Raw genomic sequence first — 54,583 nt, 5'->3', positions numbered from 1 at the left:
TCGCCTCCTCTTTCTCCCTCTCCCGCTTGCGGGAGAGGGCAGGGGTGAGGGCCGCGGTCGTGGCAGTGAGAAGGGCGACGGCTAGCCGAGGAACTCCTGCACCGCGCGCGCCAGCGCCTCAGGCTGGTCGTGATGCATCATGTGCGCCGCCTGCTGGAGCGTGACGCGCTGCAGGTCCTTCACGACGCTGAGCCGCGTCTCGAAGTCCTCGCGCGGATAACGATCGCCCCACCATTGCGAGAGCTTGGTCTCGCTGCCCTCGACCCACAACGTGGGCGCCTCGATGCGTGACCAGCACGCGAGGGCCTCGGCCTTCTTGTAGAGCACCGGATTGGTCCGCTTGTGCGCGGGGTCGCCGAGGATGTGCCAGCGCCCGTCGTCGCCCTGCCGCGACCAATGCGGCGCGAGCCACGCGGCCTTGTCGGCGGAGAGCCTCGGATTCGTCTTCATCAGCCGCTGCGCGACACCCTCGACGCTGTCGTAGGTCTTCAGGCTCTGCGGCTCCTTGAGCTCATCGAGCCAGCTCGCAAGCCGGGCTGGCGCCATCTCTGGCGTCGTGTCCGGCAGCCCGAAGCCTTCGAGGTTCACGAGCTTGCGCAGGCGCTGCGGGCGCACGCCCGCATAGGTCATCGCGATGTTGCCGCCCATGCTGTGGCCGAGCAGGTCGACGGGCGCATCGGGGCTGACGGCGTCGAGCAGCGCATCGAGGTCGCCGAGGTAGTCGGGGAACCAGTACGCGTCGCTGCCGTTGGAGTCGGTCAGGCCGAAGCCGCGCCAGTCGATCGCGACGACGCTGCGCTCCTCCCGGAACGCATCGACCATGAATTGGAACGAGGCACCGACGTCCATCCAACCGTGGACCATCACGAGCAGCGGTCGCTGCCCGTCGGGCTCCGGCCCCCAGCGCAGCACGTGGTGGCGCAGGCCGCGCAGCGTCATGAACTCGCTGCGATGCGGGCGGCGGACCGGGTACTCAGGAGAAGACGTGGGACTCGTGTCGGTGCTCATGGAGGGCGACTGTAGTGCGGCGCGGGGAGACGCGCTTTCGCCATGGAGACAACGGCGAGCCCCGTCAAGGCGCCTGAGAGCTCTACTCGAACTCGTCGCACTCAGGGGAAGGTTCGCTCGCCCCAGCAGCCCGGCGTCGAATCTTGGAGAAACATCCAGGCGGCAATGTCGGAATCAGCGACGGCAGGCTGCCAGGACAAGACGGATCTGAGCCGACGCGCAGCTCGTCGTCGCCGTATGCACATTGGATTCGTTTGGGGCCTTCATGCACGGCAACGAATTTCCCTCGCGAGTACTCGAACCGTCCGATCAATCGGTTGCCGGTCTTCGTGCGCCCCCAGATGGACTGACAGCCGGTGAACCGGTCCCCGGCGTCCTTCGCTCGCGGATAGACAAGCAGGAGCTCGCCCATGTGCGCCTCTTCGCCTGCCGTGGCCGGAGGCTCCGACATCTTGCAGGTGTCGGGCTCGGCGTTGGCCGACTGCGCAAGCGCCACGATGACCAAAGCGAGCGCGAAGCGCTTGAGGATCTTCGTCATGGCCCGACTCCAGAAATCTCTTCGTCGACCTCTTCGAGGAATGCTTCGAACGTATGGAGCATGGGGAGCCCGAACGCGAGCGCCTCACTGTGACCGTTGCCGGGCGCGCGAAGCGATCTCCGGCCGACGGGCCGTCAGGAACTCGGCGCACGCATTGAGTTCGTCCTCGAGCCGCGCACGCGCGCTCTTTGAGTCCTCGGTCGCCGCGTCCTGCGGTACGCGCGCGGCCGCATAGGCGTCGACCGCCTCGCGGTGCCTCCGCTTCTGTCCCCGCATGGCCTCCTCGACGGAGACGTAGCTTGTCGCTGCCTCGACATAGCTCCCCACGACGTCGTAGCGGAACGCGTACTCGCGATGGTCGAACTTCCGCAGCTCGATGTCCGCGGCATAGCTCCCGGCGCATCCCAGCAGCCGATCGACCGTGGCGCGATCAGCGTCCGAGAGGACCGGCGTCGGCAACGGGCCGCCGCGCTCGGTGTTCGGTTCGTAGGGCACTTCCTCGTCGACGCGCGGGCTGCGCGTCGCCAGACCCGGCGCCATGTTCCGCCAGCTCAGCTTCGCGCCGTCGTACATCGGGATGACGGTGATCCTGGCGCGGTAATCGACGCGCAAGGAGGAGAAATTGATCTGGTAGAGCTGATTCGCCGCCGCATTGATCGTCAAATTGCCCGCGCCGAACTGCGAGTCGGAGCTGTACTTGAGTTTCAGTTCGTGAATGCCGGGCAGCACATAGACCACGGATGCGCAGACACCGTCCTTCTCCAGCGAGAGGCCATCGATCGCGCAGATCGTCGCCGACTCGCCCCAAGGCCGGCCGTCCATGGTGAACAGGATCGCGACCTCGCCGCGCGGCCGGGCCGGTCCGTCGTAGGCCTGCACGCGATGCAGCGTTTCAGGGATGAAGTCCGAAGCGAAGGCAGCGACGGAACCGGCCGTGAGAGCGGCAAGCAGCGAGAGACGGGCGATCAGAGGCATGCAGCCAGTAGATCATGGCGGGATGACGCGTCGCGTCGGTGGAAGTTCTGGGGCGCGGGCTTCGGAGCGACGCTGATGTGTGCTCACGGCGCCTGGCGCACTGCGGCATAGACGCAAGTGCTCCGAGGGACGCCATCCGGCGTGACGCGATCGTTGCGCAAGACCCCCTCCAGCTGCATGCCGATCGCTTCACAGACGCCTCGGCTTCCCGCGTTGGCCTCGTCAGGAAACGCTTCGACGCGTCGTGCGCCGAGGCGGTCGAACGCGTAGCGCTTCAGCTCCGACGCAGCCTCGGCCATCAGGCCCTGGCGCTGACGACTGGTGCGGCACCAGAAGCCGAGTTCGAACTTGGGAATGGTCCAGTCGATCGAGTGCAGGCTGAGGCTGGCCACCAGCGAGTCCTCCGCATCGAACGCCAGGTACACCAGTGCCGAGCGTTTGACGAACTCTGCCGCGCTCTCCCTGCAGTACACCTCGGAAGCCTCGACCGACGGCTCGAACATGGCCCAAGGCAGCGACGCGGGCCAGGCCCTCAACGCATCGAGTGTTTCGACGACGGCCTCGTGGACACGCCTGCCGTCGCCGGGCTTCGGCGTACGAAGCAGCAGTCGATCAGTCTTCAGTTCGGAAGCGACTTCGCGCAAGAGGGGATCGAGAGGCATGTGAGACGGTCGAAGCTGGCGAGAATGAGTCCCGTATCTTCACCGAGTCCGGAACGTTTCAATGACCGCCACGCCCGACGCCTACACCCTCCGCCCTGCGCGCCCCGACGACCTGACCGCGATCGTCGGCCTGATCGGCGAGCTCGCCGACTTCGAGCACCTCACGCACTTGATGGACGTGACCCCCGAGAAGCTGCTCCCGCATCTCTTCGGCGAGCGCCCCGTCTGCGAAGCCATGGTCGCCGAGCACGAGAGCGGCGCGGTCGTCGCCTTCGCGCTGACCTTCACCAACTTCTCGACTTTCCTCGGCAAGCCCGGGATGTACCTCGAGGACCTGTATGTGCAACCCGCGCATCGCGGCGCGGGACTGGGCAAGCGCATGCTAACGCGCCTCGCGCAGATCGCGATCGAACGCGACTACGGCCGCTTCGAATGGTGCGTGCTCGACTGGAACGAGAACGCCATCCGCTTCTACGAGAAGATGGGCGCGACCCTCATGCCGGACTGGCGCCTGTGCCGCCTGGCCGGCGATGCGCTGGCGCGCTTCAAGGGCTGATCAAGGGCTGATCCAGCCCGCGCTGCACGTCACTTCAGCCAGTCGTTCAGCAACTCCGGCGGACGCGCGATCAGCGCGCGGTCGCCTTGCACGACGATCGCCCGCTGCAGCAGCTTCGGGCGGTCCGCGACCGCTTGAAGCAGCTGCGTGTCGGTCAGCGAGGCATCCGCGAGATTCAGCTCGCGATAGTCGTCCTCGTTGTCGCGCACCATCGCGCGCACCGGCGTGCCGAGCTGCCGATGCAGTGTCTGCAACTCAGGCAGCGTCAGCGGCGTCTCCAGATACTCGACGACTGCGGGCTGAAGACCACGGGACTCCAGCAGCGCGAGCGCCTCGCGCGACTTGGAGCAGCGGGGGTTGTGCAGGATCTTGAGGCTCATGCGGACCAGTGTAGGAGGCGCGATCCAGATATCGATATGCGGATCGCCCGTCGTTGGTCCATGCACCTCTGACGGGCATCGCCGCCGTCCGCGAGCACCGACATGGCGCTACGGGCTTTCCATGACGACCGTCCGGGACCCGGTCGCTAGCATCCACGCTCTTGTTCCAGTCCAGGATGGAGACACGATGACCGGCAAGACCGTCAAGGAAGCCGGCCCGGCCAACGGCATGACCGTGCCCCTGGCGGCGACCCGCGCCGCGCCCGATGCCTACGCGCTGATCCACGGCGCCTTCCGCTGGCAGGTGCCCGAACGCCTGGCCATCGCCGAGCTCTGCTGCGGCCGCTGGGCCCGCGAGACGCCCGACGCGCCTGCCATCCTCTTCGACAGTGACAGCGGCTGTCGCGCCCACTACTCCTTCGGCCAACTGCAGCGCGCGGCCAACCGGCTCTCCAATGCGCTCAAGCGTCTGGGCGTCGAGCCCGGCGATCGCGTCGCGCTCGTGCTGCCGCAGCGCTTCGAGACCGCGGTCGCGCACATCGCCATCAACCAGCTCGGCGCGGTCGCGATGCCGCTGTCCATGCTCTTCGGGCCGGACGCGCTCGAGTACCGGCTCAAGGACAGCGAGGCCAAGGTCGCGATCGTCGAGGGCGGCGCGCTCGACGCGCTTCGATCGGTGCGCGCCGCATGCCCGACGCTGCATCATGTGCTGGTCGTCGGCGAGTCCGATGCCCACGAGGGCGAAGCCGGATGGATGGCCGCGCTGCAGGCCGAGGACGCACGCTTCGCCGCGCGCGACAACGCCGCCGAAGACCCCGCGATCCTGATCTACACGAGCGGCACGACCGGCGCGCCCAAGGGCGCCTTGCTGCCGCAGCGTGCGCTGCTCGGCAACCTCACCGGCTTCATCGCCAGCCAGAACTGGTTCGGCTTCGATCCGCACGATCCGTCGGTGCGCAGCGAGGCCGTGTTCTGGAGCCCCGCCGACTGGGCCTGGACCGGCGGCCTGATGGACGCGCTGCTGCCGTCGCTGTGCTTCGGCCGGCCCATCCTCGGCTACCAGGGGCGCTTCTCGCCGGAGAAGGCCTTCGAGCTGATGCAGCACTACCGCGTCAGCCACACCTTCCTGTTCCCGACGGCGCTGAAGGCGATGATGAAGGCCGTGCCGCATCCCGCCGTGCGCTATGCGCTGAACCTGCAGGCGATCATGAGCGCGGGCGAGGCCGTCGGCGATGCCGTCTTCGACTGGGGCCAGCGCGAACTCGGCGTGACGATCAACGAGATGTTCGGGCAGACCGAGATCAACTACGTCGTCGGCAACTGCGCACGGTTGTGGCCGGCGAAGCCCGGCAGCATGGGACGCGCCTATCCCGGTCACCGCGTCGCGGTCATCGACGACGAGGGTCAGGTCTGTTCTCCCGGGCAGATCGGCGAAGTGGCCGTTCATCGGCGCGACGTGCATGGAGCGCCCGATCCGATCTTCTTCCTCGGCTACTGGCGCAACGAGGCCGCCACGGCCGCGAAGTTCACCGGCGATCCGGCGGACAGCTGGTGCCGCACCGGCGATCTTGCCCGCACGGACGAGGACGGGTATCTCTGGTACCAGGGCCGTTCCGACGACCAGTTCAAGGTCGCGGGCTATCGCATCGGCCCGGGCGAGATCGAGAACTGCCTGGTGCGCCACGAGGCCGTCGCCAACGCGGCGGTCGTGCCGAAGCCCGATGCCGAGCGCGGTGCGCTGGTGAAGGCCTTCGTCGTGCTGGCGCCGGGCCGGCAGCCGTCGGCCGCGCTGACCGCGGAGCTGCAGGACTTCGTGAAGCAGCGGCTCGCGCCCTACGAGTACCCGAAGGAGATCGAGTTCCTCGACACGCTGCCGATGACGACCACCGGCAAGGTGCAGCGCCGCGTGCTGCGGCAACTGGAAGCGGACCGCGCGGCGGGGGGCAACTAACTCGCGCGCGTGTTGCGCAGCTTCACGTAGAGCTTGGTGTTGGCGCCCGGCTGCGGCTGCAGCAGGGCCGCGTCCGGCCATTGCTCCTGGCCGGTCAGCACCGTGCAGGCGCGGGACGGTTGGCCCTTGGGCGTCTCGGGCTCACGCTGCTGGGCCTCGGTGGGCAGCGGCAGGCGCAGGTGCTGGCCGCTCTCCGTCCAGTCGAGGTTCCACTGCGGCTGGTCGCTGCACACGATGACGCCGTCGATCTGCGGGAACATCCAGCGCACGTACCAGGGCAGCAGCTCGGTGCGCAGCCGCTGGCCGACACCGACGATGCGGCGCACGGTGCCCATGTCCAGCATCTCCGGCGGCGTCGCGATGTCGATGCTCAGCCGGACGCCCAGCTCGCCCTTGGGCACGTTGGTGCCGAACTCCATGTCTCTCGCCTGCTTCTCAGGGAAGGTCGGCAGGTCGAAGCGGCCCTTCTCGTCGATCGGGACCGGGATGTAGTCGTCGTCGCTCATCAGCGCGAGCTTGGTGCCGGCCGGCGGCGGCTTGGACATGTCCTTCGGGTCGGTCAGCACGAAGCGGCTCACGAACAGACCTTCGCCTTCGGTGCGCAGCTTGGACAGCAGCTCGTTGAGGCGTTTGTACGGGAAGGAGGTGCCGCGCTTCATGTCGCTCTGGACGGTCGGCAGGGCGACCGCGCCGGAAGCCGGCGACGAGGCGGAGGCCGGCGCCGGCTCGGGGGCCGCCGCAGCGACCGGATCGCAGGCGGCCAGGCCGCCGATCAAAGCCAATGCGAGCACGGTGACTGGAACGCGGCGCGCCGCGTGGGGGAACTGCTGGGGCTTCACTTCGACTCTCTCCCTGTGTCGCGAATGCGATCAACGCTGAACGGTGCGCGGCCGGTGTGGGTTGACGACGCGTGTCCCGCGTCGGGGTGTCAGCGTCGGCATTTGCCGCGCGCCTCGGCGAGCACCCAGAACGGCAGGCTGAGCAGGCCCGCACCGGCGCCAGCGAATTCGCCCTTCAGGCAATCGCCGCTGGCGCCCTTCATCATCTCGTTGCCCAGCTTGGTCGACGCGTCGATCTTGTCGGGCGCGAGGCTGGCGGTGTCGGCGCGCTCGGCGAGCAGCGGCTGTCCCTGCGTTCCCTGGCGGATCGCGCGCTGCGTCGCGGCGCCGTACATCAGGTCGCGGCCGGTCGGACCCGACGCGGCCGAGGCCGCCGCCGGCGCGGTCATGACGACGGTCGAGCGACGCTCCTCCTGGGACTCCTCTGCCTCAGGCACGGAAGCCCGCGGCACTCGACCGGGGTCAGCACTTGCGCGACGCGCGACCTGCGGTGGGCGCGGCGTCGGTGCGGGCCTGGCGTTCAGCAGCGGCGGCAACTGGATCGTCACCATGCGAATCGATGAACTGCGCTGCTCGCGGTGCGATTCCGCCCGGCGCCATGCGTGCTGCAGCCAGCCGATCAGCGCGACGTGCAGCAGCAGGACCGCACCGATGGCGAGCGTGCGAGGCGCGAGACGACGATCACGCGCCACCATCTGCGCCTCCGTCCTCGGGCTCATCGCCCGGTTCCCAGGCGAGCAGGTCGCCGGGCTGACACTGCAGCACCGCGCAGATGCGCGACAGCGTGTCGAAGCGCACCCCGCGCACCTTGCCGGACTTCAGCAGCGAGAGGTTGGCCTCGGTGATGCCGATGGCCTCGGCGAGCTCCTTCGAGCGCATCTTGCGTTGCGCGAGCATCACGTCGAGTCGGACGACGATGGGCATGGGCGGGGTTCCTGCGCCGGTCCGTTCAGACGAACTCGGCGTTCTCCTGCGCCATGCGCTGGGCCTCGCGCATCACCATGGCCATCGCGATCAGCACCAGGCCGAGCAGCAGCACGATGTAGTGCTGGCTGCCGAGATGCACGGACAGCATCCGCTGCCCGGGCGGGTTGCCGAAGGTCAGGGCGAGGATGGTGACGGTGTCGGTCAGCGGCATCACCAGTGCCATGGCCGTCACCGATTGCCCCAGGCGTCGCAGATGGCGCGTCGCGCCATCGGTGAAGACCTCGCCGCGCAGATAGGCGCCGAAGAGGCGCCACAGGCACAGCAGCGCGAACAGCGTCAGCAGCGCCTGCGGCAGGTTGACCGCCAGCCCCCAGGCGCGCGAGACGGCGTCGAATTGCATGGGGCAGTCCAGGCACCAGTCCTTGCGCGCAGTGCGTTCGACCAGTCCGCGGTCGGCCCAGAAGATCGCGTGGAAACCCACCACCACCGCCATGGCGATCAGCGCCATCGCGCGCACGCAGTGAGCGATCCAGCGGATGCGCTGGAGGCTGGCAGGGAAGGAGGCGTCGCTCATGGTCTTACCGTCGGGTGGCAAGAAATTACTGTAAAACAATAATTTCTTGGGCGCAATGGTGGACCGAGTAAAGGCGGCTGCTGGCACGCGCGCGGCGATCGCCCGGCCCTCCCCCGCACGCGCGGCGACACCTTCGGTCGGACCGAGGAAATCATCGGCCGCTGGCTGAAGGCCCGGGCCGGGATGCGCGAACGCATCGTTGTCGCGACCAAGGTCGCCGGGCCGTCGCGCGGCTATGACTGGATCCGAGACGGCAGCATGGACCTCACCGGTGCGCAGATCGTGCAGGCCTGCGAGGACAGCCTGCGCCGGCTGCAGATCGAGACCATCGCTGCCATCGGCCGGACCCTGGACGCCGAGACGCTGGCCCGCATCGACCGCATCCGCTGGGAGATCCGCGACCCGGCGCAGTGAGCGGCAATCAGCCGATCACTCGATCAGCAGCTCGAACGTGCCGTCGGCCAGCCGCTGACCGTTGACCATCACCTCGATCGCGTGCGTGCCCGCATAGTGCGTGCGCGTGGTGAAGTTGCGCAGCGCGCGACGGATGCGGATTGTCGTCGCTGTGCCGGCTGCGAGTTCCACCGTCTTCAGCTTGAACACCTTCGGCGACGCGCGACCGTTCTTCTTCACGTAATGCACGGCGTAGTCGACCACCAGCCGTTGCGTCGTCTCGGCGGTGGAGCGCAGCTCGAAGGCGATCTCGACCTCGCCGCCGATCGCAACGCGTGACGGCTCGATCGCGAGGCGCTCCACGACGGCCAGCGCGCCCTCGCTGGCGCCGATCAGCTTCAGCGCCCGCGCGTCGCCCTGCTTGATGCGCGAGCGCAGCGCATGCTTCACGATCCACGCGCTGCGCTCGTCCGCGAGGTCCCAGTCGGCCACGTGGGCGAAGACCCAGTCCGCGTGGTCCTTGGTGATGTCGTTCAGGTTGTTGGCGACGGAGCGCCGCACGTAGAGGGCGTCGTCGGCGCGCAGTGCCTGCAGGATCTCCGCCAGCGGCGCCGGATCGGCGACCAGCGCGTCGAGCCGGAACGACCACGGCAACCGCGGCCGGCAGCCCTCGCTGGCCAGGCGCCGCACGTGCTCGTCGCGATCGGCGGTCCAGCGTGTCATCGTCTTCAGCGTGCCGGCAAGATCCTGGCGCAGGAAGGGGCGGATCGCGAATTCGGCGGTGCCGTGTCCGGTCATCCGCTTGAGCGCCTTCAGCGACGCCACGGGATCGTGCAGCCCGTAGCTCGCGACGAAATCGCACAGCCCCATGTTCACGAACGCGCCGCCGGTCTTGGGCGCCGCGGCGACCACCGCATCGAGCTTCATCGCGAAGCTGCCGGGGAGCGCGGCATCGAGCGCCTCCGCCACGCGGTGCACGCGCTGCATGATGGACAGCGGCTCGAGTCCCTCGGTCGCCACGGCCATGAAGCGCTTGCGCTGGAAGCCGGTCGCGGACTCCGCGAACACGGAGGCCAGCGATCGCAGCGCGGTCTCGCCGATCAGGTCCTTGAGGTTGTAGCTGGAGGTCGGGGCGGCATCCGTCATGAGGGCTCGGTGAACACGAAGTGCAGGAAGGGCGCCGCAGCGTAGCGCGGGCGCTGCCATCGTCTGTCAGCAGGTGTTGTGCAGAACGCGCCGCCCGCTCAGCGGGCGCAGCACGTGCGGCGCGCAGCAAGCTCGTACAAGCCACCGCTGCGGCCAGCGCGGAGAATCGCGCCATGAGCAAGAAATCCGCCCATGTCAGCGAGACGCTGGCGACGCAGATGCTGCGCCAGCACAAGGTCGCCTTCGGGGAACACGTCTACGACTACGTCGATCACGGCGGCACCGGCGAGTCCTCCAAGCAGCTCGGCGTCCCCGAGCACGAGGTCGTCAAGACGCTGGTGATGCAGGACGAGAAGGCGCAGCCGCTGATCGTGCTGATGCACGGCGACTGCACCGTCAGCCTGAAGGAGCTCGCCCGGCAGATCCCCTGCAAGAAGGTCGAGCCCTGCAAGCCCGACGTCGCGCAGCGCCACAGCGGCTACCTCGTCGGAGGCACGTCGCCGTTCGGGACGCGCAAGGAGATGCCGGTGTTCGTCGAGTCCACCGTGCTCGCGCTGCCCCGCATCCTGATCAACGGCGGGCGCCGCGGCTACCTGATCAGCATCGAACCCCGGGTTTTGACGGAGCTGCTCGCGGCCCGTCCGGTCGAGTGCGCGCTGAAGTCCGGGGCAGAATAGCGCCCCATGCAAAGTGTCCTGTTCCCCTTGTTGGCCGTCGTGGCCGGGTATCTGATCGGCTCCCTGTCCTTCGCGGTGATCGTCAGCCGGCTGATGGGCCTGTCCGATCCGCGCAGCTACGGCAGCGGCAACCCGGGCGCGACCAACGTGCTGCGCTCCGGCAACAAGGCCGCCGCGATCCTGACGCTGGTCTTCGACGCGCTCAAGGGCTACGTCCCCGTGCTGTTGGTGCTGAAGTTCGGCCCGCCGTACGGCCTGGAGGAGGGCACCGCCGCGCTGGTCGGCCTGGCGGCCTTCATCGGCCACCTGTGGCCGGTCTTCTTCAAGTTCATCGGCGGCAAGGGCGTCGCCACCGCGGCCGGCGTGCTGCTCGCGATCAACCCGTGGCTTGGCCTGGCCGTGCTCGGCGTGTGGATCGTGATGGCGGCCGTGTTCCGCTACTCGTCGCTGGCCTCGCTGGCCGCCGCCGTCGCCGCGCCGCTGCTGCAGATGCTGATCTGGGACGTCGGTCCCGAACTGCCGGCCATCGCGCTGATGAGCCTGCTGCTGATCTGGCGCCACGCCGCCAACATCAAGAAGCTGATGGCGGGCACCGAGAGCAAGCTCGGCCAGAAGTCGGCCCCGGTCCCCGCCGTGCCCGCGGCCAAGTCCCATCGCCACGAGCAGTCGCGCGCGCATCGGCACGATCACAAGCGCGATCACAAGCCTTCCAACAAGTCCAACCCGCACAGCAAATGAGCAACATCGAACGCTTCGACGTCGGCCCGCGTCTCTCCGAGATGGCCATCCACAACGGCGTGGTCTACCTGGCCGGCCAGGTGCCGGACGACGCCACCGCCGACGTCAAGGGCCAGACCGAACAGGTGCTGGCGATGATCGACAAGCTGCTGGCCCGCGCCGGCAGCGACAAGACCAAGATCCTGCGCGCGCAGCTCTACATCGCCGACGTCAAGGACCTGGCCGGCATGAACGCCGCCTGGGACGCCTGGGTGCCGGCCGGCCACACGCCGCCGCGCGCGACCGTCGAGGCCAAGCTGGCCAAGCCGGAGTGGAAGATCGAGATCGTGATCACCGCGGCGGTCTGAGCCTCGGCGAGGCCACTGGCCTCTTCAAGCAGAACGCCGGCTTCGTGCCGGCGTTTTTCATGGTGCCTCGAACGGGAGTCGAACCCGTTCGGGGTGTCGGGCTTGACTCACTCGTCGGCGCCGGCCTCTTCGAGTTCCAGACCGAGGCAGGCCGGATCGCCGCAGCCGCGCCGTACGAGGACCGGCGGCTCCGCCGTCAGGTCGACGACCGTGGTCGGCTTCATCGGGCAGGCGCCCGCGTCGATGATCAGCTGGATCAGCTTGTCGTAGCGCGCGGTGATCTCTTCGGGGTCGTTGATCGGCTCGTGCTCGCCAGGCGGGATCAGGGTCGTGGCCAGCAGCGGTCCGCCGATCAGCGCGAGCAGGTCCTGCGTGACGCGGTGGTCCGGCACGCGCAGGCCGATGGTGCGGCGCGACGGGTGCGAGAGCCGCCGCGGCACTTCCTTGGTCGCTTCCAGGATGAAGGTGAACGGCCCGGGCGTGGCCGTCTTGATCATCCGGTACTGCTTGTTGTCGACGCGCGCGTAGCTGCCCAGCTCGCTGAGGTCGCGGCACAGCAGCGTCATGTGGTGCTTGTCGTCGACGCCGCGGATGCGGCGCAGCGCCTCGGCGGCCGCCTTGTCGTCGAGCTGGCAGACCAGCGCGTAGCTGGAGTCGGTCGGGATCGCGCCGATGCCGCCCTGGCTCAGGATCTGCGCCGCCTGGCGCAGGAAGCGGGCCTGCGGGTTGTCGGGATGGACTTCGAAGATCTGGGCCATGGTCCTCACCTGGGGCAATCGGCATGCGAGCCGATCATGGAGCCGGTCTGCGCCGGCGGATGTTTCCGGAGATCCCTGTCGCGCTGTCCGTCGGTCCGAAGCGGTCCGCGGGCATCCGCAGCGTCTTGTGCCGCGATCGGAGGAATCAGGCCGGCCAGTGGATGCGGTGCTCGAGCGCGCCCCACACCGGTTTCAACCGGCCGGAAAGATGCTGGTCGAGTTTGCCGACGTCGACGCGGCTTTCCTCCGGGCTGTGGAAGTCGGAGCCGCGCGACGCGAGCAGGTCGAATTCGAGCGCCGTGTCGGTGTACTGAATCATGTCCCCGGCGGTGTGGCTGCCGGTGACGACCTCGATGCCGCGCCCGCCGTGCGCGATGAATTCGGTGATCAGCGCGTACTCCTCGGTCGGTGTGAAGCCGTAGCGGCCCGGGTGCGCGATGACGGCCAGCCCGCCGGCATCGACGATCCAGCCCACCGCGTCGCGCAGCGCCGCCCAGCGGTGCGGCACGAAGCCGGGCTTGCCTTCGGTGAGGAAGCGGCGGAAGACTTCGGGCACGTCCGAGCACTGGCCGGTCTCCACCAGGAAGCGCGCGAAGTGGGTGCGGGAGATCAGCTCCGGATTGCCGGCGAACCTGAGCGCGCCTTCATAGGCGCCGTGGATGCCGGCCTTGGCCAGGTCGTCCGACATTTCCTTCGCCCGCGCGCCGCGGCCGCCGCGCGTTGCGCGCAGGCCGGCATCGATGCGCGGGTCTTCATGGTCGAAGCCCAGCCCCACGATGTGCACGACCTTGCCGGCGAAGGTCACGGAGATCTCGACGCCGGTCAGGTAGGGCAGCCCCGCCGCCTTCGCCGCCGCGATCGCGCGCTGCTGGCCGCCGAGCTCGTCGTGGTCCGTCAACGCCCACAGCTCGACGCCGTTGGCCTTGGCGCGCGCGGCCAGGGCCTCGGGCGTCAGCGTGCCGTCGGAGACGGTCGAGTGGCAGTGGAGGTCCGCGTTCGTCTGCGCATGCAGCGCGATCCGCCCAATGCCGTCGGACGCGGCGGCGTGAACCGGCAGCGTGTCGGTGGGGACGGAGGAACCCGGTGGAACCGGTCGAACGGGAGAAGGGGTGTTCACCCCGCCGATTCTAGGAGCGGCGCCATGTCCGTGGCGCCGGTACCGGATCGACGGCGGTCGACGAAGTAGCGGCTGGGTCCGGTGCCGCACTTGGCGACGTGCTTGGGCTCGGCCAGCGCGGCGGACAGCGCGCGCACGCTGTCGAAGGCGCCGGGCTGCACCTGGATCACGCCGGCGCTCAGCGTCGGCAGCGGATTGAAGGATTCCTGGTTCTGGCGGTTCAGCGTCACGTAGCCGCCCAGCGCCTGGTGTTCGGCGGAGAAGAAGGGGCGGATCTGGCGGTCGAACTCGCGGCAGACGCGGGTGACGCGGGCGGTCCAGTCGGGGGAGCCCAGCACCATCACGAAGTCGTCGCCGCCGATGTGGCCGACGAAGTCCAGCGACGGGTCGGCGGCGTCCTGCAGGATCTGCGCGCAGAGCTTGATGATGTCGTCGCCCGCGGCGTAGCCGTAGACGTCGTTGAAGGGCTTGAAGTGGTCGATGTCCCAGGCGACGACGACGAATTCGCGCGCTTCGTGCAGCAGGGCGTCGAGGTGCTGGTCGGTGGGCACGTTGCCCGGCATCAGCGTCAGCGGGTTGGCGTAACGCGCGCTGTGGACCTGCAGGTCGGAGACGGCCTTCAGCAGGTCGGTGCTGCGGCCGGTGCCGAAATACTCGCCGTTGCGGGTGACGATGAAGCCGTCGACCATCAGGCGGTCGTCCAGGCTGGAGATCGCGTCGCTCATCTCGCGCAGCGAGGTGCCGGCATCGAAGATCAGCGGCTGCGGATCCATCAGCGCGGTGCAGGAGCGCTTCTCGTGGATGTCCATGAAGTAGCGCTCGGCGCTGCGCTTGAGCACCTGCAGCGAGCGCAGGATGCCGATCGGGCGGTTCGATTCGTCCAGCACCGGCATCGAGAACAGCTGCTCGTCGCGCTGGAACATGTCGGCGACGGTCTGGCAGTTGAGCTTGGGCGTGACGGTGTGGCTGCGGCGGGCCAGCTGCGCGGCGGTCGTGATCGCGTCGGGCGGCAGGCGCATCCAGTCGGCGTTGCGGCGGCGGTGCTCGGGCGCGAGCAGCGCGTCCACCTCGGCGCGCAGCGCGGCGCGCGGCGCGGCGCTCGGACGCGCGAGCAGGTAACCCTGGCAGACCGGCACGCCCAGACGGCGCAGCACGGTGAGGTCGCTGAGCTGCTCGAGGCCTTCGGCGACGACGGTGCAGCCGGAGCTGGCCGCCATCTCGAGGATGGAGCGCACGAACTGCTGCTTGAGCGGCTCCTGCGCGATCCCGTCGATGAAGTGCCGGTCGATCTTGACGAAGTCGGGCCGGATGTCCATCCATCGCTTCAGGCTCGCGAAGCCCTCGCCGAGGTCGTCCAGCGCCACGACGAAGCCCAGCTCCCGCAGGCTGCGCATGCTGTCCTGCAGGCGCTCGGGTTCGAGGATGGGGCGCGTCTCGGTGAGTTCGATGACCACACGCGACGCGGGCAGGTCGAGCTGCGCGAACTCGCGGGCGATCAGCGTGCCGCGGTCGCTGGTGGCGAGCAGCGTGTCTGCGGTGAGGTTCAGGAAGAGCTGGCCGGGGAGCTTGAGCTCCTTGAAGCGGCGAAGCGCACGGCGCACGACGAGCCGTTCCAGCTCCACGAGCCGGCCCAGGCGGGCGGCGGTCTCGAACAGCACCAGCGGCGAGTGCAGCGGCGTGTCCGCCGGCCCGCGTGTGAGGGCCTCGTAGCCCAGGATGTTCGCGCGCTCGACCTCGACCAGCGGTTGGAAGTGGATGTCCAACGCACCGTCGCGAATGATGGCGGACAGGGCGATGCTCAGCGGGTCGGGCGGTTGCAGGTGCGTGGTGGGCATGGGGAGACACCACGGCGGACGGTACGCCGCGTGGTGTCCCCATTCTGGGTGGCCTCTATGTCATCGATTTGACAAACTGTTACAGCAGGGGTCAGGTGTGAAGTCTGGCGCGGTTCGCGCAGTTCCGTGTGTCTGGATCACGGACTGGGCGACGCGAGGTGCATGGGCGGACGTCACGGCTTCTGCTTGCTGAAGTCCCGCTCCGGGAACAGGCGCGTCGTCAGCGCGCCCAGGCTCTCGTGGACCACGTCGACGTTGGTCTCGTCGATGATGAGCTTGGTGATCTGCGGGCTCAGCGCCTTGCGCAACAGGCCCAGGAAGCGCGGCGCGGCGACGACGCGCAACTGCGTCACCTCGCCGTTGTTGTAGCCGTCGTCGAGCGTCTTGGCGACGCGCGCGGCGAAGCTGATGGCTTCTTGATGCGATTCGTCGACGCCCGCGGACGCGGTCACGTTGTTGCCGCGCCGGCCTTCGGCGTCGCGCCGCAGGTCCGCGTTGTTCGCATGGGCGGCGGCATCGGTCAGCGTCGTGACGTCCTCCAGGTCGCCACCTTCCTCGGGCAGCTTCAGCAGACGCGCCACGCCCTCATCGGCCACCAGCACCCAGAGCTTCCCATCGTCCTTGTATGCAGTCATCTCGGTTCCTTCAACAGAGTTCTCGTCGAGGGAAGGGTGGCAATCGCCGTACCCCGGGTCGGGCCCTGAGTCGCGTCCTGAATCGCGCCCCGGTCGGCTCGAACAAGGCGTGGGTGCACTTGGCGGTCAGTCCCGACGGAGGGAACATGGCTTGCCCGCCGGTACATTGCACCGGCTCCTCCGCATCGAGATCGCCATGGATACCGACCACCCCTCCGCCGTCAGCCTCCACATCGTCTGCCCGTCCTGCGGCGCGAAGAACCGCGTGCCGCGCGAGCGTCTGGGCGAGTCGCCCGACTGCGGCCGCTGCAGCACGCCGCTGATGCAGGCGCAGGCCGTGGATCTCACGCCGGAGGTGTTCGACAAGTTCATCGCCGGCACCGAACTGCCGGTCGTCGTCGACTGCTGGGCCGAGTGGTGCGGCCCTTGCCGGATGATGACGCCGCAGTTCGAGAAGGCGGCGGCGATGCTGCCCGAAGTGCGCTTCGTGAAGCTCGATACCGAAGCCGCGCCGCAGCAGAGCGCGCGCTACGGCATCCGCAGCATTCCCACGATGCTGCTGTTCCTCGATGGGCAGGAGATCGCGCGCGAATCCGGTGCGATGCCGGCGCCGGCCATCGTCGAGTGGGTACGGAAGCAGTTGCTGGGCTGAGCGTCCCGCGCCGAGCTATTCCGCCATCGCCTCCACGACCATCTGCACGCGCTGCTGGCCCTGGAACTCGTCCAGGCTCAGGCGGTAGGCCAGCGTCACCTGCTCGGGCAACTGCTCGGTGTGGCCGAACCAGATGGCATCGCGGATCCAGGCGCCCTGGCGCAGGCGCAGCTTGAGGTGGCGTTCGCCGACGATGCGCTGGTTCACGACCTGCACGCGGTCGCAGAACAGCGGCGCCTCGAAGGCCTGACCCCAGACCTGCGCTTCCAGCTCCTGGACCGTCTCGGCGCAGAAGGCTTCCGGCGGCAAAGGGCCGTCGGTGCGCAGCGTTCGGGTGAGCGAGGCCTCGTCGAGCCACTCGCGGGCGACGTCCTCGAAAGCGGTGCGGAAGGCGTCGACGCCGCCAGGTCCCAGCGTGCATCCCGCCGCCATCGCGTGGCCGCCGAATTTTTTCAGCAGCTCGGGATGGCGCTTGGACACGAGGTCCAGCGCATCGCGCAGATGGAAGCCGGGGATCGAGCGGCCCGAGCCCTTGAGCTGGCCATCCGCGCCCTCGGCGAAGACGAACACCGGGCGATGCAGCCGGTCCTTGATCCGCGAGGCCACGATGCCGACGACGCCTTCGTGGAAGTCGGCATCGAAGAGCGCCAGCGCGGGCGGCGGCGCGCCGTCCAGGCGCGGATCCGTCATCAGGCGCTCGAGCAGCGCGAGCGCCTGCTCCTGCATGCCGGCCTCGATCTCGCGACGCTCGCGGTTGATGCGGTCGAGCTCACGCGCAAGGGCCAGCGCCTGTTCGCTGTCGTCCGTCGTCAGGCAGGTGATGCCCAGCGTCATGTCGTCGAGGCGGCCCGCCGCGTTGATGCGCGGACCCAGCGCGAAGCCGAGGTCGAAGCTGTTGGCGCGCGAGGCGTCGCGGCTCGCCGCGGTGAACAGCGCCTGCACGCCCGGCTGCATGCGGCCGGCGCGCATCCGCCGCAGGCCCTGCGCCACCAGGCGACGGTTGTTGGCGTCGAGTCTCACCACGTCGGCGACGGTGCCCAGCGCGACGAGGTCGAGCAGGCCGTCGAGCCGCGGCGGCGCATCCTCACCGAATGCGCCGCGGCGGCGCAGCTCGCCGCGCAGCACCGTCAGCACGTAGAAGGCGACGCCGACACCGGCGAGGCTCTTGCCGGGGAAGGGGCAGCCCGGCTGGTTGGGGTTCACCAGCGCGTCGGCGTCGGGCACGGTCGGCTGGCCGTCGGCGGTGACCGCCGGCAGGTGGTGGTCCGTGACGAGAACCTTCAGGCCGAGCGCGCGCGCGAAGGCCACGCCGGCATGGCTGGCGATGCCGTTGTCGACGGTGACGAGCAGGCGGGGCTCATGCTTCAACGCCAGCTCGACGATGGTTGGCGTCAGGCCATAGCCGTGGACCGCGCGATCGGGGACCACGTAGCTGACCGTGCCCGGCTGGGCGCCGAGCAGCGCCAATCCACGCAGCATCACCGCGCAGGCGGTGGCGCCGTCGCAGTCGTAGTCCGCCACGATGCAGATGCGATCGCCCGCGCCGATCGCGTCGGCCAGCAGCACCGCGGCCTTGTCGATGCCGAGCATCCCCAGCGGGCCCTCGGGCGGGAGCAGGTGCTTCAGGTCGGGGTCGAGCTCGTCGCGCGACAGCACGCCCCGGGCCGCGAAGAGGCGCGACAGCAGCGGCGAGAAGCCGGCTTCCTGCAGCGCGTGGGCGGAGTCCGGCGGGACGTCGCGGGTCAGGATGCGGGGACTGCTCACAGGGGCTCCAGGGCGGTGGCGACCGAGGCGCTCGGCGCCGCGAATCGTTCCTTCAAGCGCTGCCAGCCGCTCGCGGACTGGCGTCTCCAGGTGCGGGCGAGGCGCTCGCCGCTCAGCGTGAGCGAGACGGGCTCGTTGGCGCGCGCGGCATTCAACACCTGCTCGATCGGGCCCTGGTCCAGCGCCTTCCAGCCCTCGCTCCACGCGTAGAGATCGCCGGTCAGCATCGGCACGCGCAGGCGGTCGTCGACGACGAGGTCGGCGGGCAAGGCGCTGCCACGCTCGCGTCCGCCGCCACCGATCCACACGGCGTTCAGCGGGCGCAGCCGGCGTTGCTCGCGCGCCTGGTTGAGCGGGTGATCGTGCAGCAGCATCTGCGCCTCGTTGAGCAGCGTGCGCAGGCGGCGGGCGCGCGGGTACCAGGTCTCGACACCGCGATTGAGCACGCGATCCGCGCTGGCGGCCTCCAGGCCGTCGAGCTCGTCGTGCGCGATCGCCCATTCGCCGGGGGACAGCCAGGCGGTCCGCCAGCCTTCGGCGGCGGGGAACAGCGCGGTCGACAGCGCGTCGAGGAAGGCGCGGGATTCGGCCTCGTCCAGGGCTAGCGTCTCGGGCCCGAGCGCGGTGACGCCCTCGGTGCCGACGGCGAAGTGGGCGGGCGTCAGCAGTGCCCAGGCGGCGTCGGCGGGATCCTGCCCGGCGGCGCGCACGCGCCAGGCGGCGATCGGCGGATGGTCGTCGGCGACGCCGCGGCGTCGCGCCAGGAAGTGGTCGTGCGGGGGGAGCGGGGAGGTCTCGTCGGCATCGCCGACGTCCCCCGCCGGGGCCAGCAAGCCGAGCAGGCGGCTCAGGTTCGGCAGCTCCAGCTCGCGCAGGGCGCCCTCGAAATGAGGGTCCAGCGAACTGGCGAAGGGGATCATCAGGTGCATGGCGGGGGATTATCGGGGGTCTGGTCATCAAGCTTTCATCCGGCGTCGGCAACCTGTGGGGCCATGCTGACCGACACGCTCATGGCCGCCGCGATTTCGAACGAACCGCCTGTGGCCGAGGCGGACGAGGGCGGATCGATCCGCGTGCGCACGGTGTGGATCTCCGATCTGCACCTGGGCACGCCGGGTTGCCAGGCCCGGGCGCTGCTCGACTTCCTCAGGGAGGTCGAGTGCGAGCAGCTCTTCCTCGTTGGCGACATCGTCGACGGCTGGCAGCTGCGCCGCAGCTGGTACTGGCCGCAGGAGCACAACGACGTCGTCCAGAAGCTGCTGCGCAAGGCGCGCAAGGGCACCCGCGTGATCTACGTGCCGGGCAACCACGACGAATTCGCCCGCAAGTACCTGCAGCACAGCTTCGGCGGCATCGAGGTCGCGCACGAGTGGATCCACGAAACCGCCGACGGCCGCAAGTTCTGGGTCACCCATGGCGACCTGTTCGACGGCGTCATCCAGCACGCCAAGTGGCTGGCCCACCTGGGCGACACGCTCTATGAATTCACGCTGAAGCTGAACCGCCACCTCAACTCGCTGCGCGCGCGCATGGGCCTGCCGTACTGGAGCCTCAGCAAGTACCTGAAGCTCAAGGTCAAGCGCGCGGTCTCGTTCATCGGCGAATTCGAGCAGGCGCTGGCCCGCGAGGCCCGCAAGCGCGGCGTGCAGGGCGTCGTCTGCGGCCACATCCACCACGCCGAGCTGCGCGACATCGACGGCATCACCTACGCCAACGACGGCGACTGGGTCGAGAGCCTCACCGCGCTGGTCGAGCATCCGGACGGCCACCTCGAGATCCTGGACTGGGCCGAGCGCCAGCGGAAGATCGCGGCGCAGGGGACTGCCGAGGCGCTGGCCTCCGCGATGCGCCAGCCGGCGTGATCCGAACCGTATCGAACCGATCCGGACGTATCTGATCCAGCCAGGATCGACCTGACCCCAGCCAGGCATCCGCCATCGTTCTGATGGGGTGGGCGTCGTCCTCGACGTCGGTGCAACCGTGCGCGACCCGCCCGAAAGAGGGTCACCACCTTGTCACACCAGCTTCATAGAATCAGTCCATGACTTTGCCTGACGTCCCGCTGCTCAACCGCGAAAACGCGATCCTCGAGTTCAACCGGCGCGTCCTGGCGCAGGCCCAGCGCGTCGACGTGCCGCTGCTGGAGCGGCTGCGCTACATCTGCATCGTGTCCAGCAACCTCGACGAGTTCTTCGAGGTGCGTTTCGCCGACATGCTGGACATGCAGCGCGACGGCAGCGGGCTGGTGACGCCGCGCGACGTCGAGCGCGTCGGCCGCGCCGCCCACGATCTGATCGACGAGCAGTACGCAATCTTCAACGACCAGGTCATGCCCGCCCTGCGCGAGCACAACATCCAGATCCTGAACCACGCCGACCGCACCGACGAGATCCGCGCGTGGGTCGCCAAGTTCTTCGAGCGCGAGGTGCGTCCGCTGCTGGTCCCGGTGGGCCTGGACCCGGCGCATCCGTTCCCGCAGGTCGGCAACAAGTCGCTGCACTTCATCGCCCGGCTGTCGGGCAAGGACGCGCTGGGTCGCGACAACCGCATCGCCATCGTCAAGGTGCCGCGGGTGCTGCCGCGCGTGATCAAGGTGCCGGCGGCGATCAGTGGCGGCAAGCAGAGCTTCGTGCTGCTGACCAGCGTCATCCGCGCCCACCTGGAAGAGCTGTTCCCGGGACGGCATGTCGAGGCCTTCTCCCAGTTCCGCGTCACCCGTGACTCCGACCTGGAGGTCGACGAGGAAGAGATCGCCAACCTGCGCCACGCGCTGCGCTCCGGCCTGACCACCCGCCACTTCGGACGCGCGGTGCGGCTGGAAGTGGTCAACACCTGCCCCGAAGAGCTCTCGCGTTTCCTGCTCGAGCAGTTTGACCTGCCGGAGGCGGCGCTGTACCGCGTCAACGGGCCGGTCAACCTCGTGCGCCTGAACGAACTGATCGACCAGACCGACGCCGAGGACCTGCGCTTCCAGCCCTACGAGCCGAGCTGGCCCAAGGGCCGGCTGCCGCGCGGCAAGTCCATCTTCGACAAGCTGCGGACCAAGGGTGACGTGATGCTGCATCACCCGTTCGAGAGCTTCGATCCGGTGGTGCAGCTGCTGCGCGAGGCGGTCGAGGATCCGGACGTGCTGGCGATCAAGCAGACGATCTACCGGACCGGCAGCCAGTCGGTGCTGGCCGACCTGCTGATCGAGGCGGCGCGGCGCGGCAAGGAAGTGCTGGCGGTGGTCGAGCTCAAGGCGCGCTTCGACGAGGAGGCCAACATCAACTGGGCGGAGCGGCTGGAAGCCGTCGGCGCGCAGGTGGTGTACGGCATCGTCGGCCTCAAGACGCATGCGAAGCTGATGCTGATCACGCGCCGCGAGGGCGGGAAGCTGCGCCGCTACGGGCATCTGTCCACGGGCAACTACAACCCGAAGACGGCGCGCTTCTACACCGACCTCGGTTATCTGACGGCCGACGCCGAGATCACCGCGGACATGGACCTGGTGTTCAGCCAGCTGGCATCCCTGTCGAAGTTCAAGGCGCCCAAGAAGCTGCTGCTGGCGCCGTTCAACCTGCACCGCACGATGTGCGAGCTGCTGACGCAGGTCGAGGAAGCGGCGAAGCGCGGCGAGACCGCGCGCGTGGTCCTGAAGATCAATGCGCTGACCGATGCCGAGCTCATCAACGGCCTGATCCGCGCGGGCAAGGCTGGCGCGAAGATCGATCTGATCGTGCGTGGTGCCTGCATGCTGCCGCCGGGATTGCCGGGCGAGACGGACAACATCCTGGTGCGCTCGGTGGTGGGTCGTTTCCTGGAGCACTCGCGGATCTTCTATTTCCGCTGGGGCCAGGACGAGCAGGAGGCGCTGTACCTGTCGAGCGCCGACTGGATGGCGCGCAACATGCTGAGACGCATCGAGGTCGCGTGGCCGATCACGGACGCGAAGCTGCGTCAGCGGGTGCTCGACGAGGGCCTGACGCCCTACCTGCACGACACGCTGGACGCCTGGCAACTGGGCCCCGACGGCACCTCGCAGCGCATCGGCACCGAGGCCAACCCGGACAGCGTCTGCGCGCAGCAGGCCCTGATGCGCCTCTACCGCGAAGACCTCTGACCTACCGGGTCAGGCCTCCAGCGCCAACTGCACCTTCCCCACCTTGGCCCAGGCTTCCAGCTCCTCCCGGAGCAGGAAGTGCGCCCGGGGGTGGGTATCGGCCCAACCCTTGCGCATCTCGATGGTGACGTCCATCCCGTCGCGGCGGATCCTGATGTCGGCCGGATCGACGTTGCTGCGCGCATGGCACTTGATGGCCGCGAGCCGGAGCGCGAGCAACTGCCAGACCATGGCTTCGTCCTGCAGCTGCTCCTCGAGCTTGCGCAGCCCGCCGCGCTGACCGAGGGCCAGGTCGCCGAGGCGCCGCAGCTGGTTCTGCGAGAAACCAGGAGCGTCGACATGCGACAGCAGGTAGGCGCTGTGCCGATGGTGGTCGTGATGGGAGACCATCATGCCGATCTCGTGGAGCGCGGCGGCCCAGGAGAGTTCGCGGCGATGTTCTTCCTCGGCCCTGGGCGACAGCTGCGTGTGCAGGCGCTGGGCGAGCGACTGGACGCGGCCGGCCTGTTCGCGGTCGACGGCGAAGCGGCGCTGCAGCTCGGAGACGGATTGCTCCCGCATGTCGCGGCCGGCGGCGAGCAGGCGCGGGTCGAGGCGTTCCGCGAGGTCGAAGATGACCCCCTGGCGCAGGGCGCCCTTGGCGGGGTACAGGCGGTCGATGTCGAAGTGCGTGAGCAGCGTGTAGAGGATGCACAGGCCGCCGCCGACGACGGCGCGGCGATCGTCCTTCAGGCCGGCGAGCTTCAGCGCATCGACGCGCCCGGCGACCAGGCACTGCTCGATGCACCAGCGCAGGCCGTCGAGCGTGATCGAGCCGTCCGGGCTGACGCCGCTGGCGGCCAGGATCTGCGACACGGCGCCGACGGTGCCGGACGAGCCCAGCGCCTGCTGCCAGCGCGGTTGCGCCGACTGGCGCGAGAACTGGGTGATGGCTTCCTCGAGCTCGGCGCCGGCGGCGACCTGAGCGGCGCGGAACGCTTCGGGCGTGAAGCGTCCGTCGGGGAAGAAGCGCATCGACAGGCTGACGCTGCCGATCTGGAAGGATTCAGTACTGACCGGTTGCGGACCGCGGCCCAGGATCATCTCGGTGGAGCGGCCGCCGATGTCGATGACCAGGCGCGGATCCTCGGCCGCCTGCAGCCGGGCCACGCCGGCGTAGATGAGGCGGGCCTCTTCGCGGCCGGAGATCACTTCGATCGGATGCCCCAGCACCTCCTGCGCCCGCGCGAGGAAGGCGTTGCGATTGCGCGCCTCGCGCAGCGTCTGGGTCGCGACCGCGCGCACCTGGCGGCCGGGCAGGCCCGACAGCCGTTCCGCGAAGCGCCGCAGGCAGGCGAGGCCGCGCTCGGTGGCCTCTTCGGTCAGCATGCTCATCGCATCCAGACCCGCGCCCAGGCGCACCGTTTCCTTCAGGTAGTCCAGCCGGCGGTACTGCCCGTGCTGCAACTGGGCGAGTTCCAGACGGAAGCTGTTGGAGCCCATGTCGATGGCGGCCAGGATCAGGGGAACTTGCGCTTGCGTCGTCATGGGTCGCGATTGTCGCGGTGTTTGGGACCGCCATCGGGAACGAAGTGCTTTCATCATGCTGTCGCACGACACCCGCGCTAGCATCCGGCGTTCCGTCCACCCCGCATCCCAACCGAGGAGCCGCAGATGACGAATTCCGATTCCCGCGCCGAAGGCGCCGCCGGCGTGTCCCCTGAACTGGCCGACGCGATCCGCGACGACATCGACACGTTGACCCCGGGCCGGGCCTTCAGCCGGCGGGCCTTCGTCAGCACGGCGGTCGGCAGCGGTTTCGCGGCGGCGGTGCTGCCGGTGTCGGCGCAGACGATCACCACCGACACGCAAGGCCTGGATGCGTGCCCGGTCTCGATCCCGGTCGGCGACTTCAAGATGCCGGCGTACGTCGCACAGCCCGCGGGCAAGAAGAATGCGCACGTCGTGCTCGTGATCAGCGAGATCTTCGGCGTGCACGAGCACATCGCCGATGTCGCGCGTCGTTTCGCGAAGCTCGGCTACCTGGCGATCGCGCCCGACCTGTTCGCGCGGCAGGGCAATGCGACCGTGTATTCGGACATCGCCAAGCTGCAGAGCGAGATCATCCAGCGCACGCCCGACGCGCAGGTCATGAACGACCTGGACGCGGCGGTCGCCTGGGCGAAGCAGCAGGGCGGCGACACCTCGAAGCTGGCGATCACCGGCTTCTGCTGGGGCGGCCGCATCGTGTGGCTGTACACGGCGCACAGCAAGGCGGTGAAGGCGGGGGTGGCCTGGTACGGCCGCCTGCAAGGCCAGACGAATGCGATGACGCCGAAGCATCCGATCGACGTCGTCGGTCAACTGAACGCTCCGGTGCTAGGCCTGTACGGTGCGCAGGACGGCGGCATTCCCGTGTCCACGGTCGCCGCGATGCAGGAGGCGCTCAAGCAGGGTAGCGCTGCTGCCAAGGCGAGTGAGTTCGTCGTCTACCCTGACACCGGCCATGCCTTTCACGCCGATTACCGCCCCAGCTACAAGCCTGAGCCTGCCAAGGATGGTTGGGCCCGTTGCCAGGCCTGGTTCAAGCAGCATGGCATCTGAACGCCCAAGGCCCGAAGTCAGCGAGAGAGGCTGGGGCCGGAATGGGGCTTGGGGTTCGCGGACGCGAGGCCCCATGCCCCGTGGAGAGCCCGCGCTCACCGTCTCGAAGTCTTTCCCGGCCCCTACGCTCACCGCCACGAAGTTGATGCCAGAGCCCGCGAAGCCGGCGGGGCTTGACGAGTCTGAGACAATTTTCGGAACCCCAACCGGCGCACCCCCAGTGGTGCGCCTTTTTTATCCATGACCCTGACCTACATCCTGCTGGTGACTTTCGCCGGCGGTCTTGCCTCCGTGACGATCGCGGCGATGCTGACGGTTGGCCTGCTGAGCCGCATCGTCAAGCACCTAGTGAGTCTGTCCACCGGCGTGCTGCTGTCGACCGCGCTGCTGCATGTGTTGCCGGAGGCGTTCGAGAGCGGGGCGGATCCGCACAACCTGTTCCTGGCGCTGCTGGGCGGCTTGATGTTCTTCTTCCTGCTGGAGAAGGCCGAGCTGTACCGCCACACCCACCACCATGAGGGGGACGGGCATCACCATCACCACCACTTCGACCAGGAGCAGGCGGGCCGGGGTGGGTTGTCGGTGCTGGTGGGGGATTCGATCCACAACTTCTGCGACGGGATCATCATCGCCGCGGCCTTCCTGGCCGATCACCACCTGGGTTGGGTCACCGCGATGGCGATCGTGGCGCACGAGATTCCGCAGGAAGTCGGCGACTACATCGTGCTGCTGAACGCGGGCTTCACCCGCAAGAAGGCCTTGTTCTTCAACGCCGTGTCAGGGATGGCGGCGGTGATCGGCGGGCTGGTGGGTTATTACGTCGTGGGTCCGTGGCAGCAGCTGTTCCCCTACCTGCTGGTGGCGGCGTCGAGCAGCTTCGTCTATGTCTCGGTCGCCGACCTGATCCCGCAGCTGCAACGCCGGCTGCCGTGGAAGGACACCGCGCTGCAGCTGCTGTGGCTGGGCGTGGGCATCGTGTTCGTGCTGATCGTCGTGGGCGGGAAACACGTTCACTGAACGTGCCCGCTGAAGCGGGCCGGAGCCGCCCGGGAGGGCGTGCCGGCCAGCATGCGGAGCGGTTTACTGCGGCGCGCCTTCGCCGTGCACCACCAGCACCGGGAAGGCGCAGTGCGTCAGCACCTTCTGCGTCTCGCTGCCGAGCAGCAGCGCCTGCAGCCCTCGACGGCCGTGCGTGGCCATCACCAGCAGGTCGGCATTGACGCGCTTGGCGTGCTCGATGATGGCTTCCCAGGGGTGGAGCGCTTCCACGCTGTGGGCCTCGATCTCCAGACCTTCGGCCCGCGCCAGCGACAGGACGTGGGCCAGACGCTCCTGCGCGATGCGCTCCTGGGCGTCGAAGAACTCCTGCGGCGGCGTCGGCTGCATCTCCGAGACGGCGCTGTAGGGGAAGGGCTCCTTCACGCTGATGGCGAACAGCCGGGCGTTGTGGAACTTCGCCAGCTGGACGGCGGTGGAGATCGCCTTGGCGGTGATGTCGGAACCGTCGGTGGGAATCAGGATGCGCTGGAACATGGCGAGCCTCCTTCGAGCGAACGGGGTAGGGCTGGGTGGTCCCGACCCCCACGCCCAGTCGGGGTCAGGGCTTGACCCCTTTGCCCTAGGCAGTCTGCCCTTCCCATGGTGCTCGCGCCATGCGCAATGTCAATAAGGGCCGGCGTCAGCCCTCCGGTCAACCTTTTGCGAGCGGGAAGCGCGGGTTCGCGCTCCATTCGCTCCAGGAACCGGGGTAGAGCCGGCTGCCCGTCAGTCCGGCATGGTGCATCGCCAGCAGGTTGTGGCAGGCGGTCACGCCGGATCCGCATTGATGCACGGTGTCCGCGGCGCCCTGCGGGCCGAGCAGTTCGGAGAATTCCTCGCGCAACTGCGCGGCGGGCTTGAACCGGCCTTCCGGCGTCAGGTTGGACTTGAAGAACCGGTTCGTCGCGCCGGGAATGTGGCCCGCCTGCGTGTCCAGGGGTTCGACTTCCCCCCGGAAGCGCTCGCCCGCGCGGGCGTCGATCAGGCGCACGCGCCCGAGACCGGCGAGCAGGTCCTGGGCGGACCACGGCATTTCGAGCGGCGTGCCGGATTCGAAGGAAGCGGAAGCGGCCGGCGTGCCGGCGGGCAGGTCCGTCGTCACCGGAGCGCCGGCCTGCTGCCAGGCCGCGAAGCCGCCGTCCAGCACCGCCACCTGCGCATGGCCCAGCCAGCGCAGCATCCACCAGACGCGCGCGCCGTACATGCCGTCGGCGGCGTCGTAGGCGACGAGTTGCCGGCCCGGCGTCATGCCGAGATCCCGCAGTCGCCCGGCGAAGGCCTCGCGTTCGGGCAGCGGGTGGCGGCCGCGGAACGCGCCGAAGGCATCCTGTTTCGGTCCGCTGAGATCGCGGTCGAGGTTCAGGTAGAACGCGCCGGGTACATGGCCGGCCGCGTAGGCGCGCTCGCCGGCCGCGGTGTCGGCCAGGTCGAAGCGGACGTCGACGACCAGCGGCGGTGTGGCCGAGTTCAGCAGCGCCTGCAACTGTTCGACCGTGACCAGTCCGTCAAAGCCCACCGCGGAGGGGGACGTCGTGGAGGACTGGGAAGGGGAAACCGGGTGAGGCGTCGCTGGAGTCGTCATGGCCGTTCAAGATTCCTGGACAGAATGCTGGGCGTCCTTGGGGGTGTTCCGGGCGCGCAGCAGCGTCGCCCCCAGGCCCGCGACGACGATCAGCAGGATGCCGATCCACGACAGCAGACCCAGCAGGTCACCGAAGATCAGCACACCATACAACGCCGAGAACACGATGCCCAGGTACTGGAGCGACGCGTTCACCAGCGGCTTGCCGGTGCCGTAGGCGCGTGTCATCAGCAACTGGGCGGCGGTGGCGAGCACGCCGACGGCCAGCAGCAACGCCGCGCCGGTCCAGGTGTGGGCATGCCAGCCGCCGTGCGACACGATCGTCGTCAGCGCCCCGGCGACGACGCCGCCCATCGAGAAGTAGAAGACGATGCGGAATTCCGGCTCCCCCGCGCGGCCCAGCGAGGTCACCTGCAGGTAGGCCATCGCCGAGAGCATCCCGGAGGCGAGCCCCGCCAGTCCGTGCCAGACCTGCTGGTCTTCCATCGCCGGCTGCAGCACCAGTCCGACACCGACGAAGCCGAGCAGCACGGTGATGATCAGGCGCGGATCGACCTTGGCCGCGCCCATCAGCACGGCGCCGCCGATCAGGAACAGCGCCATCCACACCGAGGACATGTAGTTCAGCGTCATGGCCGTCGCGAGCGGCAGCTTGCTGATTGCGAAGAACCACAGCGACAGCGCGATCACCCCCGACAGGCTGCGCCAGAAGTGCATCGCCGGCACGGCGGTCTTCAACGACAGCCCCTTGGCCCGCGACAGCGCGAACAGGAACAGCGTGCCGACCAGGCCGCGGTACATGACGATCTCGCCCGCGCCGTAGTAGGCCGAGGCCAACTTGACGCAGACACCCATGGTGGCGAACAGCAGGGTCGCCAGGACCATCAGGAGGGGTGCAGACATATGCGGCCGATTCTCGCGCCGAAGGTCGGTCCGGCCTGTTGCGGGGAGCCGCAAAAACGAACGCCCCGCAAGAGCGGGGCGTTGTGCGCACCTGGGGCGGTGCGGCGGGGACGGCGTGTCGGTATGCCGTCGATGCGGCGTCAGCGCTTCATCAGCCCGCGGTACCACTCGTGGAAGTGCTTCATCCCGTCTTCCATCGGCGTCTGGTACGGGCCGACCTCGTTGTCGCCCCGTTCCATCAGCGCCTTGCGGCCGGCATCCATGCGCAGCGCGATCTCGTCGTCCTCGACGCAGGTCTCCATGTAGGCGGCCTGCTGCGCATCGATGAGGTCGCGCTCGAAGGCGACGACTTCTTCGGGGTAGTAGAACTCGACGATGTTGGTCGTCTTCTGCGGCCCCTTGGGGAACAGCGTCGACACCACCAGCACGTTGGGGTACCACTCCACCATGATGTTGGGGTAGTAGGTCAGCCAGATGGCGCCCTGGTCCGGCGACTGGCCGCCGGAGAACCCCAGCACCTGGTCGTGCCACTTGGCGTAGACCTCGGAGCCCGGCTTCTCGAGCGCCTTGTTCACGCCCACCGTCTGCACCGAATAGTCCCGGCCGAATTCCCATGCCAGGTCGTCGCAGGTGACGAAGTGGCCCAGGCCCGGGTGGAACGGGCCGACGTGGTAATCCTCCAGATAGACCTCGATGAAGGTCTTCCAGTTGTAGTCGCACTCGTGGACATGGACCTTGTCGAGCTGGTAGCCGCTGAAGTCCAGCGCGCCGCGCGGGCCGAGCTTGGCCAGGTCGGCGGCGATGTCGCGGCCGTTGTCCTCGAACAGCAGGCCGTTCCACTCGCGGATCTTGTAGCGGTTCAGGTGCAGGCAGGGGTCCTGCTTGAAGTGCGGCGCGCCGACCAGTTCGCCCTTGAGGTCGTAGGTCCAGCGGTGCAGCGGGCAGACGATGTTGCTCTGCGTGTTGCCGCGGCCGCGCAGCATCACCGCCTGGCGATGGCGGCAGACGTTGGAGATCAGTTCCAGGCCTTGCGCGCTGCGCACGATGGCGCGGCCTTCGCCTTCCTGCGGCAGGGCGTAGTAGTCGCCGACCTCGGGCACGGCCAGCGCGTGGCCGAGGTAGCGGGGGCCATGCTGGAAGATCAGTTCCTGTTCGCGGCGGAACAGGTCCTCGTCGAAGTAGGAGGTGACCGGTAGCTGGGGGTGGCTGGGGGCCGTGCTGCCCGTGCTGCTGCGCTCAAGCGCGCTGAGAGGGATGCTCAGGTCGGACATGATCCAAGAGGGTCTCCAAGACTCCAATGTCAACCGTGACGGCCGCCCCCCAGATTGGGCGGGCCGGCAACTGTGGGACTGAAATGAGGGCCCGAAAGGGGGGGCTGAAGGGGCCTGAATGAAATGCCCGCCGGGGCCCTTTTAGGGCATAGCAGCGGGCAAGGGAACCGGTGATTGTACCCGGCCCGCCTGTGGAGGGGAAATGGGTGGGTGTCAGGTGTCACCCAGCGCCCGAAACACCCGCTGACGCCTGTGGCGGCACGCTCACATCCCCCGACGGTCGGAAGGCGGACGGGGTGTGGACGGTGCTTACAATCAGCCTTTTCGCGTTTTGAAATGAGCAAGCCTTCCGCCAGCGCCAAATCGGCGCAGCCCACGATCCAGGAGCAGGAACCTGCCAGCTATGAGCTGGCGGTCGAGGAGTTGGAACGTCTGGTGCAGGCCATGGAGGCCGGGCAACTGCCGCTGGACCAGTTGCTGGCCAGCTACCAGCGGGGAGCCGCCTTGCTCAAATACTGCCGCGCCCGACTTCAGGCCGTCGAACAACAAGTACAGGTCATCGAAGGTGGGAGCGCGCAGGCTTGGGGAGATGAATAAGTGGATGCAGGGGTTTTCGAACGTTGGATGAAGCAGTCGCTCGAGGAAGTCGAGCGGTCGCTGGAGGCCTGGGTGCCCGAAGGGGCGCCGGCGGGCCTGGGCGAGGCCATGCGTTATGCCGTCCTCGGGGCCGGCAAGCGCCTGCGCCCGCTGCTGGTGCTGGCCGCGGCCGACGCCGCCGGCGGCCAGCGCGAGGCCGCGATGCGCGCGGCGTGCGCGGTGGAGTTGATCCACGCGTACTCGCTGGCGCATGACGACATGCCTTGCATGGACAACGACGTGCTGCGCCGCGGCAAGCCGACGCTGCATGTGCAGTACGGCGAGGCCCAGGCGATGCTGGCCGGCGACGCGATGCAGGCGCTCGCGTTCGACGTGCTGACACCGGACGAGGGCGTCGCGCCCGCCTTGCAGGCCAGGCTGTGCCGGCTGCTGGCGCGCGCCAGCGGCTACGACGGCATGGCCGGCGGCCAGGCGATCGACCTGGCCAGCATCGGCAAGCCGCTGGACGAGGCCCGGCTGCGCGACATGCACCGCCGCAAGACCGGCGTGCTGCTGCAGGCCAGCGTCCTGATGGGCGCCGCATGCGGCGAGCTGACGCCGGCCGCCTGGGAGTCGCTGAGCCGCTACGGCGCGGCGATCGGCCTGGCCTTCCAGGTCGTCGACGACATCCTGGACGTGACGCAGGACAGCGACGTGCTGGGCAAGACCGCCGGCAAGGATCAGGACAACAACAAGCCGACCTACGTCAGCGTGCTGGGCCTGGAGCCCGCCCGCGCGTACGCGCTCCGCCTGCGGGACGAGGCGCATCAGGCGCTCGCCGGCAGCGGCCTGGCCGACACCGCCTGGCTCAGCCTGCTGGCTGACAAGGTGGTCGAGCGCGACAACTGAGATCCTGGGTCGGAACCGGCATGGGCTCCGACCAGGCTCCGGCAAAAGAGAGAGGCGACGCCATGAGCGACAACCCATCGAACGCGACAGCCGCGCAGACGCTGCTGTCGACCATCGAGAGCCCCGCGGACGTGCGCCGGCTGTCGCGCAGCCAGCTCCCACAGCTGGCGGACGAGGTCCGCGCGCACATCCTCAACAGCGTGTCCAAGACCGGCGGCCATCTGTCGTCGAACCTGGGCACCGTGGAGATGACGGTCGCGCTGCACTACGTCTACGACACGCCGCGCGACCGGCTCGTGTGGGACGTCGGTCACCAGACCTATCCGCACAAGATCCTGACCGGCCGCCGCGACGCGATGGCGACGCTGCGCCAGCAGGGCGGCATCTCCGGCTTCCCGCGCCGTGACGAGAGCGAGTACGACACCTTCGGCACCGCGCACTCGAGCACCTCGATCTCCGCCGCGCACGGCATGGCGATGGCCGCGCGGATCAAGGGCGAGGCGCGCCGCGTGGTCGCGATCATCGGCGACGGCGCGATGACCGCCGGCATGGCCTTCGAGGCGCTGAACAACGCCGGCGTCGCGCATGGCGGCCTGCTCGGCGACGTGCTGGTGATCCTCAACGACAACGACATGTCGATCAGCCCGCCGGTCGGCGCGCTGAACAAGTATTTCACCCGGCTGATGAGCGGCAAGTTCTACGCCGCCGCGCGCGAAGGCGCGAAATCGGTGCTCAAGCACACGCCGCTGTACGAGTTCGCTCGCCGCTTCGAGGAGCACACCAAGGGCATGTTCGTGCCCGGGACGATCTTCGAGGAGTTCGGCTTCAACTACGTCGGTCCGATCGACGGGCACGACCTGGACGCGCTGATCCCGACGCTGGAGAACCTGCGCGACAAGAAGGGCCCGCAGTTCCTGCACCTGGTCACGCGCAAGGGCCAGGGCTACAAGCTGGCGGAAGCGGATCCGGTCAAGTACCACGGCCCGACGCCGTTCAACCCGGCCGAAGGCATCAAGCCGTCGACCGCGCCGGCGAAGAAGACCTTCACGACGGTGTTCGGCGACTGGCTCTGCGACATGGCCGAGGCCGATCCCACGCTGGTCGGCATCACGCCGGCGATGCGCGAGGGCTCGGGCATGGTCGAGTTCCACAAGCGCTTCCCGACGCGCTACTACGACGTCGGCATCGCCGAGCAGCACGCGGTGACCTTCGCCGGCGGTCTGGCCTGCGAGGGTCTGCGGCCGGTGGTGGCGATCTACTCGACCTTCCTGCAGCGCGGTTACGACCAACTGGTCCACGACGTGGCGCTGCAGAACCTGCCGGTGCTGTTCGCGCTGGACCGCGCGGGCCTGGTCGGGGCCGACGGCGCGACGCACGCCGGCAATTACGACATCGCCTTCACGCGCTGCATCCCGAACATGAGCGTGATCACGCCGTCGGATGAGAACGAGTGCCGTCAGGCGCTCTACACCGGCCACGTGCACAACGGCCCGGTGACGGTCCGTTATCCGCGTGGCGCGGGGATAGGCGCGGAGATCCGGAAAGAGATGGTCGCGCTGCCCTGGGGCAAGGGCGAGATGCGCCGGACTTCCTCGCTGCCGGCCGCCGGCGGCCGCGGTGTGTCGCATGCGCCTCGCGTCGCGATCCTGGCCTTCGGCACCTTGCTGCATCCGGCGCTGAAGGCGGCGGAGGCGCTCGACGCGAGCGTCGCCAACATGCGCTTCGTGAAGCCGCTGGACGTCGAGCTGGTGAAGGAACTGGCCCGCACCCACGACGCGCTGGTGACCGTCGAGGACGGCTGCGTCATGGGCGGTGCCGGCAGCGCGGTGCTGGAAGCGCTACAGGCCGAAGGCCTGTCGCTGCCGGTGCTGCAATTGGGCCTGCCCGACGAGTACGTCGAGCACGGCGAACCCGGCAAGCTCATGGCCCAGTGCGGCCTGGATGCCGTCGGCATCGAGCGCTCGATCCGCGAGCGCTTCCTGTCGACCGTCGCGCCGGTGGCGATCAAGGTCGCCTGAGCAGGCTGTTGTCCCTCGAATGTCCCTCGAACGGCGCTGGCCTTGCGGTCAGCGCCGTTTTGCTTTTCCAGGCGGCACTTGGCTGGCCAATGCAGGCGCCAGCGCACGTTTCACCGCGTCGATGAAGTCCTGCGTCAGCGCATGCGCCGCGCGGTGCAGCGGCCACAAGGCCTGGATGCGGAAGGGCACCGACACCGAGAACGGTCGCAGGTGCAGATCCGGTCCCGCGCACGCTCTCGCGGTCAACGGATTCACGAGCGCAATGCCCAGGTTTTTCTGAACCAGCGCGCAGACGGCGATGGCGCTGTGTGTCTCCATTTGCAGACGCCGCCGCACGCCGGCACTTGCAAAGAGGGCGTCGAACTGGCGGCGATAGGGATCTTCGGCGGACAGGCTGACGAAGGGCTCGCCCTCGAAGTCCGCCGGGGTCAGGACTTGCCGTTCCAGCAGGCGATGGCCGGCTGGGAGCACGCAGACTTCGTCGAGTTCCGCCAGCGTTTCGCTGCGCGTGCCGGGCACGGTGGTGGAAACCTCGCTCAGGCCGATGTCGAAGCGCTGGGCGGCCATCCACTCCTCGAGCAGCGGCGACTCCTGCGGCGTCAGCGTCAGTTCCGCCTGCGGGTGTCGTCTCAGCCAATCGGCGCTTGCGTCCGGCAGCAGCGCGTGGGCCAGCGCCGGCAGCGTCAGGACGCGCAGGCGTTCGTCCTCGGCGCGTCCCAGTGACTGGGCGCGGGCGACCACCTGGTCCAGCCCCTGGTAGGCGCGCTGGACCTCGTCGAACAGCGCCAGGGCCCGCGCCGTCGGACGCAGCCGCCCCGGGGCGCGGTCGAACAGGGCGTAGCCGAGCAGTGATTCCATCCTCGCCAGCTCCCGGCTGACGGTCGGTTGAGACGTGAACAGCAGTTGCGCGGCGCCAGTCACGCTGCCGGCGGTCATGACGGCGCGGAAGACTTCGATGTGGCGATGCGTGATCGGCAGGGGCATCGCGGAAGGATATCAGTGCATATCAAAAATGAATCTACTTGGGAAAACAAAGCATTTGATTGAATGGCGCGGGGGAGGGATGCTTGCGGCAGTTTCGATATGCATTCGTCTGAAGGATTCCTGACATGCCGCAAGCCCTGACCCCCGCCCGCGAGCAGCAACTGCAAGCGCTTGCCGCCCAGTACGGCACCCCGCTCTGGGTGTACGACGCCGCCGTCATCCGGGAGCGCATCACCGCGCTGGGTGGATTCGACACGGTGCGCTTCGCCCAGAAGGCGTGCTCCAACACCCACATCCTGCGGCTGATGCGGGAGCAGGGGGTGAAGGTCGACTCGGTGTCACGCGGCGAACTGCTGCGCGCCTTCGCCGCCGGGTTCACCGTCGGCACCGGCGCGGACGCGGTCCATTCAGACATCGTCTTCACCGCCGACCTGCTGGACCGCGAGACGCTCAAGACGGTCGTCGAGCACCGCGTGCCGGTGAACGCCGGCTCGATCGACATGCTGGAGCAGCTCGGCGAGGTCTCGCCGGGCCACCCGGTGTGGCTGCGCCTGAATCCCGGCTTTGGTCACGGCCACAGCAACAAGACCAACACCGGCGGCGAGCACAGCAAGCACGGCATCTGGCACGAGCAGCTCACCGACGCGCTGGCCGTCATCGCGCGCCGCGGCCTGACGCTGATCGGGCTGCACATGCACATCGGCTCGGGCGTCGACTACGACCACCTGGGGCGTGTCAGCGGCGCGATGGTCGACCTTGTCCGCACCGTGAAGGCGCAGGGCCTGGACCTGCAGGCGATCTCGGCCGGCGGCGGACTGTCGATCCCCTACCAGGAAGGGGGTGAGCGCATCGACACCCACCACTACTTCAGCTTGTGGGATGCCGCCCGCAAGGAAGCGGAGGGCGTGGTCGGGCACGACCTGGCACTGGAGATCGAACCGGGCCGCTACCTGGTCGCAGAATCCGGCGTGCTGCTCGCGGAGGTCCGCGCCGTGAAGTCGCAGGGGCGCCAGCACTTCCTGCTGGTCAATGCCGGCTTCAACGAGCTGATGCGGCCGGCGATGTACGGCAGCTTCCATGCGATGAGCCTGATCCCTGCGGATGGCCAGCGCCGGGCTATCCAGGAGACCGTGGTCGCCGGTCCGCTCTGCGAATCCGGCGATGTCTTCACCCAGGCCGAAGGCGGCGTCGTGCTGGCGCGGGAATTGCCGCAAGCCAAGGTCGGCGATCTCCTGGTCATCCACGACACCGGCGCGTACGGCGCCTCCATGTCCAGCAACTACAACAGCCGGCCGCTGATCGCCGAGGTGCTGGTCGACGGCCCTTCGGACCGACTGATCCGCCGCCGCCAGACCGTCGAGGAATTGCTGGCGCTGGAAGCTGTCTGATCGCCTTTCATGGGGTTTGAACGCGGCGGAAGGGTGATCTGACCGTTTTGACGCCGGTTTGTCGCCGATATGACGTTTTTGCTATCGCACAAATGATTTTTGATAGCTTGGCTCAATAGGGATTCGCAATAGGCCGCATTGGGGAATTCAAACCCGCCGATAGCCTTCGCCCCCTATCATTCTTTCCATTCCATCAACCCCTGACTGCGAGAACGAAGCAATGTCCCTGATCAACACCCAAGTCCAACCCTTCAAGGCCCAAGCGTTCCACAACGGCAAGTTCATCGAGGTCACTGAAGAGTCGCTCAAGGGCAAGTGGTCCGTGCTGATCTTCATGCCGGCCGCCTTCACCTTCAACTGCCCGACGGAAGTCGAAGACGCGGCGGACAACTACGGCGAGTTCCAGAAGCTGGGCGCCGAGGTCTACATCGTCACGACCGACACGCACTTCTCGCACAAGGTGTGGCACGAAACCTCGCCGGCCGTCGGCAAGGCCAAGTTCCCGCTGGTCGGCGACCCGACGCACGCCCTGACGAACGCCTTCGGCGTGCACATCCCGGAAGAAGGCCTGGCCCTGCGCGGCACCTTCGTGATCAATCCGGACGGCGTCATCAAGACCCTGGAAGTGCATGACAACGCGATCGCCCGCGACGTCAAGGAAACGCTGCGCAAGCTGAAGGCTGCCCAGTACGTCGCCAAGAACCCGGGCCAGGTCTGCCCGGCCAAGTGGAACGAAGGCGACAAGACCATCGCCCCGTCGCTGGACCTGGTCGGCAAGATCTAAAGGATCTCGCCCTCACGGGGGTGAAGGCGGTCCGTCCGGATCGTCTCCCCCCGGACCGGTGATCCGGATGAGGACGTTCCTCTCCCCCTCACTGCAAAGGCGCCGCGCGTGGACCGATCCGGTCCGCGGGCGTGTGCTCGGCCGCCCCTCTGATCTGACAGGGAGGCCGGTTCTCGAAGTCGCTTAAGAAAATTGGAAGGAAGCAACGATGTTGGACGACAACCTGAAGGCGCAGCTCAAGGCCTACCTGGAGCGGGTCACGCTGCCGTTCGAGATCGAAGCCTCGTTGAACGACTCCGAGAGCGCCGCAGAGCTCAAGCAGCTGCTGCAGGACATCGTCGCGATGTCCGACAAGATCACGCTGAACCTCGACGGCAACGACGCGCGCAAGCCGTCGTTCAGCCTCAAGCGCACGGGCACGGAACAGAGCCTGCGCTTCGCCGCCATCCCGCTCGGCCATGAGTTCACCTCGCTGGTGCTGGCCCTGCTGTGGACGGGTGGCCATCCCCCGAAGGTGGAGCAAGCCACCATCGACCAGATCAAGGGCCTGGACGGGGACTACCTCTTCGAGGTCTACATGTCCCTGACCTGCCACAACTGCCCGGACGTCGTGCAGGCGCTGTCGCTGATGTCGGTGCTGAACCCGCGCGTCAAGACGGTGATCGTGGACGGCGCGCTGTTCCAGGACGAGGTCAATGCCCGCGAGATCATGGCCGTGCCCACGATCTACCTGAACGGTCAGGAATTCGGCTCCGGCCGCATGACCGTGGAAGAGATCGCCGCCAAGCTGGACACCGGCGCGGCGGAGAAGGACGCGGCCAAGCTGTCGGCCAAGGACCCGTATGACGTGCTGATCGTCGGCGGCGGCCCGGCTGGCGCGGCGGCGGCGGTGTACGCGGCCCGCAAGGGCATCCGCACCGGCATCGCGGCCGAGCGCTTCGGCGGTCAGGTCAACGACACGCTGGCGATCGAGAACTACATCTCCGTGCTGTCGACCGACGGCCCGAAGTTCTCGATGGCGCTTGAGTCGCACGTCAAGGACTACGGCGTCGACGTCATGAACCTGCAGCGCGCGGATCAACTGATTCCGGCGACGACGCCGGGCGGCCTGGTCGAACTGAAGCTGGCCAACGGCGGCTCGCTCAAGAGCAAGACGGTGATCATCTCGACCGGCGCGCGCTGGAAGAACGTCAACGTGCCCGGCGAGCAGGAATACAAGAACAAGGGCGTGGCCTACTGCCCGCACTGCGACGGGCCGCTGTTCAAGGGCAAGCGCGTGGCGGTGATCGGCGGCGGCAACTCCGGCGTCGAGGCGGCGATCGACCTGGCCGGCATCGTGGCGCATGTGACGCTGCTGGAATTCGGCGACCAGCTGCGCGCTGACGCGGTGCTGGTGAAGAAGCTGGAGAGCCTGCCCAACGTGGTCATCCTGAAGCAGGCGCAGACGAGTGAGTTCACCGGCACGGCGGGCAAGCTCGACGGCCTGAACTACATCGACCGCGCGACTGGCGAAAACAAGCGCGTCGAGGTCGAAGGCGTGTTCGTGCAGATCGGTCTGGTGCCCAACACCGAATGGCTGCGCGGCACGGTGGAGCTGTCGCGCCACGGCGAGATCATCGTCGACGCCAAGGGCCAGACCTCGGTGCCGGGCGTGTTCGCCGCGGGTGATGTGACGACGGTGCCGTTCAAGCAGATCATCATCGCGGCCGGCGACGGCGCGAAGGCGGCACTGAGCGCGTTCGATCACCTGATCCGCAACTGATCGCTGCTTCTGCAGACCCTGCTGACGCCCCGAAAGGGGCGTCAGTCGTTTGGGGAGCGCTCAGCGCCGACTGCGCCAGAGGCTCTCCGCGCTGTAGACGGCAAGTGCCGACCAGATCAGCACGAAGCCGACGAGCCGCGCGCCCGCGAGCGGCTCGTGATACAGCCAGACGCCGAGCAGGAACTGGATCGTCGGGGACAGGTATTGCACGAGGCCGAGCGTCGTCAGCGTGATGCGGCGCGCGCCGGCGGCGAAGAGCAGCAGCGGCACGGCGGTCAGCGGTCCGGCGAGCAGCAGCCAGGCGATGTGCCCGGCGTCGCCGGTCGCGAACGCGCTGGTGCCCTGGCTGGTCCACCAGAACAGCGCGGCGGCGGCGAAGGGCGAGAGGATCAGCGTCTCCAGCGTCAGGCCCTCGAGCGCGCCGAGGTGCGCCGTCTTGCGCATCAGCCCGTAGACCCCGAAGCTCAGTGCCAGCACCAGCGCGATCCACGGCAGCCGTCCGGCGGTCACCGTCAGCCAGATCACGCCCGCCGCGGCGAGTCCGATGGCCAGCCACTGCACGGGCCGCAGCCGCTCGCGCAGGAACACGAAGCCCAGCATCACGTTGACCAGCGGGTTGATGAAGTAGCCCAGGCTGGCCTCGACGACGTGGCCCTGCTGCACCGCCCACACGTAGACCAGCCAGTTGGTCGAGAGCAGCAACGCCGACACGGCGCAGGTCCCGAGGAGCTTCGGCGAGCGCAGCACCGGCCCGAGCCACGCCCAGCGGCGCAGCGCCGTCAGCACGATGGCGACGAAGACCATCGACCACAGCGTCCGGTGCGCGATGACTTCGAACGCGCTGACGTCACTCAAGCGCTTGAAGTAGAGCGGGAACAGACCCCACGCGATGTAGGCCAGCGCCGCGTAGAGCATGCCGGTGCGGGCGTGGGCGTTGTCGGCGGCGTTGCGGATGTCGTTGGTCATGGGTCCAGCTTCGGGAGTCGCGCGAGGAGACGCGTGACGGGCGCGTGCGGAGCGCGTGTGGGGGCTCGCGATTCTGCCCGCGCTGCATGCCCGGCGCTGTCGAAAGGCGCCGAGCCCATTCGTCGTGCTCGGTGGCCCCTCTTTTCATGCCGGCCGCTTCGTCGCAGGATCGCATCCCATGGCGCATGTTGAATTCACGTCGCAATTGCACCGCTACGTCGACACCCCCCAGCTGGACTGCGACGCCGGCACGCTGGGGGAGGCGCTGACGCTCGCCTTCGACTGCAATCCCCGCCTACGCGGGTACATCCTGGATGAGCAGGGGCATCTGCGCACGCATGTCGCCGTGTTCATCGACGGCCACCGCGCGCGGGACCGCCAGGCGCTCAGCGATCCTCTGACGGCGCAATCCAAGGTCTATGTGCTGCAGGCGCTGTCGGGCGGCTGAGCGTCCGCGCTGTCCTGTCGAGAACCGTCACGCTCGAACGTCGTGAGAGGTGAGGTCCGCCATCGCACGACCCGCCATCGCAATACTCGCATCGCAAGGAGACACCGATGACCACCACCGCCTGGGCCGCCACGCGCAAGGGCCTGTTCGAACTCCGGAACGATCCCGCCACCGGCGGATGGTCGATCGGCCGCCACAGCTTCGTGGGGGATCCTGTCAGCATGGTGCTGCCCGCGCCGGCGAGAGGCGGACGGATGTTCGCCGCGCTCAATCTCGGGCATTTCGGATCCAAGCTGCAGGCATCGGACGACGGCGGCGCCACCTGGCGCGAACTCACCTCGCCCGCGTTCCCCGAGCAGCCGGAAGGCGCGGAAGGTCCGCCCTGGAAGCTCCAGCAGATCTGGGCGCTGGAGCGCGGCGGCGACGGGCGGCTGTGGGCCGGGACCATCCCCGGCGGACTCTTCGTCAGCGAGGACCAGGGCGAGACCTGGCAACTCGTCGACACGCTCTGGGACAAGCCCGAGCGGCTGGGCTGGTTCGGCGGCGGTTATGACGCGCCGGGCATCCATTCGATCAACGTCGATCCACGGGATCCGAAGCGGCTGCTGCTCGGCATCTCCTGCGGCGGCGCCTGGCGCAGCGAGGACGGCGGCGCGAACTGGCACATCAGCGCCAAGGGCATGCGCGCCGACTTCCTGCCGCCGGAGCAGCAGGGCGAGGAGAACACGCAGGACCCGCACCGCATCGTCGCCAGCGCGGCGGATCCGGACGTGCTCTGGTGCCAGCATCACAACGGTGTCTGGCGCTCGGTCGACGGCGGGGCGAACTGGGGCGAGATCAAGCCGCCGCTGTCGGGCTTCGGCTTCGCGGTGGCCGCGCATGCGGGCGATCCCGACACGGCGTGGTTCGTGCCCGGCGTCAAGGACGAGAAGCGCCTGCCCGTGGACGGCGCGCTGGTGGTGAACCGCACGCGCGACGGCGGCAAGACCTTCGAGACGCTGCGGACCGGGCTGCCGCAGGCGAACTGCTACGACCTCGTCTACCGCCACGGCCTGGCCGCGCACGACGACGGCCGCCGGCTGCTGATGGGCAGCACGACCGGCAACCTGTGGGCGACCGACGATGCCGGCGACCGCTGGTCGCTGGTCTCCGGGCACCTGCCACCGATCTACGCGCTGCGCTTCGGCTGAATGCCTACCCGCTTCCACTTGCTGGAGAGCGCCGCCGTTCTTACTCCCTCTCCAGCTTGCGGGAGAGGGTCGGGGTGAGGGCCAGCGGCGGGGGTAGTGCTGCGACGCCAGTCAGAGGAATTGCTCCCACTCCGGCCCGGGCGCCGCTTCGAGTTCCAGCGTCGCCCCCGTCATCGGATGCGCCAGGGTCAGTCGTTGCGCGTGAAGCCACAAGCGCTGCCGCCCGAAATGCGCCGCGAGCGCGCGGTTCAGCGGCCCCTTGCCGTGATTGGCGTCGCCGACGATGGGGTGCGCGACGTGCTTCAGATGCCGGCGGATCTGGTGGCGCCGCCCCTGCACCGGCTCGCACGCGAGCAGCGCGAGTCGCGTCGTCGGGAAACGCGGGTCGGTGCTGACCGGGACTTCATGCCGGCGGAGGCAGGTCCACTCGGTCTGCGCTTCCAGGTGAGGCTGCCCCGCGGACGGCAACTCCGGGTCGCGGGCGAGTGGATGGTCGATGGCACCGGCATCGGCAGTGGGCCAGCCTCGCACCAGCGCCAGATAGCGCTTGTGCGTGCGGCGTTCCGCGAGGGCAACGCCGAGCAGGCTGGCGACTTCCGCGCTCAATGCGAAGACGAGCACGCCCGAGGTACCTCGGTCCAGCCGATGCGCCGGCCAGACCGGCCGGCCGAGCTGATCGCGCAGACGTTGCAGCGCGGCCTCTTCCTCGTGGGCGTCGATCGCGGTGCGGTGCACCAGCAGCCCCGCGGGTTTGTCGATCACCGCGAGGTGGTCATCCAGATGGAGGAGCGCAAGGACAGTTGTCATCGCTGAAGGGGACGGTGTGCGCACGCCTGGCGCGCTTTTTGCCCTCTTTTCCCCGTTTGGGGGGAGAGGACAGTCACAGGGTGCTTCGCCAAAATCCTGTCATGCGGCCTGCTCATCATCGCAGCAGGCAAGAGCGCCATCGATGTCGGTGGCGGGGCCCCCCGGGTCCGCACCCGCAGTCGTCGTCGCAGCAGCAGCAGCAGGAGTTCGCCATGCCTCAGGAGTTTCACATCGGTCACCGGTCCTTCCTGGACCGGGTCGTCCTGGCCTTGGGCAGGGTGGTGCGGCGCACGCCGGCCGTGAGACTGGTCAGTCGATCTGCCCATCCACGTACAGCCACGCCCCGTGCTCCCGCACGAACCGGCTGATCTCGTGCATGCGGTGCGCGCGCCCGCCGACCTTGCTGCGCGCGACGAACTCCACCGTCTCATGGTCCGGGTCCTGGCGCGTGTGCCCGCGCACCTCGAGGCCCAGCCACTTCAAGTCCTGTTCCCCCCGATCGAGTGACGCCGGGCGGGTGCTCGGATGCCACGTCGCGAGCAGATAGTCGATCAGGTCCATCGTGTAGGCCGTGTACCGCGAGCGCATCAGCGCCTGCGCGTCCGCCGCGATGAGCGCGCCGGTCTCGGCGAAGGCGCGATGCAGGTCCCCGCAGCACGAGGCATACGGGCGACCGCTGCCGCAGGCGCACAGGTTCGCCGCTGATTCCACCCGATTCGTCTTGCCGGCCGCGCTGTTCGCCGCGGTCTTGGATTTTTCTGACGTCATGAGGGCGGCATCATGCCAGCGTCTCTAGAATGGCTGGATGAATTCCCAGGATTTTGGCGACGAGCGCCCGACACCGCCGCAAGAGGACCTGTTCACGCCGCGCGCGCCGCGCGGTCTGCTGGACAACCTCAACCCCGAGCAGTACGCCGCGGTGACGCTGGGACAGGAGCCCGCGCTGATCCTGGCCGGCGCCGGCTCGGGCAAGACGCGCGTGCTGACGACGCGCATCGCCTGGCTGATGAGTCAGGGCCACGCCACGCCGGCGTCGGTGCTGGCGGTGACCTTCACCAACAAGGCCGCGAAGGAGATGGTCACCCGCCTGTCCGCGATGCTGCCGGTGAACGTGCGCGGCATGTGGATCGGCACCTTCCACGGCCTGTGCAACCGCTTCCTGCGCGCGCACTGGAAACTGGCCGGCTTGCCGCAAGGATTCCAGATCCTGGACTCGGGCGACACGGTCTCCGCGGTCAAGCGCGTCATCAAGGCGATGAAGCTCGACGAGGAGCGCTTCGTCCCCAAGCAGGTCTCCTGGTACATCGCCGGCGCCAAAGAGGACGGCATGCGTCCCAAGGACATCGACCTGCGCGACGAGCAGACGCGCAAGCTGGTCGAGATCTACCAGGCCTACCAGGACCAGTGCGAGCGCGAGGGCGTGGTCGACTTCGCCGAGCTGATGCTGCGCTCGTTCGAGCTGATGCGCGACAACCAGGCGGTGCGCGAGCACTACCAGCGCCGCTTCCAGTACGTGCTGGTCGACGAGTTCCAGGACACCAACAAGCTGCAGTACGCGTGGCTGAAGATGTTCGCGCCGCCCGGGCGCGGGCAGGGCGTGTTCGCGGTCGGCGACGACGACCAGAGCATCTACGCCTTCCGCGGCGCGCGCGTGGGCAACATGGCCGACTTCGAACGCGAGTACCGCGTGCGCCAGGTCGTGAAGCTGGAACAGAACTACCGCAGCTTCGGCAACATCCTGGATGCGGCCAATGCGCTGATCAGCAACAACAGCCACCGTCTGGGCAAGAACCTGCGCACCGAGGCCGGTCCCGGCGAGCCGGTGCGCGTGCACGAGGCCAGCAGCGACTTCGCCGAGGCGCAATGGCTGCTCGAGGAGGCGCAGGCCCTGCATCGCCAGGGGCTGGAGCGCAAGGAGATCGCGGTGCTCTACCGCAGCAACGCGCAGTCGCGGGTGATCGAGTCGGCGCTGTTCAACGCCGGCATCCCGTACCGCGTGTACGGCGGCCTGCGCTTCTTCGAGCGCGCCGAGGTGAAGCACGCACTGGCCTACCTGCGCCTGATCGAGAACCCGAACGACGACACCAGCTTCCTGCGCGTCGTCAACTTCCCGGCGCGCGGCATCGGCGCGCGGACCATCGAGCAACTGCAGGACGCGGCGCGTCCGAGCGGGCGCTCGCTGGTGCAGAGCATCGGCGCGGTCGGCGGCCGCGGCGGCGCCAGCCTGGCGGGCTTCGTCGGTCTGGTCGACGCGATGCGCGAGGCCACGGCCGGGCTCACGCTGCGCGAGATCATCGAGCACATCATCGAGCACTCGGGCCTGACCGCCTTCTACCGCGCCGAGAAGGAAGGCGAGGACCGGCTGGAGAACCTGGGCGAACTGGTCAACGCCGCCGAGGCCTTCGTGACGCAGGAGGGCTTCGGCAAGGACGCGGTGGCGCTGCCGGTGGACGAGCACTCGCCCGGCGCGATCGCGGACGGCCTGCCGGCGGCGGTCGCCCCGGCCGCGCCCGCGACACCGGACGCGGAAACCGGCGAGATCATGTCGCCGCTGGCCGCGTTCCTGACGCATGCCTCGCTCGAGGCCGGCGACAACCAGGCGCAGGCCGGCCAGGACGCGATCCAGCTGATGACGGTGCACTCAGCCAAGGGCCTGGAATTCGATGCGGTGTTCATCACCGGCATGGAAGAGGGCCTGTTCCCGCACGAGAACTCGATGTCCGACTCGGACGGGCTGGAGGAAGAGCGCCGGCTGATGTATGTCGCGATCACGCGTGCGCGCCAGCGGCTGTACATCAGCTTCTGCCAGACGCGGATGCTGCACGGCCAGACCCGCTACAACATCAAGAGCCGCTTCATGGAGGAGCTCCCCGAGGAGACGCTGAAGTGGCTGACGCCGCGCAACCAGGGCTTCGGCTCGGGCTTCGCGAAGGACTACCAGCAGGCCTGGCAGCGCGGCTCGGGGCTGAAGTCGATGGTGGGCGCCGGCCGTGTCGATCCGTCGGCGTTCCCGCAGGCGCCGGTGCCCAGCGCGATGAAGCAGTCGGCGGCCGAGAAGACCGGCAACGAACACGGTGGCCTGCGCGTCGGCAAGGGCGTGTTCCACAACAAGTTCGGCGAGGGCGTGCTGCTGACGCTGGAAGGCAGCGGACCCGATGCGCGCGCGCAGGTGAACTTCGGCCGGCACGGCACCAAGTGGCTGGCCTTGAGCGTGGCCAAGCTGACGCCGATCGATTGAGACGGCAAGGCGTCCGGCATGTCCGGAAGAGGTGCGCCCGGACGAGACCGGAACGAGTGAGCGGACATCGTACGGAGCACGCCGCGCGGCGTGCCGCCTGGCGCAGAATGGGCGCTGAGCGATAAAGATTCCAGCAAACAGGAATCACGATTGCCCGGGAGGGAGATCCCATGAATAGGTCTTTGATCCTGGAATCTCCATGCGCACTGTTGTACCGATCGATCCCCCCGACGACCCGATGATCGAGGACGCGCTGGCGCTGGGCGCCGCCGTCCGCGCCGCGCGCACCACCGCGCGCCTGCCGCTGGTCGAAGCCGCCGAGGCGCTGGGCATGTCCCGCCAGACGCTGATCAACATCGAGACCGGACAAGGCGGGGTGAGCCTGTCCACCGTGCTCAAGGCGGCCCGGGCGCTCGGCGTGAGCCTCTTCGCCGTGCCGTCGCAGCAGCGGGAAGTCGTCCGGCGCGCGATCCGCACCGCGCGCGACTCGAAGTTCTCCGACCTGGATGACGATGCATGAACGGTCTGGAGGTCTGGCTCGACGAACATGAAGTCGGCTGGCTGAAAGCAGCCGATGCGCCCTCGGGGCCCGGGCCGGAGGACGTGCCGCGTCCACGCCCGCTCTCGCTGGCCTACCTCGAACGATGGACCTCGGAAGTGCTGGCCTTTCCGCTGGCGCCCTCACTGCCGATGCCGCCGCGCGGCGGGCCGGGCAGCGAGTCCACCGAGGAAGCCGTGCGCGCGTTCTTCGATCATCTGCTGCCCGCGGGCGATGCCCGGTCGCGGATCTTCACCGCCCTGGGGCTGAGGCCCGGCGACAGCTTCGGCGCGCTCCGCCTGATGGGGCGGGATCTGCCCGGTGCCGTGCGGCTGATCGCGGACGGCCTTCAACGGCCCGCGGGTCCGGTGCAACGGGCGATCGCACGCGACGAACTCTCGGAACGCATTCGCCATCGCGACGCGTTGCCCTTTGCGGTCTGGGACGGTCAGGTGCGGGGGGCTTTCGGCGGCGAACGCGACAAGCTCGGGATCTACGTTGAACGGGACGGCGGCTGGCACTTCGCCGACGGGCCGCAGATGGCCTCGACCCATGTGCTGAAGCCGTCCCCCGATGCGAATGGCCTGGGTGAACAGCCCTTCAACGAGTTCTTCTGCATGCGGCTCGCCGCGCGCGTGGGCCTGGACGTGGCGCCGGTGCAGTTGCACCGCGTGCCGGAGCCGGTGCTGCTGGTCGAACGTTTCGACCGGCAACGGCTCGAGGATGGCCGCGTGCGGCGTGTGCATGCGATCAACGCCTGCCAGGCGCTCGGCGTGCCGCCGGATGGCGAGGACGGCGTGTCGCTCGCGCAGCTGTTCTCGCTGCTGGCGCACAGCCCCACGCCGCTGGTCGACAGCCGCGCGCTGCTACGCTGGACGATGTTCCGGCAGCTCATCGGCTGCGACGGATCGGGCGCGAAGGACCTGTCCTTCTTCGTCGATCACGGCGGCCTGCGTGTGGCGCCGGCGCACGGTTTCAGCGGCGCCACCGGCGATGCACCCGCCTTCGACGCCGCTGCCTGGGCCGACTTCGCCCGTGACAGCGACATCGCACCCCGCAGCGTGACGCTGGAACTGAAACGCCTGTGCGAGGCAGTGCTCGCACAGGCGCCTGTGTTGGCGGACGAGCTCTCGGTCGACGTGCCGCGGCACGTGAGCGAAGGCCTGCTCGGCCGCCTCCTCGGCGAGAGCGACCGTCAGACCGCCCTCGCGTCGGAGATCTCCCGCTAGATCAGATGCCGATCTCGCCGCCGTCCTTGCGGGTGATGATCACCGTGGCGGAACGCGGACGCTTCTTCACCGCCGGGTCGGCCTGGTTGGCCGGCCAGTAGCTGCCGTAGGTCTTCGCGGCCCAGTCCGGGGTCGTTTCTTCGCCCGGGTGCTGCACGTTGAAGAACAGCGTCTTGTAGTCCGGCGTCATCGCGATGCCGGTGATCTCGCATTCCTTCGGGCCGACCAGGAAACGGCGCAGCGTGTCCGACGTCGCCTTGGCGCCGGCGCGGGTCTGCGTGCCGCCCGCGGCGTTCGCGACGCCACCGTCGCCGACCTTGCCCGGCAGGGCCGCCAGCATCATGCAGTTGGTGATGTCGGTGTAGGCGCCGTCATCGGTCTGGATCCACAGCATGCCGCGCTTGTCGAAGTACAGGCCGTCCGGGCTCGAGAAGTCGTTGCTGTCCGCCAGGCCGGACAGGTTCACGTCCGCGGCCGCGTCGGCCTGCGCGCCGAACAGGTAGACGTCCCACGTCATCTTGGTGACGTCGGTCGCGTCTTCCTTCCAGCGGATGATGTGGCCGTTGGGGTTGCCCGCCTGCGAGGTGGTGCCCTTCATGTCCACGTAGTAGCGCGGGTTCGCGGCGTCCGGCTTGAGCTGGCTGCCGGTCGGCGTCGCGGTGTTGGCCACGCGGTTGCTGTTGTTGGTCAAGGTCATGTAGACCTCGCCATTGGTGGGATGCACGGCACCCCACTCCGGACGGTCCATCTTCGTGGCGCCGAGGATGTCGCCCGCGATGCGCGCGTTGATCACGACGTCGCCCTGGTCGGCGAAGGCATAGGTCGTGTTGGCCGCGGTCAGGCCGTTGGCGCCGAAGGTCAGCGGCATCCAGTTGCCGGTGCCGTCGGCGTTGAACTTGGCCACGTAGAGCGTGCCCTCGTCCATGTACTTCGCGCCGGCGGCCATGCCCTTGCCGACGTCGGCCGCATCCCAGTTGGCCTTGGAGACGAACTTGTAGATGTACTCGTTGCGCGAGTCGTCGCCCATGTAGATGACGATCGGCTTGCCGGCGACGGCCTCGGCGGGCCAGGCGCCTTCATGGTTGAAGCGGCCCAGCGCGGTGCGCTTCGCGGGGACGGAGTCCGGCGCGAACGGGTCGATCTCGACCACCCAGCCGAAGGTGTTGATCGTGTTGCGGTAGTCGGCGGTGGCGGCGGCGCCGGTCACCGACGAGTTCCAGCGGGCGAACAGGTCGGCGGTGCCGGCCGTTTCCCACAGGTAGGGGCTCTTGCGGTTCTGCGGCAGGCCGTAGCGGTTGAGGCTGGCCACTTCCTTGGCGCCGCTGCGCAGGGCGTCGTCACCGGCGGCACGGCTGATCACGTTGAGGTAGTTCTCCTCGCAGGTCAGGTAGGTGCCCCACGGGGTGTAGCCGTTGGCGCAGTTGTTGTTGGTGCCGCGGGTCTGCACGGCCGTCGGGCTGAACAGCGTCTGCAGCTGGGCGTTGCCCTTGGCGGGGCCGGTGAAGTCCATCGTCGTGGCCGAAGTCACGCGGCGGTTGTAGCGCGAGCCGCGCACCATGCCCATGCCGGTGCCCGTGGCGTCGCGCTTGACTTCGACCACGGAGATGCCGTGGGCGTAGATTTCCTTCTCGACTTCGGTGGCGTTGCGCGCGGCGCCGGCGGCGCGGCCGGCCGGGTGCAGGCCGTACGGGGCGACGACGTACTCGTGGTTGACGGCCAGCAGGCCGCGGTCCGAGCGCTTGGCATCGAAGGCGCCGGCGTCGCTCAGGCCGAAGTAGTACATGCCGTCATGGCCGTCGCCGACGCGGCGGTTGTAGGACTCGGCCGTTTCGGAGCCGTCGTCCTTCCAGGACTCGTCGCCGAAGTGCAGCGGGTCGCCCAGCGCGTGCAGGATGCTGACGTTGTAGCCGTCGGCCACGGTCACCAGGTCGTTCTTGTTCTTGGCGACGGCGGTGAAGCCGATCTTCAGCGGGGCCGGCTGCGGCGCCGGGGCGGGCGCGGGGGCCGGCGAGTCGTCGCTGCTGCCGCAGGCGCTCAGGATCGAGCCGCCGAGCAGGGCCGAGGCCGCCGTGGTGATGCCGCCCTTGAGGGCGACGCGCCGCGACAGGCGCGCGGCGAGGACGTCTTCGAAGTGCGGGTTCGCGGACGGGTTGACCACCACGTCCTCGTCGTATTCGTTGGCGCTGTCTTGGCTGGCAACGATGTCGTGCTGCTTGCTCATTCGTGAAGGCTCCGCTCAATGGAAAGGCGGGCGGATTCTGCGAAGGGCAAGTGACGGTGACGTGAAAAACTCGTTAGCAAATCCTTCAGGGAACATCCGTGCGAATGGCGAAGCAAGCGCCGGAGATGCGATGTCGTGCCGCAGGGGCAAGACCTGTCACCCGCTTTCGGGTGACGCGGCGGGAGGGTCCCTGACCCGATCCGCGATCAGACCGGCGTGACCGGGGTTTCCGGCAGCTCTTTCGGCGCGCCGAACATGAAGCAGTCGATGAAGGTGAAATACAGCGAGCAGTAGAACGCCGTCGTCAGGATCATCGCCAGCGGCACGAGCAGGAAGGGCAGCAGGTTGGCCAGGCCGAGCAGCATGCCGACGATGGTGAGCACCATCGTCGCGCCGAAGGTCAGGCCGACCCAGACCAGGCCCGACAGCGCGAACGCGCCCTTGTTGCGCCACACGCCCAGCGTGCTGGAGAACAGCGCCTGCAGCACGCCCTGGCCGCCCCAGTGGATCAGCGCGGGCGCGTGCCAGAACGGGATCGAGATCAGGCCCGTCAACAGCAGCCGCAGGCCGATGCCAGTCGTCAGCGAGGGGTCGCCGATCGTGGCCTCGATCGCTTTCGGATCGGGCTTGCCGCCAGCGGCGCCGCCCGCCGCGGCCACCTGCTCGACCGCGCGCACCAGGGCGCCGCCGTCCAGCCAGTGGGCCAGGAACATCACGGCGATCGTGCTGAACGCGTAGAGGAAGCCGAGGATCAACTGGTCGCGGCGGCGTTCCTTGGTGAGCTGCAGCGGCTGCGCGAAGACCGCGGCCGTCGGCGTGTGCGACTGCAGCACCTGGTGCGAGGCCAGCATGAAGGACAGCGATACCAGCGGCAGCGCCGCCAGCACGACCAGCTGTCCCAGCAGCGGCACCAGCTGCAGCACCGAAGAGACCAGCAGGAACACGGCGAACAGGCCGATCAGCGCGATCGGCTTGCGCCGCAGCACCTTCAGCCCGTGGCGCACCCAGAGCAGGCCGTTGCGCGGCGGGACCGTTTGCAGGTGCAGGATCATGGCAAGGACTCCAGCGCATGCCAGGGCCTGGCGATGCGCTCGCGCAGGACGCGCTCGAAATGGGTGGGATCGTGGGGTGTGAGGAGGCTGGCCTCGCGCGGCAGGTGGAAGTCCCACAGGCGCGAGATCCAGAAACGCAGCGCCGCCGCGCGCAACAGGCCGGGCAGCAGGCGGTGTTCGGCGCCGGAGAGCGGGCGCACCGACTCGTAGGCCTTCACGAAGGCGCCGGCGCGCTGCTCGTCGAGACGGCCGCTATCGAGGTCGATGCACCAGTCGTTCAGGCACACGCAGAGGTCGAACAGGAAGCTGTCGACGCCGGCGAAGTAGAAATCGAAGAAGCCGCTGAGCTTCTCGCGCCCGGGCAGCCCGTCGAACATCACGTTGTCGCGGAACAGGTCCGCGTGGACCGGACCGCGCGGCAGCAGCGCCGCGCTCGGGGCGAGCTGCTCCTGGAAGGCCAGTTCGGCGCTCAACAGTTCGGCCTGGGCGGGCGTCACGTGCGGCAGCACGACCGGCACGGTCTCGCGCCACCAGGGCAGGCCGCGGAGGTTGTCCTGATGCAGCGGGAAGTCCTGGCCCGCCAGATGCATGCGGGCGAGGCCGGCGCCGACCTGCTCGCAATGGAACTCGTCCGGCGCCAGCTGATGGCCGCCGCGCAGCTTGTCCACCACCGCCGCCGGCTTGCCGGCCACGGTGTGCAGGATGCGGTCCTGCGCGTCGGGCTGCGGCGCGGGCACCGGCACGCCCTGGCGGGCGAGGTGGCGCATCAGCTCGAGGTAGAACGGGAGCTGCTCGAAGCTCAGGCGCTCGAAGATCGTCAGCACGTAGTCGTGCGTCTCGCCGTCGCGCGTCGTGGTGACGAAGTAGTTGGTGTTCTCGATGCCGGCAGTGATGCCCTTGAGCGACTGCAGTTCGCCCAGGGCCAGCGTGTCCAGCAGCGCTTGCGCCTGCTCGGTCGAGACGTCGGTGAATACGGCCATGAAAAGGAAAAAGAACGGACCGGGGGCCGACCGTGGCGGGTCAGCCTCGACGGGTCAGAAATTGAAGAGGCGCCAGACCCGCGCGCCCGCGTTGCCGCGGTCGGCGCCCTGGCGGGTGGGGATGTCGCGGCCGGTGTCGCCGAGCAGGATCTCGTACTCGGGCGCCTTGCTGTCCTTGTTCTTGACCACGACCTTTTGGGTCAGGCCCCTCACCCGGGTCTCCTCGATGCGGACCTTGTCGTCTTCGTTGACGAGCTGTTCGACCTTCACCTCGGGCACGTCGCGGAACTTCGCGGCCTCGGCGGGCGCCGGGACCGGAGCCGGCGCGTCGGCCGCGTGAGCCTGGAGCGCGCAGGCGGCCAGGACGGCGAACAGAGGGGCGAGGCGGGTGGTTTTCATGGTGACGTCGATTCTAAGCTTGGCCCCAGGAAAACCCCGTCCCCCCGGGCGAGTGCCAGTCGACGGTCCATCCTCCTGCCAGACCGGGCGCCGCGCGCCTGCAACAATGTCGGGATGAGCAAACCTCTGATGCTGCTGGTCGACGGGTCCAGCTACCTCTATCGCGCCTTCCACGCCATGCCCGACCTGCGCGGTCCGGGTGGGCAGCCCACCGGCGCCATCCACGGCATGGTGGCCATGTTGAAGAAGCTGCGCGACGACTATGGCGCCGAGCATGCGGCCTGCGTCTTCGACGCCTCCGGTCCGACCTTCCGCGACGAGTGGTACCCCGAATACAAGGCCCAGCGTGCGCCGATGCCCGACGCGCTGCGCGAGCAGATCGACCCGATCCACGAGGTGGTGAAGCTGCTGGGCTGGCCGGTGCTGACGGTGCCCGGCGTCGAGGCCGACGACTGCATCGGCACGCTGTCGCGGGTGGCGGCGCAGGCGGGGCACCAGGTGGTGATCTCCACCGGCGACAAGGACCTGGCGCAGCTGGTGACGCCGGACGTCTCGCTGATCAACACGATGAGCAACGAGAAGCTGGACGAGGCCGGCGTGCTGGCCAAGTTCGGCGTGCCGCCGGACCGCATCATCGACTACCTGACCCTGATGGGCGACACCGTGGACAACGTGCCCGGCGTCGAGAAGGTCGGCCCGAAGACCGCGGCCAAGTGGATCGCCGAGCACGGCTCGCTGGACGGCGTGATCGCCAACGCGGACCAGATCAAGGGCGTCGCCGGCGAGAACCTGCGCAAGGCGCTGGACTGGCTGCCGATGGGGCGCAAGCTGGTGACGGTCAAGGTCGACTGCGACCTGTGCACGCACGTGGCCGGCTGGCCCGCGCTCGAGGCGCTGGCCTTCAATCCGGTCGACGAGGCGGGGCTGCTGGAGTTCTACACGCGCAACGGGTTCAAGACCTGGAAGCGCGACCTGGAAGGCAAGCTCGGCGGTGACGCGCCCAAGCGCGCCAAGCCGGAACCCGACGTGGGCGCCGCGAACGCGACCGATGCGTATGCGGAGGTCCAGCATCCGGCGATCCCCGTCGACAAGCGCTACGAGACCATCGTCGACATGTCCCGGCTGGACGCCTGGGTCGAGCAGCTGAACGCCGCCGAACTGGCCGCCTTCGACACCGAGACCGACTCGCTGGATCCGATGCAGGCGCGCATCGTCGGCATCAGCTTCAGCGTGAAGCCGGGCGAGGCCGCCTACATCCCGATCCGCCACGACGGCCCGGACGCGCCTGAGCAACTGCCGATGGACGAGGTGCTCGCGAAGCTCAAGCCCTGGCTCGAGGATCCGCTGAAGAAGAAGGTCGCGCAGAACGTCAAGTACGACACCCACGTGCTGGCCAACCACGGCATCGCCGTCCAGGGCACGGCCTTCGACACGATGCTGGAAAGCTACGTGCTGGAGGCGCATCGCAGCCACGGCCTGGAGGCGCTGGCCGATCGCGTGCTCGGCCGCAAGGGCCTGAGCTATGAGGACCTGTGCGGCAAGGGCGCGCACCAGATCCCGTTCGCGCAGGTGGAAGTGGCGAAGGCGTCGGAATACTCCTGCGAGGACTCCGAGATGTGCCTGCACGTGCACCAGACGCTGATGCCGCGCCTGGAGGCCGACGCCGGCCTGAAGTTCATCTACGAGCAGATCGAGATCCCGGTGTCGGCACTGCTGGCGCGGATCGAGCGCACCGGCGTGCTGATCGACGCCGGCCGGCTGCAGGCGCAGAGCGCCGACCTCGGCCAGCGCATGGTGGCGGCCGAGCAGGCCGCTTACGAGATCGCGGGTCAGCCGTTCAACATCGGCTCGCCCAAGCAGATCGGCGAGATCCTGTTCAACCGTCTCGGCCTGCCGGTGGTGAAGCGCACCGCGACCGGCGCGCCGTCGACGGACGAGGAAGTCCTGGAGAAGCTGTCGGCGGACTTCCCGCTGCCGGCCAAGATCCTGGAATACCGCTCGCTGTCCAAGCTCAAGAGCACCTACACGGACAAGCTGCCGCTGATGGTCAATGCGAAGACGGGCCGCGTGCACACGACCTACTCGCAGGCCGTGGCGGTGACCGGACGCCTGTCCAGCAACGAGCCCAACCTGCAGAACATCCCCATCCGCACGGCCGACGGCCGTCGCGTGCGCGAGGCCTTCATCGCGCCGGCGGGGCATCACATCGTGTCGGCGGACTATTCGCAGATCGAGCTGCGGATCATGGCGCACATGAGCGAGGACCCGGGCCTGCTGAAGGCCTTCCAGGAAGGCCAGGACGTGCACCGCGCGACCGCCGCCGAGGTCTTCGGAGGGGGGCTGGACGCGGTGACGCCCGAGCAGCGGCGCTACGCGAAGACGATCAACTTCGGATTGATCTACGGCATGGGCGCGTTCGGGCTGGCGCAGTCGCTGGGGATCGAGCAGAAGGCGGCGAAGGATTACATCGACCGCTACTTCACGCGTTTCGCCGGCGTGCGCAGCTACATGGACGACACCAAGCAGTTCGCGAAGGACAAGGGCTATGTCGAGACGGTCTTCGGCCGCCGCTTGTGGCTGCCGGAGATCAACTCGGGCAATGGTCCGCGTCGCAGCGGTGCGGAGCGTCAGGCGATCAATGCGCCGATGCAGGGCACGGCCGCCGACCTGATCAAGCTGGCGATGATCGCCGTCCAGCAGGCGCTGGACGAGCAGGGCAAGAAGACGAAGATCGTGATGCAGGTGCACGACGAACTGGTCTTCGAGGTGCCGGACGAGGAGCTCGACTGGGTGAAGACCGAGGTCCCGACGCTGATGGCTGGCGTCGCCGCGCTGAAGGTGCCGTTGCTGGCGGAAGTTGGCGTCGGCGCCAATTGGGACGAGGCCCACTGACTGCCACGGCCGCTGGCCCTCACCCCCGCCCTCTCCCGCAAGCGGGAGAGGGAGTGGGAGTGGGAGTGCACCGAGCTGACCGGGAGGCTCCCTCTTCTGCAAGGCTCGGTGTATCGCGGACGCCGGGGCGGGCCCCAGGTCGCTGTCGCATCGAGCCTTCAAGAAAACTGACTTGGGCGCCGTCTGTTCGAGGTTCTATGGTTCCTTTCAAGCTCCAAGGGACGAGAGCATCGCTGGATTGAATCGTTGCC

The 54,583-nt window shown here is 68.5% G+C and carries 51 protein-coding genes and 1 pseudogene; 23 read left to right on the top strand and 29 right to left on the bottom strand.

Going from position 1 to position 54,583, the window contains the following annotated elements:
• Nucleotides 1–81: 81 nt before the first annotated feature.
• The 4 genes from AC07OZ_RS25960 to AC07OZ_RS25945 all read right to left on the bottom strand — a co-directional run bounded on the left by AC07OZ_RS25960 (nucleotide 82) and on the right by AC07OZ_RS25945 (nucleotide 3,165).
• Nucleotides 82–1,008 carry an alpha/beta fold hydrolase gene (locus AC07OZ_RS25960; protein ID WP_495469932.1) on the bottom strand — a complete coding sequence of 309 codons (927 nt, stop codon included), beginning with the start codon at nucleotides 1,006–1,008 and terminating at the stop codon, nucleotides 82–84.
• Between the two features lie 82 nt (nucleotides 1,009–1,090).
• Nucleotides 1,091–1,546, bottom strand: a complete 456-nt coding sequence (locus AC07OZ_RS25955; RefSeq protein WP_495469931.1) for a hypothetical protein — start codon at nucleotides 1,544–1,546, stop codon at nucleotides 1,091–1,093.
• Between the two features lie 84 nt (nucleotides 1,547–1,630).
• A complete protein-coding gene (locus AC07OZ_RS25950) occupies nucleotides 1,631–2,425 on the bottom strand; it encodes a hypothetical protein (RefSeq protein WP_495469930.1) in 795 nt (264 codons plus the stop codon).
• Nucleotides 2,426–2,604: 179 nt separating this feature from the next.
• On the bottom strand, nucleotides 2,605–3,165 hold the full coding sequence (locus AC07OZ_RS25945; protein ID WP_495469929.1) for a GNAT family N-acetyltransferase: 561 nt from the start codon (nucleotides 3,163–3,165) through the stop codon (nucleotides 2,605–2,607).
• A gap of 79 nt (nucleotides 3,166–3,244) precedes the next feature.
• On the opposite strand from AC07OZ_RS25945, the gene AC07OZ_RS25940 reads away from it, so the two are divergent.
• Nucleotides 3,245–3,739: a GNAT family N-acetyltransferase gene (locus tag AC07OZ_RS25940; protein WP_495469928.1), complete on the top strand. Its 495-nt coding sequence runs from the start codon at nucleotides 3,245–3,247 to the stop codon at nucleotides 3,737–3,739.
• 29 nt (nucleotides 3,740–3,768) lie between these two features.
• Here the strand turns inward: AC07OZ_RS25940 and arsC are convergent, their stop codons facing one another.
• On the bottom strand, nucleotides 3,769–4,119 hold the full coding sequence (gene arsC, locus AC07OZ_RS25935; RefSeq protein WP_495469927.1) for an arsenate reductase (glutaredoxin): 351 nt from the start codon (nucleotides 4,117–4,119) through the stop codon (nucleotides 3,769–3,771).
• A gap of 229 nt (nucleotides 4,120–4,348) precedes the next feature.
• Here arsC and AC07OZ_RS25930 point away from each other — a divergent pair, with 229 nt between their 5' ends.
• On the top strand, nucleotides 4,349–6,070 hold the full coding sequence (locus AC07OZ_RS25930) for an acetate--CoA ligase (RefSeq protein ID WP_495470071.1): 1,722 nt from the start codon (nucleotides 4,349–4,351) through the stop codon (nucleotides 6,068–6,070).
• Here AC07OZ_RS25930 and AC07OZ_RS25925 read toward each other — a convergent pair.
• The 4 genes from AC07OZ_RS25925 to AC07OZ_RS25910 form a co-directional block, all read right to left on the bottom strand.
• The gene (locus AC07OZ_RS25925; protein ID WP_495469926.1) at nucleotides 6,067–6,909 is read right to left on the bottom strand and encodes a hypothetical protein; all 843 of its coding nucleotides are present in this window, start codon (nucleotides 6,907–6,909) and stop codon (nucleotides 6,067–6,069) included. The genes AC07OZ_RS25930 and AC07OZ_RS25925 overlap by 4 nt on opposite strands.
• Nucleotides 6,910–6,998: 89 nt before the next feature.
• On the bottom strand, nucleotides 6,999–7,628 hold the full coding sequence (locus tag AC07OZ_RS25920) for a hypothetical protein (protein ID WP_495469925.1): 630 nt from the start codon (nucleotides 7,626–7,628) through the stop codon (nucleotides 6,999–7,001).
• Nucleotides 7,591–7,833 carry a helix-turn-helix domain-containing protein gene (locus AC07OZ_RS25915; protein ID WP_067283861.1) on the bottom strand — a complete coding sequence of 81 codons (243 nt, stop codon included), beginning with the start codon at nucleotides 7,831–7,833 and terminating at the stop codon, nucleotides 7,591–7,593. Before AC07OZ_RS25915 ends, AC07OZ_RS25920 begins: the two co-directional genes overlap by 38 nt.
• 25 nt (nucleotides 7,834–7,858) lie before the next feature.
• Entirely contained in the window at nucleotides 7,859–8,410 is a 552-nt protein-coding gene (locus AC07OZ_RS25910) for a DUF2975 domain-containing protein (protein ID WP_495469924.1), read from the bottom strand.
• A gap of 120 nt (nucleotides 8,411–8,530) precedes the next feature.
• On the opposite strand from AC07OZ_RS25910, the pseudogene AC07OZ_RS25905 reads away from it, so the two are divergent.
• A pseudogene (locus AC07OZ_RS25905) lies at nucleotides 8,531–8,740 on the top strand (aldo/keto reductase); the annotation flags it as partial.
• Between the two features lie 99 nt (nucleotides 8,741–8,839).
• Here AC07OZ_RS25905 and AC07OZ_RS25900 read toward each other — a convergent pair.
• Nucleotides 8,840–9,949 (bottom strand): DNA alkylation repair protein, encoded by a 1,110-nt coding sequence (locus AC07OZ_RS25900; RefSeq protein WP_495469923.1) that lies wholly within the window; start codon nucleotides 9,947–9,949, stop codon nucleotides 8,840–8,842.
• Nucleotides 9,950–10,122: 173 nt separating this feature from the next.
• Here AC07OZ_RS25900 and AC07OZ_RS25895 point away from each other — a divergent pair, with 173 nt between their 5' ends.
• From AC07OZ_RS25895 to AC07OZ_RS25885, 3 genes are read left to right on the top strand one after another with little or no spacing between them, the layout of a single operon-like run.
• A complete protein-coding gene (locus tag AC07OZ_RS25895; RefSeq protein WP_495469922.1) occupies nucleotides 10,123–10,626 on the top strand; it encodes an aminoacyl-tRNA deacylase in 504 nt (167 codons plus the stop codon).
• A 6-nt stretch (nucleotides 10,627–10,632) separates the two neighbouring features.
• Complete coding sequence (gene plsY, locus AC07OZ_RS25890; protein WP_495469921.1) at nucleotides 10,633–11,364, top strand: glycerol-3-phosphate 1-O-acyltransferase PlsY; 732 nt, start codon at nucleotides 10,633–10,635, stop codon at nucleotides 11,362–11,364.
• Nucleotides 11,361–11,711 carry a RidA family protein gene (locus AC07OZ_RS25885; protein WP_495135673.1) on the top strand — a complete coding sequence of 117 codons (351 nt, stop codon included), beginning with the start codon at nucleotides 11,361–11,363 and terminating at the stop codon, nucleotides 11,709–11,711. Before plsY ends, AC07OZ_RS25885 begins: the two co-directional genes overlap by 4 nt.
• Before the next feature lie 107 nt (nucleotides 11,712–11,818).
• Here the strand turns inward: AC07OZ_RS25885 and AC07OZ_RS25880 are convergent, their stop codons facing one another.
• The 4 genes from AC07OZ_RS25880 to AC07OZ_RS25865 form a co-directional block, all read right to left on the bottom strand.
• The gene (locus AC07OZ_RS25880; RefSeq protein WP_495469920.1) at nucleotides 11,819–12,469 is read right to left on the bottom strand and encodes an L-threonylcarbamoyladenylate synthase; all 651 of its coding nucleotides are present in this window, start codon (nucleotides 12,467–12,469) and stop codon (nucleotides 11,819–11,821) included.
• Between the two features lie 145 nt (nucleotides 12,470–12,614).
• A complete protein-coding gene (locus AC07OZ_RS25875; protein ID WP_495470070.1) occupies nucleotides 12,615–13,481 on the bottom strand; it encodes a 3',5'-nucleoside bisphosphate phosphatase in 867 nt (288 codons plus the stop codon).
• Nucleotides 13,482–13,582: 101 nt separating this feature from the next.
• Nucleotides 13,583–15,421 carry a bifunctional diguanylate cyclase/phosphodiesterase gene (locus AC07OZ_RS25870; protein ID WP_495469919.1) on the bottom strand — a complete coding sequence of 613 codons (1,839 nt, stop codon included), beginning with the start codon at nucleotides 15,419–15,421 and terminating at the stop codon, nucleotides 13,583–13,585.
• A 173-nt stretch (nucleotides 15,422–15,594) separates the two neighbouring features.
• Nucleotides 15,595–16,056 (bottom strand): host attachment protein, encoded by a 462-nt coding sequence (locus AC07OZ_RS25865; protein WP_495469918.1) that lies wholly within the window; start codon nucleotides 16,054–16,056, stop codon nucleotides 15,595–15,597.
• A gap of 196 nt (nucleotides 16,057–16,252) precedes the next feature.
• Here AC07OZ_RS25865 and trxC point away from each other — a divergent pair, with 196 nt between their 5' ends.
• A complete protein-coding gene (gene trxC, locus AC07OZ_RS25860) occupies nucleotides 16,253–16,708 on the top strand; it encodes a thioredoxin TrxC (RefSeq protein WP_495469917.1) in 456 nt (151 codons plus the stop codon).
• 15 nt (nucleotides 16,709–16,723) lie between these two features.
• Here trxC and recJ read toward each other — a convergent pair whose 3' ends face one another.
• Both recJ and AC07OZ_RS25850 read right to left on the bottom strand, forming a co-directional pair.
• Nucleotides 16,724–18,472: a single-stranded-DNA-specific exonuclease RecJ gene (recJ, locus tag AC07OZ_RS25855; protein ID WP_495469916.1), complete on the bottom strand. Its 1,749-nt coding sequence runs from the start codon at nucleotides 18,470–18,472 to the stop codon at nucleotides 16,724–16,726.
• Entirely contained in the window at nucleotides 18,469–19,401 is a 933-nt protein-coding gene (locus AC07OZ_RS25850; protein ID WP_495469915.1) for a hypothetical protein, read from the bottom strand. Before AC07OZ_RS25850 ends, recJ begins: the two co-directional genes overlap by 4 nt.
• Before the next feature lie 81 nt (nucleotides 19,402–19,482).
• On the opposite strand from AC07OZ_RS25850, the gene AC07OZ_RS25845 reads away from it, so the two are divergent.
• A complete protein-coding gene (locus AC07OZ_RS25845) occupies nucleotides 19,483–20,334 on the top strand; it encodes a UDP-2,3-diacylglucosamine diphosphatase (RefSeq protein WP_495469914.1) in 852 nt (283 codons plus the stop codon).
• A 179-nt stretch (nucleotides 20,335–20,513) separates the two neighbouring features.
• The gene (gene ppk1, locus AC07OZ_RS25840) at nucleotides 20,514–22,574 is read left to right on the top strand and encodes a polyphosphate kinase 1 (RefSeq protein ID WP_495469913.1); all 2,061 of its coding nucleotides are present in this window, start codon (nucleotides 20,514–20,516) and stop codon (nucleotides 22,572–22,574) included.
• Between the two features lie 9 nt (nucleotides 22,575–22,583).
• Here ppk1 and AC07OZ_RS25835 read toward each other — a convergent pair whose 3' ends face one another.
• Complete coding sequence (locus AC07OZ_RS25835; RefSeq protein ID WP_495469912.1) at nucleotides 22,584–24,101, bottom strand: Ppx/GppA phosphatase family protein; 1,518 nt, start codon at nucleotides 24,099–24,101, stop codon at nucleotides 22,584–22,586.
• A gap of 126 nt (nucleotides 24,102–24,227) precedes the next feature.
• Here AC07OZ_RS25835 and AC07OZ_RS25830 point away from each other — a divergent pair, with 126 nt between their 5' ends.
• Both AC07OZ_RS25830 and AC07OZ_RS25825 read left to right on the top strand, forming a co-directional pair.
• Nucleotides 24,228–25,157, top strand: coding sequence for a dienelactone hydrolase family protein (locus tag AC07OZ_RS25830; protein WP_495469911.1), 930 nt, complete (start codon nucleotides 24,228–24,230; stop codon nucleotides 25,155–25,157).
• Nucleotides 25,158–25,397: 240 nt separating this feature from the next.
• A complete protein-coding gene (locus AC07OZ_RS25825; protein WP_495469910.1) occupies nucleotides 25,398–26,174 on the top strand; it encodes a ZIP family metal transporter in 777 nt (258 codons plus the stop codon).
• Nucleotides 26,175–26,237: 63 nt separating this feature from the next.
• Here the strand turns inward: AC07OZ_RS25825 and AC07OZ_RS25820 are convergent, their stop codons facing one another.
• The 4 genes from AC07OZ_RS25820 to AC07OZ_RS25805 form a co-directional block, all read right to left on the bottom strand.
• A complete protein-coding gene (locus AC07OZ_RS25820) occupies nucleotides 26,238–26,690 on the bottom strand; it encodes a universal stress protein (RefSeq protein WP_495469909.1) in 453 nt (150 codons plus the stop codon).
• Nucleotides 26,691–26,847: 157 nt separating this feature from the next.
• On the bottom strand, nucleotides 26,848–27,711 hold the full coding sequence (locus AC07OZ_RS25815) for a sulfurtransferase (protein ID WP_495470069.1): 864 nt from the start codon (nucleotides 27,709–27,711) through the stop codon (nucleotides 26,848–26,850).
• A gap of 72 nt (nucleotides 27,712–27,783) precedes the next feature.
• Nucleotides 27,784–28,680 carry a DMT family transporter gene (locus AC07OZ_RS25810; protein ID WP_495469908.1) on the bottom strand — a complete coding sequence of 299 codons (897 nt, stop codon included), beginning with the start codon at nucleotides 28,678–28,680 and terminating at the stop codon, nucleotides 27,784–27,786.
• A 140-nt stretch (nucleotides 28,681–28,820) separates the two neighbouring features.
• Complete coding sequence (locus AC07OZ_RS25805) at nucleotides 28,821–29,951, bottom strand: aromatic ring-hydroxylating oxygenase subunit alpha (protein WP_495469907.1); 1,131 nt, start codon at nucleotides 29,949–29,951, stop codon at nucleotides 28,821–28,823.
• Between the two features lie 336 nt (nucleotides 29,952–30,287).
• Here AC07OZ_RS25805 and AC07OZ_RS25800 point away from each other — a divergent pair, with 336 nt between their 5' ends.
• From AC07OZ_RS25800 to dxs, 3 genes are all read left to right on the top strand, one after another.
• Entirely contained in the window at nucleotides 30,288–30,548 is a 261-nt protein-coding gene (locus tag AC07OZ_RS25800; protein ID WP_495469906.1) for an exodeoxyribonuclease VII small subunit, read from the top strand.
• Between the two features lie 27 nt (nucleotides 30,549–30,575).
• On the top strand, nucleotides 30,576–31,436 hold the full coding sequence (locus AC07OZ_RS25795) for a polyprenyl synthetase family protein (RefSeq protein WP_495469905.1): 861 nt from the start codon (nucleotides 30,576–30,578) through the stop codon (nucleotides 31,434–31,436).
• Nucleotides 31,437–31,498: 62 nt separating this feature from the next.
• Nucleotides 31,499–33,454 (top strand): 1-deoxy-D-xylulose-5-phosphate synthase, encoded by a 1,956-nt coding sequence (gene dxs / locus AC07OZ_RS25790; RefSeq protein WP_495469904.1) that lies wholly within the window; start codon nucleotides 31,499–31,501, stop codon nucleotides 33,452–33,454.
• Between the two features lie 48 nt (nucleotides 33,455–33,502).
• Here dxs and AC07OZ_RS25785 read toward each other — a convergent pair whose 3' ends face one another.
• Nucleotides 33,503–34,438: a LysR family transcriptional regulator gene (locus AC07OZ_RS25785; protein ID WP_495469903.1), complete on the bottom strand. Its 936-nt coding sequence runs from the start codon at nucleotides 34,436–34,438 to the stop codon at nucleotides 33,503–33,505.
• Between the two features lie 125 nt (nucleotides 34,439–34,563).
• Between AC07OZ_RS25785 and lysA the strand changes: the two genes are divergently transcribed.
• The 3 genes from lysA to ahpF all read left to right on the top strand — a co-directional run bounded on the left by lysA (nucleotide 34,564) and on the right by ahpF (nucleotide 38,372).
• Nucleotides 34,564–35,826, top strand: a complete 1,263-nt coding sequence (lysA, locus tag AC07OZ_RS25780) for a diaminopimelate decarboxylase (RefSeq protein WP_495469902.1) — start codon at nucleotides 34,564–34,566, stop codon at nucleotides 35,824–35,826.
• Nucleotides 35,827–36,046: 220 nt separating this feature from the next.
• Nucleotides 36,047–36,610 carry an alkyl hydroperoxide reductase subunit C gene (gene ahpC / locus AC07OZ_RS25775; protein ID WP_067283909.1) on the top strand — a complete coding sequence of 188 codons (564 nt, stop codon included), beginning with the start codon at nucleotides 36,047–36,049 and terminating at the stop codon, nucleotides 36,608–36,610.
• Nucleotides 36,611–36,818: 208 nt separating this feature from the next.
• Nucleotides 36,819–38,372: an alkyl hydroperoxide reductase subunit F gene (gene ahpF, locus AC07OZ_RS25770; RefSeq protein WP_495469901.1), complete on the top strand. Its 1,554-nt coding sequence runs from the start codon at nucleotides 36,819–36,821 to the stop codon at nucleotides 38,370–38,372.
• A 60-nt stretch (nucleotides 38,373–38,432) separates the two neighbouring features.
• Here the strand turns inward: ahpF and rarD are convergent, their stop codons facing one another.
• Complete coding sequence (gene rarD, locus AC07OZ_RS25765) at nucleotides 38,433–39,338, bottom strand: EamA family transporter RarD (protein WP_495469900.1); 906 nt, start codon at nucleotides 39,336–39,338, stop codon at nucleotides 38,433–38,435.
• Between the two features lie 178 nt (nucleotides 39,339–39,516).
• On the opposite strand from rarD, the gene AC07OZ_RS25760 reads away from it, so the two are divergent.
• Together AC07OZ_RS25760 and AC07OZ_RS25755 are read left to right on the top strand one after the other, a co-directional pair.
• Nucleotides 39,517–39,786, top strand: a complete 270-nt coding sequence (locus AC07OZ_RS25760) for a ubiquitin family protein (protein WP_495469899.1) — start codon at nucleotides 39,517–39,519, stop codon at nucleotides 39,784–39,786.
• Nucleotides 39,787–39,893: 107 nt separating this feature from the next.
• On the top strand, nucleotides 39,894–40,976 hold the full coding sequence (locus tag AC07OZ_RS25755) for a WD40/YVTN/BNR-like repeat-containing protein (protein ID WP_495469898.1): 1,083 nt from the start codon (nucleotides 39,894–39,896) through the stop codon (nucleotides 40,974–40,976).
• Nucleotides 40,977–41,087: 111 nt separating this feature from the next.
• Here the strand turns inward: AC07OZ_RS25755 and AC07OZ_RS25750 are convergent, their stop codons facing one another.
• Entirely contained in the window at nucleotides 41,088–41,783 is a 696-nt protein-coding gene (locus AC07OZ_RS25750) for a pseudouridine synthase (RefSeq protein WP_495469897.1), read from the bottom strand.
• 309 nt (nucleotides 41,784–42,092) lie between these two features.
• Nucleotides 42,093–42,551: a YchJ family protein gene (locus AC07OZ_RS25745; protein WP_495469896.1), complete on the bottom strand. Its 459-nt coding sequence runs from the start codon at nucleotides 42,549–42,551 to the stop codon at nucleotides 42,093–42,095.
• A 37-nt stretch (nucleotides 42,552–42,588) separates the two neighbouring features.
• On the opposite strand from AC07OZ_RS25745, the gene AC07OZ_RS25740 reads away from it, so the two are divergent.
• The 3 genes from AC07OZ_RS25740 to AC07OZ_RS25730 all read left to right on the top strand — a co-directional run bounded on the left by AC07OZ_RS25740 (nucleotide 42,589) and on the right by AC07OZ_RS25730 (nucleotide 46,788).
• Nucleotides 42,589–45,021 carry a UvrD-helicase domain-containing protein gene (locus AC07OZ_RS25740; RefSeq protein ID WP_495469895.1) on the top strand — a complete coding sequence of 811 codons (2,433 nt, stop codon included), beginning with the start codon at nucleotides 42,589–42,591 and terminating at the stop codon, nucleotides 45,019–45,021.
• A gap of 199 nt (nucleotides 45,022–45,220) precedes the next feature.
• A complete protein-coding gene (locus tag AC07OZ_RS25735) occupies nucleotides 45,221–45,541 on the top strand; it encodes a helix-turn-helix transcriptional regulator (RefSeq protein WP_431102191.1) in 321 nt (106 codons plus the stop codon).
• Nucleotides 45,538–46,788 carry a HipA domain-containing protein gene (locus AC07OZ_RS25730; protein WP_495469894.1) on the top strand — a complete coding sequence of 417 codons (1,251 nt, stop codon included), beginning with the start codon at nucleotides 45,538–45,540 and terminating at the stop codon, nucleotides 46,786–46,788. Before AC07OZ_RS25735 ends, AC07OZ_RS25730 begins: the two co-directional genes overlap by 4 nt.
• A 1-nt stretch (nucleotide 46,789) precedes the next feature.
• Here the strand turns inward: AC07OZ_RS25730 and AC07OZ_RS25725 are convergent, their stop codons facing one another.
• The 4 genes from AC07OZ_RS25725 to AC07OZ_RS25710 all read right to left on the bottom strand — a co-directional run bounded on the left by AC07OZ_RS25725 (nucleotide 46,790) and on the right by AC07OZ_RS25710 (nucleotide 51,440).
• Nucleotides 46,790–49,009: a PhoX family protein gene (locus tag AC07OZ_RS25725; RefSeq protein WP_495469893.1), complete on the bottom strand. Its 2,220-nt coding sequence runs from the start codon at nucleotides 49,007–49,009 to the stop codon at nucleotides 46,790–46,792.
• 206 nt (nucleotides 49,010–49,215) lie between these two features.
• The gene (locus tag AC07OZ_RS25720; protein WP_495469892.1) at nucleotides 49,216–50,061 is read right to left on the bottom strand and encodes a BPSS1780 family membrane protein; all 846 of its coding nucleotides are present in this window, start codon (nucleotides 50,059–50,061) and stop codon (nucleotides 49,216–49,218) included.
• Nucleotides 50,058–51,041, bottom strand: coding sequence for a homoserine kinase (locus AC07OZ_RS25715; protein WP_495469891.1), 984 nt, complete (start codon nucleotides 51,039–51,041; stop codon nucleotides 50,058–50,060). Before AC07OZ_RS25715 ends, AC07OZ_RS25720 begins: the two co-directional genes overlap by 4 nt.
• Before the next feature lie 54 nt (nucleotides 51,042–51,095).
• On the bottom strand, nucleotides 51,096–51,440 hold the full coding sequence (locus AC07OZ_RS25710) for a hypothetical protein (protein WP_495469890.1): 345 nt from the start codon (nucleotides 51,438–51,440) through the stop codon (nucleotides 51,096–51,098).
• A 114-nt stretch (nucleotides 51,441–51,554) separates the two neighbouring features.
• Here AC07OZ_RS25710 and polA point away from each other — a divergent pair, with 114 nt between their 5' ends.
• Nucleotides 51,555–54,332, top strand: coding sequence for a DNA polymerase I (polA, locus tag AC07OZ_RS25705; protein WP_495469889.1), 2,778 nt, complete (start codon nucleotides 51,555–51,557; stop codon nucleotides 54,330–54,332).
• Nucleotides 54,333–54,583 lie beyond the last annotated feature (251 nt).

The organism is Roseateles sp. GW821-FHT09G03, assembly GCF_059416045.1.
This window is presented reverse-complemented; position numbering and strand designations above follow the sequence as displayed.

Excerpts from the sequence above, each read along its gene's own strand:
- AC07OZ_RS25960 (WP_495469932.1), bottom strand. The coding sequence starts at position 1,008 with ATGAGCACCGACACGAGTCCCACGTCTTCTCCTGAGTACCCGGTCCGC.
- AC07OZ_RS25955 (WP_495469931.1), bottom strand. The coding sequence starts at position 1,546 with ATGACGAAGATCCTCAAGCGCTTCGCGCTCGCTTTGGTCATCGTGGCG.
- AC07OZ_RS25940 (WP_495469928.1), top strand. The coding sequence starts at position 3,245 with ATGACCGCCACGCCCGACGCCTACACCCTCCGCCCTGCGCGCCCCGAC.
- arsC (WP_495469927.1), bottom strand. The coding sequence starts at position 4,119 with ATGAGCCTCAAGATCCTGCACAACCCCCGCTGCTCCAAGTCGCGCGAG.
- AC07OZ_RS25930 (WP_495470071.1), top strand. The coding sequence starts at position 4,349 with ATGACCGTGCCCCTGGCGGCGACCCGCGCCGCGCCCGATGCCTACGCG.
- AC07OZ_RS25920 (WP_495469925.1), bottom strand. The coding sequence starts at position 7,628 with ATGAGCCCGAGGACGGAGGCGCAGATGGTGGCGCGTGATCGTCGTCTC.
- AC07OZ_RS25915 (WP_067283861.1), bottom strand. The coding sequence starts at position 7,833 with ATGCCCATCGTCGTCCGACTCGACGTGATGCTCGCGCAACGCAAGATG.
- AC07OZ_RS25910 (WP_495469924.1), bottom strand. The coding sequence starts at position 8,410 with ATGAGCGACGCCTCCTTCCCTGCCAGCCTCCAGCGCATCCGCTGGATC.
- AC07OZ_RS25900 (WP_495469923.1), bottom strand. The coding sequence starts at position 9,949 with ATGACGGATGCCGCCCCGACCTCCAGCTACAACCTCAAGGACCTGATC.
- AC07OZ_RS25895 (WP_495469922.1), top strand. The coding sequence starts at position 10,123 with ATGAGCAAGAAATCCGCCCATGTCAGCGAGACGCTGGCGACGCAGATG.
- plsY (WP_495469921.1), top strand. The coding sequence starts at position 10,633 with ATGCAAAGTGTCCTGTTCCCCTTGTTGGCCGTCGTGGCCGGGTATCTG.
- AC07OZ_RS25885 (WP_495135673.1), top strand. The coding sequence starts at position 11,361 with ATGAGCAACATCGAACGCTTCGACGTCGGCCCGCGTCTCTCCGAGATG.
- AC07OZ_RS25880 (WP_495469920.1), bottom strand. The coding sequence starts at position 12,469 with ATGGCCCAGATCTTCGAAGTCCATCCCGACAACCCGCAGGCCCGCTTC.
- AC07OZ_RS25870 (WP_495469919.1), bottom strand. The coding sequence starts at position 15,421 with ATGCCCACCACGCACCTGCAACCGCCCGACCCGCTGAGCATCGCCCTG.
- AC07OZ_RS25865 (WP_495469918.1), bottom strand. The coding sequence starts at position 16,056 with ATGACTGCATACAAGGACGATGGGAAGCTCTGGGTGCTGGTGGCCGAT.
- trxC (WP_495469917.1), top strand. The coding sequence starts at position 16,253 with ATGGATACCGACCACCCCTCCGCCGTCAGCCTCCACATCGTCTGCCCG.
- AC07OZ_RS25850 (WP_495469915.1), bottom strand. The coding sequence starts at position 19,401 with ATGCACCTGATGATCCCCTTCGCCAGTTCGCTGGACCCTCATTTCGAG.
- AC07OZ_RS25845 (WP_495469914.1), top strand. The coding sequence starts at position 19,483 with ATGGCCGCCGCGATTTCGAACGAACCGCCTGTGGCCGAGGCGGACGAG.
- ppk1 (WP_495469913.1), top strand. The coding sequence starts at position 20,514 with ATGACTTTGCCTGACGTCCCGCTGCTCAACCGCGAAAACGCGATCCTC.
- AC07OZ_RS25835 (WP_495469912.1), bottom strand. The coding sequence starts at position 24,101 with ATGACGACGCAAGCGCAAGTTCCCCTGATCCTGGCCGCCATCGACATG.
- AC07OZ_RS25830 (WP_495469911.1), top strand. The coding sequence starts at position 24,228 with ATGACGAATTCCGATTCCCGCGCCGAAGGCGCCGCCGGCGTGTCCCCT.
- AC07OZ_RS25825 (WP_495469910.1), top strand. The coding sequence starts at position 25,398 with ATGACCCTGACCTACATCCTGCTGGTGACTTTCGCCGGCGGTCTTGCC.
- AC07OZ_RS25820 (WP_495469909.1), bottom strand. The coding sequence starts at position 26,690 with ATGTTCCAGCGCATCCTGATTCCCACCGACGGTTCCGACATCACCGCC.
- AC07OZ_RS25810 (WP_495469908.1), bottom strand. The coding sequence starts at position 28,680 with ATGTCTGCACCCCTCCTGATGGTCCTGGCGACCCTGCTGTTCGCCACC.
- AC07OZ_RS25805 (WP_495469907.1), bottom strand. The coding sequence starts at position 29,951 with ATGTCCGACCTGAGCATCCCTCTCAGCGCGCTTGAGCGCAGCAGCACG.
- AC07OZ_RS25800 (WP_495469906.1), top strand. The coding sequence starts at position 30,288 with ATGAGCAAGCCTTCCGCCAGCGCCAAATCGGCGCAGCCCACGATCCAG.
- AC07OZ_RS25795 (WP_495469905.1), top strand. The coding sequence starts at position 30,576 with ATGAAGCAGTCGCTCGAGGAAGTCGAGCGGTCGCTGGAGGCCTGGGTG.
- dxs (WP_495469904.1), top strand. The coding sequence starts at position 31,499 with ATGAGCGACAACCCATCGAACGCGACAGCCGCGCAGACGCTGCTGTCG.
- AC07OZ_RS25785 (WP_495469903.1), bottom strand. The coding sequence starts at position 34,438 with ATGCCCCTGCCGATCACGCATCGCCACATCGAAGTCTTCCGCGCCGTC.
- lysA (WP_495469902.1), top strand. The coding sequence starts at position 34,564 with ATGCCGCAAGCCCTGACCCCCGCCCGCGAGCAGCAACTGCAAGCGCTT.
- ahpC (WP_067283909.1), top strand. The coding sequence starts at position 36,047 with ATGTCCCTGATCAACACCCAAGTCCAACCCTTCAAGGCCCAAGCGTTC.
- ahpF (WP_495469901.1), top strand. The coding sequence starts at position 36,819 with ATGTTGGACGACAACCTGAAGGCGCAGCTCAAGGCCTACCTGGAGCGG.
- rarD (WP_495469900.1), bottom strand. The coding sequence starts at position 39,338 with ATGACCAACGACATCCGCAACGCCGCCGACAACGCCCACGCCCGCACC.
- AC07OZ_RS25760 (WP_495469899.1), top strand. The coding sequence starts at position 39,517 with ATGGCGCATGTTGAATTCACGTCGCAATTGCACCGCTACGTCGACACC.
- AC07OZ_RS25755 (WP_495469898.1), top strand. The coding sequence starts at position 39,894 with ATGACCACCACCGCCTGGGCCGCCACGCGCAAGGGCCTGTTCGAACTC.
- AC07OZ_RS25750 (WP_495469897.1), bottom strand. The coding sequence starts at position 41,783 with ATGACAACTGTCCTTGCGCTCCTCCATCTGGATGACCACCTCGCGGTG.
- AC07OZ_RS25745 (WP_495469896.1), bottom strand. The coding sequence starts at position 42,551 with ATGACGTCAGAAAAATCCAAGACCGCGGCGAACAGCGCGGCCGGCAAG.
- AC07OZ_RS25740 (WP_495469895.1), top strand. The coding sequence starts at position 42,589 with ATGAATTCCCAGGATTTTGGCGACGAGCGCCCGACACCGCCGCAAGAG.
- AC07OZ_RS25735 (WP_431102191.1), top strand. The coding sequence starts at position 45,221 with ATGCGCACTGTTGTACCGATCGATCCCCCCGACGACCCGATGATCGAG.
- AC07OZ_RS25730 (WP_495469894.1), top strand. The coding sequence starts at position 45,538 with ATGAACGGTCTGGAGGTCTGGCTCGACGAACATGAAGTCGGCTGGCTG.
- AC07OZ_RS25725 (WP_495469893.1), bottom strand. The coding sequence starts at position 49,009 with ATGAGCAAGCAGCACGACATCGTTGCCAGCCAAGACAGCGCCAACGAA.
- AC07OZ_RS25720 (WP_495469892.1), bottom strand. The coding sequence starts at position 50,061 with ATGATCCTGCACCTGCAAACGGTCCCGCCGCGCAACGGCCTGCTCTGG.
- AC07OZ_RS25715 (WP_495469891.1), bottom strand. The coding sequence starts at position 51,041 with ATGGCCGTATTCACCGACGTCTCGACCGAGCAGGCGCAAGCGCTGCTG.
- AC07OZ_RS25710 (WP_495469890.1), bottom strand. The coding sequence starts at position 51,440 with ATGAAAACCACCCGCCTCGCCCCTCTGTTCGCCGTCCTGGCCGCCTGC.
- polA (WP_495469889.1), top strand. The coding sequence starts at position 51,555 with ATGAGCAAACCTCTGATGCTGCTGGTCGACGGGTCCAGCTACCTCTAT.